The sequence below is a fragment of the Undibacterium sp. TJN19 genome, from assembly GCF_049339485.1.
Classification (GTDB): domain Bacteria; phylum Pseudomonadota; class Gammaproteobacteria; order Burkholderiales; family Burkholderiaceae_D; genus Undibacterium.
Genome location: NZ_JBMPPL010000010.1, coordinates 173,014 through 216,412 on the forward strand (window position 1 = coordinate 173,014; position 43,399 = coordinate 216,412).

The 43,399-nt window shown below is 47.0% G+C and carries 33 protein-coding genes (1 of these 33 cut by a window edge); 24 read left to right on the top strand and 9 right to left on the bottom strand.

Features of this window, described 5'->3' with window-relative positions:
- Positions 1 to 346 carry the start of a patatin-like phospholipase family protein gene (locus tag ACO0LH_RS22835; protein ID WP_422943442.1) on the bottom strand. 746 nt of this gene lie to the left of the window's left edge, so only the first 346 of its 1,092 coding nucleotides appear in the window; it begins with the start codon at positions 344 to 346; its stop codon lies beyond the left edge, outside the window.
- 119 nt (positions 347 to 465) lie between these two features.
- On the opposite strand from ACO0LH_RS22835, the gene ACO0LH_RS22840 reads away from it, so the two are divergent.
- Together ACO0LH_RS22840 and ACO0LH_RS22845 are read left to right on the top strand one after the other, a co-directional pair.
- Positions 466 to 1,578, top strand: a complete 1,113-nt coding sequence (locus ACO0LH_RS22840) for a phosphatase PAP2 family protein (protein ID WP_422943443.1) — start codon at positions 466 to 468, stop codon at positions 1,576 to 1,578.
- Between the two features lie 10 nt (positions 1,579 to 1,588).
- Entirely contained in the window at positions 1,589 to 2,209 is a 621-nt protein-coding gene (locus ACO0LH_RS22845; protein WP_422943444.1) for a CDP-alcohol phosphatidyltransferase family protein, read from the top strand.
- Here ACO0LH_RS22845 and ACO0LH_RS22850 read toward each other — a convergent pair.
- The 3 genes from ACO0LH_RS22850 to ACO0LH_RS22860 form a co-directional block, all read right to left on the bottom strand.
- Positions 2,157 to 3,959, bottom strand: coding sequence for a bifunctional alpha/beta hydrolase/class I SAM-dependent methyltransferase (locus ACO0LH_RS22850; protein WP_422943445.1), 1,803 nt, complete (start codon positions 3,957 to 3,959; stop codon positions 2,157 to 2,159). The genes ACO0LH_RS22845 and ACO0LH_RS22850 overlap by 53 nt on opposite strands.
- A 49-nt stretch (positions 3,960 to 4,008) precedes the next feature.
- The gene (locus ACO0LH_RS22855) at positions 4,009 to 4,893 is read right to left on the bottom strand and encodes a phosphatidate cytidylyltransferase (RefSeq protein WP_422943446.1); all 885 of its coding nucleotides are present in this window, start codon (positions 4,891 to 4,893) and stop codon (positions 4,009 to 4,011) included.
- 181 nt (positions 4,894 to 5,074) lie between these two features.
- Complete coding sequence (locus ACO0LH_RS22860) at positions 5,075 to 5,983, bottom strand: proline dehydrogenase family protein (protein WP_422943447.1); 909 nt, start codon at positions 5,981 to 5,983, stop codon at positions 5,075 to 5,077.
- Between the two features lie 589 nt (positions 5,984 to 6,572).
- On the opposite strand from ACO0LH_RS22860, the gene ACO0LH_RS22865 reads away from it, so the two are divergent.
- The 21 genes from ACO0LH_RS22865 to ACO0LH_RS22965 all read left to right on the top strand — a co-directional run bounded on the left by ACO0LH_RS22865 (position 6,573) and on the right by ACO0LH_RS22965 (position 38,080).
- Positions 6,573 to 7,148, top strand: a complete 576-nt coding sequence (locus ACO0LH_RS22865) for a DUF4255 domain-containing protein (RefSeq protein WP_422943448.1) — start codon at positions 6,573 to 6,575, stop codon at positions 7,146 to 7,148.
- A 9-nt stretch (positions 7,149 to 7,157) separates the two neighbouring features.
- Positions 7,158 to 8,039 (top strand): hypothetical protein, encoded by an 882-nt coding sequence (locus ACO0LH_RS22870; protein WP_422943449.1) that lies wholly within the window; start codon positions 7,158 to 7,160, stop codon positions 8,037 to 8,039.
- Positions 8,040 to 8,056: 17 nt separating this feature from the next.
- Entirely contained in the window at positions 8,057 to 9,595 is a 1,539-nt protein-coding gene (locus tag ACO0LH_RS22875; RefSeq protein ID WP_422943450.1) for a phage tail sheath family protein, read from the top strand.
- A 92-nt stretch (positions 9,596 to 9,687) separates the two neighbouring features.
- Complete coding sequence (locus tag ACO0LH_RS22880) at positions 9,688 to 10,146, top strand: phage tail protein (protein WP_422943451.1); 459 nt, start codon at positions 9,688 to 9,690, stop codon at positions 10,144 to 10,146.
- 9 nt (positions 10,147 to 10,155) lie between these two features.
- Positions 10,156 to 10,647 (top strand): phage tail protein, encoded by a 492-nt coding sequence (locus tag ACO0LH_RS22885; protein WP_422943452.1) that lies wholly within the window; start codon positions 10,156 to 10,158, stop codon positions 10,645 to 10,647.
- A gap of 14 nt (positions 10,648 to 10,661) precedes the next feature.
- Positions 10,662 to 10,826 (top strand): DUF5908 family protein, encoded by a 165-nt coding sequence (locus ACO0LH_RS22890; protein ID WP_422943453.1) that lies wholly within the window; start codon positions 10,662 to 10,664, stop codon positions 10,824 to 10,826.
- Positions 10,826 to 11,503: a CIS tube protein gene (locus ACO0LH_RS22895; RefSeq protein ID WP_422943454.1), complete on the top strand. Its 678-nt coding sequence runs from the start codon at positions 10,826 to 10,828 to the stop codon at positions 11,501 to 11,503. The genes ACO0LH_RS22890 and ACO0LH_RS22895 overlap by 1 nt, the downstream gene beginning before the upstream one ends.
- A gap of 55 nt (positions 11,504 to 11,558) precedes the next feature.
- The gene (vgrG, locus tag ACO0LH_RS22900) at positions 11,559 to 13,349 is read left to right on the top strand and encodes a type VI secretion system tip protein VgrG (protein WP_422943455.1); all 1,791 of its coding nucleotides are present in this window, start codon (positions 11,559 to 11,561) and stop codon (positions 13,347 to 13,349) included.
- A 12-nt stretch (positions 13,350 to 13,361) separates the two neighbouring features.
- A complete protein-coding gene (locus ACO0LH_RS22905) occupies positions 13,362 to 13,661 on the top strand; it encodes a PAAR domain-containing protein (RefSeq protein WP_422943456.1) in 300 nt (99 codons plus the stop codon).
- Between the two features lie 20 nt (positions 13,662 to 13,681).
- On the top strand, positions 13,682 to 14,101 hold the full coding sequence (locus ACO0LH_RS22910; RefSeq protein WP_422943457.1) for a GPW/gp25 family protein: 420 nt from the start codon (positions 13,682 to 13,684) through the stop codon (positions 14,099 to 14,101).
- A 12-nt stretch (positions 14,102 to 14,113) separates the two neighbouring features.
- Positions 14,114 to 17,866 carry a hypothetical protein gene (locus ACO0LH_RS22915; RefSeq protein ID WP_422943458.1) on the top strand — a complete coding sequence of 1,251 codons (3,753 nt, stop codon included), beginning with the start codon at positions 14,114 to 14,116 and terminating at the stop codon, positions 17,864 to 17,866.
- Positions 17,863 to 18,678 (top strand): hypothetical protein, encoded by an 816-nt coding sequence (locus ACO0LH_RS22920; protein ID WP_422943459.1) that lies wholly within the window; start codon positions 17,863 to 17,865, stop codon positions 18,676 to 18,678. Before ACO0LH_RS22915 ends, ACO0LH_RS22920 begins: the two co-directional genes overlap by 4 nt.
- A 14-nt stretch (positions 18,679 to 18,692) precedes the next feature.
- Positions 18,693 to 18,983: a hypothetical protein gene (locus tag ACO0LH_RS22925; RefSeq protein WP_422943460.1), complete on the top strand. Its 291-nt coding sequence runs from the start codon at positions 18,693 to 18,695 to the stop codon at positions 18,981 to 18,983.
- Positions 18,973 to 21,474, top strand: a complete 2,502-nt coding sequence (locus ACO0LH_RS22930) for a hypothetical protein (protein WP_422943461.1) — start codon at positions 18,973 to 18,975, stop codon at positions 21,472 to 21,474. The genes ACO0LH_RS22925 and ACO0LH_RS22930 overlap by 11 nt, the downstream gene beginning before the upstream one ends.
- Positions 21,475 to 21,478: 4 nt before the next feature.
- Positions 21,479 to 27,703 (top strand): contractile injection system tape measure protein, encoded by a 6,225-nt coding sequence (locus tag ACO0LH_RS22935; RefSeq protein ID WP_422943462.1) that lies wholly within the window; start codon positions 21,479 to 21,481, stop codon positions 27,701 to 27,703.
- Between the two features lie 26 nt (positions 27,704 to 27,729).
- Complete coding sequence (locus ACO0LH_RS22940; RefSeq protein WP_422943463.1) at positions 27,730 to 29,070, top strand: ATP-binding protein; 1,341 nt, start codon at positions 27,730 to 27,732, stop codon at positions 29,068 to 29,070.
- On the top strand, positions 29,067 to 32,231 hold the full coding sequence (locus tag ACO0LH_RS22945; protein WP_422943464.1) for a hypothetical protein: 3,165 nt from the start codon (positions 29,067 to 29,069) through the stop codon (positions 32,229 to 32,231). Before ACO0LH_RS22940 ends, ACO0LH_RS22945 begins: the two co-directional genes overlap by 4 nt.
- Positions 32,232 to 32,523: 292 nt before the next feature.
- Positions 32,524 to 34,089, top strand: a complete 1,566-nt coding sequence (locus ACO0LH_RS22950; protein WP_422943465.1) for a sensor domain-containing diguanylate cyclase — start codon at positions 32,524 to 32,526, stop codon at positions 34,087 to 34,089.
- A gap of 396 nt (positions 34,090 to 34,485) precedes the next feature.
- The gene (locus ACO0LH_RS22955) at positions 34,486 to 35,730 is read left to right on the top strand and encodes an AI-2E family transporter (RefSeq protein ID WP_422943466.1); all 1,245 of its coding nucleotides are present in this window, start codon (positions 34,486 to 34,488) and stop codon (positions 35,728 to 35,730) included.
- A gap of 416 nt (positions 35,731 to 36,146) precedes the next feature.
- The gene (locus tag ACO0LH_RS22960; protein WP_422943467.1) at positions 36,147 to 36,527 is read left to right on the top strand and encodes a hypothetical protein; all 381 of its coding nucleotides are present in this window, start codon (positions 36,147 to 36,149) and stop codon (positions 36,525 to 36,527) included.
- Positions 36,528 to 36,862: 335 nt separating this feature from the next.
- Complete coding sequence (locus tag ACO0LH_RS22965) at positions 36,863 to 38,080, top strand: tyrosine-type recombinase/integrase (protein WP_422943468.1); 1,218 nt, start codon at positions 36,863 to 36,865, stop codon at positions 38,078 to 38,080.
- Between the two features lie 181 nt (positions 38,081 to 38,261).
- On the opposite strand, the gene ACO0LH_RS22970 is transcribed toward ACO0LH_RS22965, so the two are convergent.
- Complete coding sequence (locus ACO0LH_RS22970) at positions 38,262 to 38,876, bottom strand: TetR/AcrR family transcriptional regulator (protein ID WP_422943469.1); 615 nt, start codon at positions 38,874 to 38,876, stop codon at positions 38,262 to 38,264.
- 92 nt (positions 38,877 to 38,968) lie between these two features.
- Here ACO0LH_RS22970 and ACO0LH_RS22975 point away from each other — a divergent pair, with 92 nt between their 5' ends.
- The gene (locus tag ACO0LH_RS22975) at positions 38,969 to 40,075 is read left to right on the top strand and encodes an aldo/keto reductase (protein WP_422943470.1); all 1,107 of its coding nucleotides are present in this window, start codon (positions 38,969 to 38,971) and stop codon (positions 40,073 to 40,075) included.
- On the opposite strand, the gene ACO0LH_RS22980 is transcribed toward ACO0LH_RS22975, so the two are convergent.
- From ACO0LH_RS22980 to ACO0LH_RS22995, 4 genes are all read right to left on the bottom strand, one after another.
- A complete protein-coding gene (locus ACO0LH_RS22980; RefSeq protein WP_422943471.1) occupies positions 40,072 to 40,566 on the bottom strand; it encodes an RHS repeat domain-containing protein in 495 nt (164 codons plus the stop codon). The genes ACO0LH_RS22975 and ACO0LH_RS22980 overlap by 4 nt on opposite strands.
- 105 nt (positions 40,567 to 40,671) lie before the next feature.
- Entirely contained in the window at positions 40,672 to 41,349 is a 678-nt protein-coding gene (locus ACO0LH_RS22985; protein WP_422943472.1) for a hypothetical protein, read from the bottom strand.
- Between the two features lie 576 nt (positions 41,350 to 41,925).
- A complete protein-coding gene (locus tag ACO0LH_RS22990) occupies positions 41,926 to 42,204 on the bottom strand; it encodes a hypothetical protein (protein ID WP_422943473.1) in 279 nt (92 codons plus the stop codon).
- A gap of 11 nt (positions 42,205 to 42,215) precedes the next feature.
- A partial coding sequence (locus ACO0LH_RS22995; RefSeq protein WP_422943474.1) for an RHS repeat-associated core domain-containing protein occupies positions 42,216 to 43,399 on the bottom strand: 1,184 nt, incomplete at its 5' end.

The window sequence follows — 43,399 nt, forward strand, 5'->3', positions numbered from 1 at the left end:
CAAACAGGTAGTCATTAAACAAATCGGGAATGGTGGCAACATTTTTTTTCGAAAATTTGCGTTTTGCAGCTTGCGCCAAAGTACGCGTGATCGTCGCCTGCGATGAAGATTTTAATTTACCCCAAAAATCATACATCTCGCGTGAATTCAACCAAGCCTTGCGTTGCCTGTCATCGGGCAAAGACGCGATAATGCTGGCAGCGATGGCGCTACCGCAACTGGCCAGTAACAGGTCAGGGGGACGTCCCGCTTCACATGCTGCTGCATACATACCCAGATAAATACCAAAACGAAATCCGCCGCCAGCCATCACCATGCAGCGTTTATATTTTTTTGCTTGTGTCATGGCTGTTAAAATAACATACTATTTGGCCAATTTTCATCTTAATGTCGTCAGAACCAGCTACAAAACAGCATCGTTTGCGTCATTTATTGCTGAATTTATTTGTATTTTCTTTATGCTATATGAGCGCCAACATGCTGGCTCAGCAAGCAGGCGTAACACGCCACCTGGTTTTTCCTTTTGAGGCTGACATCCCTTTCTTGCAGTGGATGATCGTACCTTACCTGAGTTCTGGTATTTTTTTCTGTCTGGTTTTCTTCAGCGTCAACAGTGTCGACGAGTTACGCATGCTAAGTCAGCGTCTGTTATTGGCGACGGTACTGGCGTCTATGGTATTTGTACTTTATCCCTTGCAGTTCAGTTGGCCACGACCTGAGATCAATTCGTCTTTTTGTTCCTCGCTGTTCACGTTATTGTCCTTGGTCGACCAGCCATATAATCAACTTCCCTCCCTGCATGTGTGTTTTTGCCTGATTTTCTGGCATGCACTGCGCGCTTCCATCGCCTCAGGATTGATAAGATTTGTGCTGGCCGTATGGCTGACATTGACAGGCGCCGCAACGGTGTTTGTGTATCAACATCACTTGATGGATGTATTGTCTGGTATCGTCCTTGGGCTGGTTTGCGTGCGCCTTATCCAACCAGGACGCACAGAACCGAACGTCGCTTTTTATTATCTGCTGGCGGCCTGCATGCTGTTAGTATTCGGTGTTTTCGGTTTGCACAGCCTGCTATGCTTGTACCTGGCAGGTAGCCTGGCGCTGGTAAGTCTGGCGTACTATCGGCAAAACCGGCATTTCCTGTACAAAAAAAATGGCCGCTACCCAATCTGGATATGGTTATTGTATGCACCCTATTTATTCGGGTATAAGCTTACCTGGCACGCCGTGGTATGGAAGGAAAAACGTCAGCCTGTAATCAAGCGACTCACCAATAGTTTATGGCTTGGCAGACGTCTCAGCAATAACGAGGTCATAGAACTGCCCGTCAATTGCAGTGTCATTGATCTGGCAAACGAATTGACTGAAACCCCGGCCTTGCGCCAGGCAGCCTACTATTATTTTCCTCTGCTCGATCTGGTCACACCGCCGTCAGATTGCATTCATGAGATCAGCGCCATCATCGCTGATGAAATAGCCTCTGGCAAGGTGGTCTACCTGCATTGTGCAATGGGCTATAGCCGATGCATATGGCTGGCCAATTCTTATATGGCAGCAAGCAAAAAACGAACATAATGAGCAAACAATGAGTTTATCCATCTATCAGCTTAAACCCAAATTTCAGCAACTATTGCAACCTCTTTTGTCAGGGCTGGCGCGCTGGAAAATCAGTCCGAATCAGGTGACCATACTGGCCGTGCTGTTGTCGCTCGCCTATGGTACAAGCCTCGCTTGCTTTCCAAGAGACTACCGGCTTTGGGCATGCCTGCCCTTGTTCATGTTCTTGCGTATGGCCCTGAATGCAATTGATGGCATGCTCGCCAATTTCACAGGGCAAAAAACCGCATTGGGTGCCATGCTCAATGAGATTTGCGATCAAATTTCCGATGCTGCACTGGTTTTGCCGTTCGCCCTCGTCAACGGTGTACAGCCCCCCTTGCTCATCATTGTGGCGCTGCTCGCAATGCTGGTTGAATTTGCCGGGGTCGCGGCTTTACTTGCGGGATCAGCACGCCGCTTTGATGGCCCCATGGGAAAAAGCGACCGTGCCTTTGCATTTGGTTTGCTAGGCTTGCTGGTCGCTTTTGATGTTGCTGCTATCTGGATGAACACCTTACTACTTGTGGTTTTTCTGCTGCTGATATGGACCCTGATTAATCGGGTGCGGAAGTCCCTGCAACATCCCGTTGCGCGACCGATACCGTAAAGATGCCAGCGATGCCGATCTGACTGCTGATTTTTTTGCAGCCTATGCTGGCAACCAAGGCATCCATTTCTGCTTGTGGCCTTGGCCGCATCTGCCACGCGGCACCCTTGTGATTGCTTAGTGTTTTTGCAATCATCGCTAATTGCGGATGCCAGGGTTGGCCGGTATAAATCAAATGACCACCTATTTTCAATTGTGCTTGTATCCCCTGCAAAGAAGTCAGTACCGGGGCATTTTCACTGAATAATTCATACAGGCCTGAAACAATCACGATATCGTATTGTGCCTCCTCTGCGGGATAACTACTGCTGGCAAAAGCGTCACGACATTGGTAGTCGATACGGTTTTTCAATTGGAGATTTTGCGCAAGTAATTGCGCCTGGTCCAGGTTGGCTTGATCAACATCGCGCAAACTGATTTCCATATCCCTGTCCTGGAAGCGCTTCACAGTTTCTAACACGTAGCGCCCGCCGCCTGCAGCGATATCCAGTATACGCACAGGCGTATTATCTGGACAGGCGCTGATCAACTCTGACAAGGCTTGCTGCAATTGCAGCTTGCGCTGACGAATGCCACGCCAGCCTATGGCATCGAGGTAACCGCGGTCTATTGTGGCGCCTATCAGCCATCGGCCACCGGCCTGGTTGCGATAGACATAATCGAGTGAAGCGCCGGAATCAAAACCATGTTCCAGGCCAATGGTCATCCCATTACTTAATCTGCCCAGGCGCCCCAGCATCAGTTTTTGCAGTCCGTAAAAAGTATTCGCTAGCCAGCTACCGACCTTGCCTTGCTGCAAAGCCTTATATTGCCGCGCACTTTGACTTTGCGTATCCGCCGTAAAATAATGCGCCACAGGCAGCACTTCGCGTGCAAAGCATTCAACTATAAATTCCTTGGCATGCCGTATGGCTAGATTGGCCTGCTCCTCACTTTCATAAAAAATCGCATGGTGGCAGTTCGGTACCACTATATAACGCTTTAAAGATGAGGAGAGGGATTCAAAAAACTGCTTTTGCGGCGACTGTTTAACCACATAATCTTTATCAGCAACCAGCATGAGGACAGGCGTGTCAATTGCCTGTGCATCACTGACCACACGTTGAGCGGTATCAGCCAGATCAAGCAAAACCCGGGCAGAAATATTTTTTGTAATCAAAGGGTCTGCATCATAAGCCTTCGCCTGTGCGGCCGAATGTGTCAGCATGGATGAACGTATATAACTGGTAACGAATAAGCCCGGCTTGAAACAGGTCGCCAGGCGCAATGCTGGTTTGGCTAACGGCACATACAGATTGATATCAAAAGCTGCCGCAGCCATCACGACACCACGCACACGTGGTGCATAATCATGTAACCAGGTGGCGGCAATGACCGCACCTACACTATTGGCGACGATCAGCATGTTTTCAGGAGCTATGGCATATTGAGTCTGGATATGCCTGATAAAACTTTCAAAATCGTGCACCAGCGTTTGAAAATCTGGCGCATCACCCCGCTCACCTGGTGAATTACCATGGCCGCGTGCGTCCCATGCAAAAGCCCAGTCACTAATAAAACCAAATTGTTCCAGCAAAGGGCTGATGCGGCCTGAATGTTCGTGGCCACGATGCAGAAAAATCAGGGCTTTTTTGACTCCATCAACGGGGTTAACCAGCGGCTGCCAGGCACGGTAAAAAAGACGCGTACGGTCATGGCTATCAAAACCCGATTCACTGCATATCCATTTTGTTTGCTGTTGAGTTGTCATTCTTTATCCATGTTGAAATTTTTGCTGCCAATGTTTAGCTACCTATGCTTTACTTCAATAGCAATCCCAAATACAACAAGGGTGCTGTCAACACCAGGCTATCGACCCTGTCCAGTATGCCGCCGTGGCCTGGTATCAATTGTGAAAAATCCTTGATTTTCAAATAGCGTTTGGCTGCAGAAAAAATCAGATCGCCTGCAAAACCACCCAATGACAGTAATATACCCAGAAGCAATAATTGCGGAATCCCGGTCAATTGCAGGTAGCTTCCCAAGGTAAGCGATACTAACGTGCAGACTAAAACGCCGCCTAGCAAACCTTGCCAGGTTTTGTTGGGGCTGATACGGGGTGCAATAGTTTGTTTCCCAAAACATTTTCCACTGACGAACTGGGCAATGTCATTGAGTGCGGTCACCACAAACAGGTAAAAAAACCAGGCAAGTTTTACGTCGGTGGCATAAGGTAACTTCAGTAAATCCAGCATAAAACTGAGGCTGTAACAAAGTAGCAGAAACAGCAGTAAAAGCAATTGATTAGTCTGTCGCCCGAGAAAGAAGTGCAACGACTGAAATAACAGCAGCAAGGGTAATAACATTGCCGTGGCATAGTCATCAAACAGGCTCAAACTGGCCTGCAGCGCCAATAAAAGCAGGCATGGCAACAGAAAGCGCCATAACGGGCCTACGTAATGCAGTGACAGCTCACGCACAGCCAGTGCACCTATCAAGAGCGCCATTAAAAGTGGGCCTACCGGATAGAGTAACAAGCTAAGGCTCACGACAGGAAATATAAACCACCAGGCATTGACCTGCTTGCGCAATTGGCTATCAGGGGAACTGCGCTGGCTGACCGCGAAACTTGCCACAGCCAGCACTGCATACAACACCAGCATCGCATCTAAGATGGGTTTGTCGATAAAAAATGACGAGTACACTTAACTCCCTGAATACGACGAAATAAATGCAAGTGTACACCGCATGTTTAATAATTATGACAATTGTCGTTTTGAACCGATTTCTCTATTTTTCAAGGCTGACCCGTTTTTGTATTAAGCTGCGCCAATTTCAGCACCTTACAAAGACACAAAAATTGGCGCAATGGCTTATGAAAAATGATTAGCGACTCATTAGCGCTTGCAGTATGTAACCAGCAATTTGGGGATTTTCCTTCATCCTGCGCATGCTATATGCATACCAGTCCTTGCCATAGGGAACATAGATGCGCACACTAAAACCCATGCCCAGTAATTTACACTGCAAGGGCTCACAAACTCCTAACAGCATCTGGAATTCAAACATCGTTTTATCAATGTCACGACTACGCGCCAGTTCAATGACCTGATCAATCAAGGCGATGTCGTGCGTGGCAACACCGACAAAAGTTCCCATCTCAAAGCAGCGTGCAATGTGATTCATGAAGTGTGGATTGATCTCGCTTCTGTCATTCCACGCCTTATCCACAAGATGCGATCGATCTTCTAGATAAATACCCTTGCAAATGCGCAGACTGCTACGCGTCAGCAAAAGTGAGTCAAGATCCTGATAAGTACGTTGCAAATATGCCTGCAAAGCCAAGCTGATGTTAGTGTGGCCGGATGCCAGGTTTGCGAACAGATCAATTTCTTTCTGCGTACAACTGACATCCTCCATATCCATACAAACCAAGGTTTGATGGCGTTCAGCGATGGTCACAATTTTTCCCAGAAGTTGCTCACAATGCTGCGTGTCAAGTAATAATCCCAGCGCAGTTGGCTTGACCGAAATACTCGCTTTTAAACCATGATCTTGAATTGCATTTAAAACACGCCTATATTCATCTGCCGTATTTTCTGTTTGTTGAATGCTTGAAACTGTCTCACCAAGCACATCAATTGTTACCTTAAAACCTAGACTATTAAGTTGACGAATACGGCCAACGGCATCGTCGAGACTTTCGCCAGCGATGTAGCGCCGCGAGATTTTTTGTACAAGTGCGCGAGGAACCCATGTAATGGCGTGCGCCATCACAGTATTAAATAATTGCATGTTGATTTCCAGTACGAATAAAGAAATACCTCGATCGCTCCGAATCTGTTCGGATAAATGCGGACGAGGGAATTGACTGGTCGGAAGCTTATCGAACCAGTGCGATGCAGCATGCTGAAAGCGCTAATGCGCTACAGCAATGTGCTTTCAGTTAAACGTCAAAGGAGGCCAGGCGGCGCGGTGCATGCGTTTTCTCAGTTTATTCGTGAATTTATGCAATAGCCAATTGCAATTGAAAAGTAAGCGGCTATTCGCCTGGTAGATTACATTGCTGACCGTCATTGTGCAAATCTAATCTGAGGTGGCTAAGCGTATTTCTTATTCAATTAATTGGGATCGATTCCAGTGATACCGAATAATTGTTAATATGGAATGATTTTTAAATAAACATCAGATAGCTGGTCTTGAGGCAAAATTGCAACATTACCCAAAAGGAATTGTCAAATTTCTTATTGTGCATCAATTAATTAACATGCTATTCTTGTATGTATATTTCACAATAGATTTAAAGCAAAGAAATCCCCGCTTTTTGCGTGGCGACATTTCCGGTCGCAAGGCTGAACAATAGTTATTGACGCAGGGCAATGTAATGATTAATGCAGCAATCAGTCATTTGGCAAGTCAGTTAAATCAGCATTTCAGAAACAATAATCATTCTGTTGAGGATTTGGTGGTTGTCTCGAATTTGGTTGAGCTCGATGGCAGCGTCGCTCCCAATGCGAGCAATAAGCTGGTATTGATGTTGGTAAATATCGAGAAAGACACTCTTCCCTATCGCACCGGCAATACACAACGGGGCAATGATGAGCGTCTACTGGTTCATAGCACACCTTTGTATTTAAATCTGTATTTGATGATGGCAGCCAACTTTGGTGGCGGCAATTATGCCGAAGCATTAAAAACCATCTCGAACGCAGTCAATTTCTTCCAGAAGCAAGCCGTATTCGATCAGCACAACAGTCCGGGACTTGATACACGGATAGAAAAACTGATACTGGATATTGAAAACCTCAAAATTCCTGATTTGAACAATTTATGGAGCCTGTTAGGCGGACGCTATTTACCTTCGGTTTTTTACAAAGTGCGCATGGTGACTACAGATACCTCTGCCGTGATCGGCCAGGTCCCTGTCATTACACAGAGCCAGAATCAGGTCGCAGGCTAAGAGATTCCCATGGCACGTTATTTTCCCCTCTTTTCCATTGTCATTGACCACGACTACTTTGCTGGCAGCAATGCTGCAATCTGGAAATTTGTACCGACTGCTGAATGTAAAAAACTGGAAATGCAATATCGCACGGTTCTGCGCACGATTGACGGCGGCGTCGAAGTCTGGTGTGAAGCTGATGATGTACCTACACCCTTCGCTGACAATGAAACAGGTGATAGTCGCGATACGGTATTAAAAAATGAGGCAAGTAACGATATGCTGAATTTTATGTATGAAGTGTTTTGCGATGATCCGCAATTTACTTTCTACACTGATTTACCGTCAACTACGCCCCCCTGCTTCCAAAATACCAACTCCCAGTCATCAGAGAAAATTGAAATACTCAGCCCAATTTCGGACTCGCCAATCCTACGACCGGAAACGGTGTCACGCATCGGTAAACTTCAACTGGGACAGTCACGCTTTTTTGTTGATATCCGTTTTTCAGAAGTAGCTTTTTGGAATGCAGCAAGTGAAAAAAATCAGATTTCTAAGCAGTATAGGGTTCACCTGAAATCTAAAAAAATCCACTGGAAATATTTTTTTACCGGCACTTTAGCCAGCAAAAACATACAAATCGTGGATTTGGATGCAAATGAAAATGACACTGGCGTGGTTTTTGAAACATCAACGCACCCCGCGACTGACTCGGGAACTGCCTTGGTTTCTCAAACTGCTATCACCATGCAGTACAGACCAGTACAGCATTTTCAATTACGTGAAGTTGATATGGCGGGAAAGATTCTGATTAAGCGACTGCCAAACGCAAGTGTCAATAAAATTGGCAAAGAGTGGGGTCCCGATGGGCAAAGTTTGCTTGTTGCGGAAATTTATATTCATCAATAATTTTCAAAGGAACACATATGGCTGGCGCGTATAAAACACCTGGTGTCTATATCGTTGAAAAAAACGCCTTTCCCAATTCAGTAGTCGAAGTTGCTACGGCGGTGCCGGCCTTTATCGGTTATACCGAAAGAGCCGACAACAAGGGCACGACGCTATCGAATAAACCGTGGCGTATTACATCGATGTCTGAATTTCACGAATACTTTGGCTTCAGGCCCAAAGATCAGTTTGACATTCAGGAACGCCCCGCTCCGGATGCGGATGGCAAGGAAGCACCTGAAAGTAATTTCAAAATCAATAAAGCTGAATATTTACTCAACCATAAACAGGCACGTTACTTCCTGTATTACAGCATGATGCTGTTTTTCAAGAATGGTGGCGGAGCATGCTACATCGTATCAGTTGGCAACTACACGCAAAGCATAGAAAAACCAAAACTGGCAAAAGGCATAGACTTGTTGCTGAAGGAACAGGAACCAACCATGGTGGTCATTCCTGATGCAATGTCTCTGGAAGAAAGCGATTGTATCGCCCTGCAACAGGCAAGCCTGATGCATTGTGGCAGCCAGATGAAAAACCGTTTTTCCATTCTGGATATTTATAACGGTTACGGCGACCGCAAAGATGCAACAAATGGCGATTGCGTTGCCAAATTCCGTGACGCCCTGGGCATCAACTTCCTGAATTATGGTGCGGCCTATTATCCGTGGGTCGATACCTCGATAGTACAGACCACAGATCTTGATTTCCACAATTTAACCGATCTGGCTAAATTGAAAGAAGTGTTAACTGCTGAAATCACGCAAAGCACCATGGTGCAGAGCAAGAAAGACAGCATACTTGCCGTCATTAATAAAGTTGGTGCCGACGCAGACCCAAGCAAGCCTGATTACCTGTCCGATGAAGAACTGCATAAAACGCTATTTGTTGTCAGCCCCGCCTATGGCAATATTTTGCTGGCACTCAAAAAGAAACTCAATCTGTTGCCACCATCTGGTGCCATGGCGGGTATCTATACACTGGTTGATAATTCCCGTGGCGTGTGGAAAGCACCGGCCAATGTCAGCCTGAACGAAGTCGTTGCGCCTTCCGTCAACATCACCCACGATGAGCAAGAAGATCTGAACGTCACGACCTCGGGTAAATCCATCAATGCAATTCGCCCATTCATTGGTGAAGGCACACTGGTATGGGGTGCCCGCACACTTGATGGCAACAGCCTCGACTGGCGCTACATCAACGTCCGCCGCACCATGATCATGCTGGAAGAATCAGTGCGCCTGGCCAGCAAGGCTTTTGTATTTGAACCCAATGTGTCTGGAACCTGGGTCACCATGAAGAGCATGATCAGTAACTTCCTCAACGGTATCTGGAAACGCGGCGGTCTGGCCGGGTCCAGTCCTGAAGATGCATTCAGCGTCCATGTCGGCCTTGGTGAGACCATGACGCCAGAAGATATCCTGGAAGGCATCATGCGTATCACGGTGTTGGTGGCCATCAGTCGCCCTGCCGAGTTCATCGAGATTACGTTCCAGCAGCAAATGCAAAAATCCTGATGCAAGGCTTTTAAGTCAATTCAGCACGAAGCTTGCAGCAATGCACTTTGACCAGTTTTTTAAAAAAATTCTTTTAAAGATAGAGGCAAATTATGGCAGATGATGGAAAGAAACAATCAGCGACAGTATGGCCCATGCCGAAATTCTATTTCAAGGTAATGTGGGGTAAAAATGAAATGGCGTTTCAGGAAGTATCTGGCCTGGATGTACAGTCTGAAGAAATCAAATACCGCTCCGGTAACAGCCCTGTATTTTCAGTCGTCAAGATGCCAGGCATGAAAAAATACAGCAATGTCACCATGAAAAAAGGCGTGTTCAAAGGCGATAACAAGTTTTGGGATTGGCTGGACCAGATCAAGCTCAATACCATTGAGCGCATTGGTGTGACCATCAGTTTGCTTGATGAAACCAATAAAGAAACCATGATCTGGGAATTGAAAAATGCCTGGCCAACCAAGATCACAAGTACTGACCTGAAATCTGAAGGCAATGAAGTGGCGATAGAAACCATAGAAATTGTCCATGAAGGATTGACGATCAAGAACTCGTAATCCTGATCCATGAGTGTAGATTTCTTTGACAATGGCTATCCCCCGGCCGCCTTTTATTTTTCGGTGACCATCGGGGACGGCATGCAAATTTCCGATACTTCATTTAGTGAAGTGTCGGGAATTGGCGTAGAGATTGAAACTGAACAGATCGTTGAGGGAGGGGAAAACCGTTTTGTGCATCAGTTGCCGCTCAAGATGAAACACCCCAACCTTGAATTAAAGCGTGGCATTGCCACTTTGCAATCCCCGCTGGTTACCTGGTGCAAGACCGTGCTGGAAGGCGAGTTTTTACAGGCGATCCAGCCAAAGACGATCATCATCAGTTTAAAAAGCAATACCATCGCGCCTGGTTCGACAACGGCAACAGAAGTGCTCAGAACCTGGGAAATTTTTGGTGCCTATCCCATCAAATGGGATGTTGAAGGATTTAACTCAACCAAAAACGATGTGGCAATAGAAAAGATCAGCTTCAGTTATACCTATTCGCAACGTACTAAATAATTCAGGTGCATGGTATGTCCATAGAAATTAAGCAATTGCTAATTAAAGCAACGATTGTGCAAAGCGAAGCACAGGAAAACCGTATGGACATACAAGACAAGCAAGTACAGAAAGAAGAAATCCTGCTTGAATGCAAGCAGTTGATTTTATCTTTGTTGCGTGAGCGTGGAGAGCGTTAATGCCCGGGCAAAAAACGCTATTGAAAATTTCGCCCTGTACCGTATCCACTGATGGAAAGATCAGTGTAGACAGTGGTCGCACGGCATTTCAGACATTGATCAATCCCTCTGGGTATGGTCATGATTTTTCTATCCGTTATTCAAAAAACCAGGCACTTGGCCAGCCGGGCAATGAAACCAAGTTTTCTGCCAGCCAGCCTGAAAAATTAAGCTTGAAAGAACTCGTCCTGGATGGAACTGGTGCCATTGAAGGTACCAAGCAAAGCGTCAATCAACAGATTGATACTTTGCGAAACACCGTCTATACCTACGTTGGCTCAAAACATGAAGCCCCTATCGTCCAGGTTGTTTGGGGAACATTGATTTTTTACGGCCGTGTCGAGGGCTTGAAATTTGATTACACCCTGTTCAAACCCAGCGGCGAACCGCTGCGTGCCAAGGTAACGCTGCATTTCGTCGAATATATCAGTGCCGCTGAGATCGTCAAGGAAGCCAAACTTAACTCACCTGACCTGACACATATGGTCGTCGTCAAGGCCGGAGATACCTTGCCACTCTTGTGCTATCAGATTTACCGGGACTGTTCGTATTACATGGAGGTAGCGCGCGTCAATGGCCTCACCTGTTTCAGGACACTGCAACCGGGGCAAAAATTACGCTTCCCTCCCCTTTCATGACGTGAACCGGGCGGGGCAGATGCATGACGAAGATATTGAATAAAAAAGAAAGCTGATGGCAAATTCTCCATTTACAAACAGTACCGGCGTATTGAAAGTGACGATTACCTGTGATGGCAAGCCAGCCCCTGACTCAGCACAGATCGTCTCCATCGAAACGAATCATAGTACTAACCGCATACCTACCGCCATCATTACGGTGCTGGACGGTGATATGCCGAATGGCGTCTTTCCGCTTAGCGACGCAGGCAATTTCAAACCCGGTACGGTCATTGTCATCAGCGCAGGCTATGATAGTAATGCAACACCAATCTTTACCGGTGTCGTCATCAAACACTCAGTAAAAATCACAGGTGACAACTATGCCCGCCTGATTATCGAATGCCGTGACAAAGCACTGGCCATGACTGTTGGCAGGAAAAATGCCAATTACGTCGAACAAACAGACAACCAGATTATCAGCGCACTCATCAGCAAATACAATGGACTGACGCCTGTCGTCGATGCTAGTACAGTCACTTATAAAGAATTGGTGCAATACTATGTCACCGATTGGGATTACATGATGGCACGTGCCGAAGCCAATGGCTTTCTGGTCATTGTCGACGCCGGCACCGTGAACGTCAAAGCGCCATTAGGAACGGCATCGCCGGTATTGACCTTAACGTACGGCATTGACCTCATGGATTTTCATGCAGAACTCGACGCCCGTTCACAATGGAGTTCTGTTACCAGTACCAGCTGGGATATGACAACCCAGGCTATTGTGCAACAGACTGCACAACCGGCAGCATTGACAACACAAGGTGATATCGCGGCAGCCGCATTGGCCAGTGTTTTAGGCGCGACCGATTTTGGCCTGCAAACGGCAGCAAATCTGGAAAGTTCTGCATTGACAGTATGGGCCAAAGCCCAGCAAGTCAAATCGAGTCTGTCCAGGATACGTGGAAGGATGCGCTTTCAAGGCAGTGCGCTGGCAAAACCAGGCGTGGTCCTGGAATTGAAAAGCGTAGGCATGCACTTCAATGGCAATGTTCTCGCTACCAATGTGATACATCAGCTGATCGATGGTAACTGGGTCACCGAAGTGGAATTTGGTATGCCTGCCTATTGGTTTACCGAAGATTACCAAGTACATGCGCCAGAAGCCGCAGGATGGACCGCAGGCATCTGCGGACTGCACATCGGTGTAGTCTTGAAGCTGGAGGCTGACCCTGAAAATCAATACAAAATCCAGGTATCGGTTCCTTTGATGAATGCCGAAACCGTGGGGGTATGGGCACGCTTTTCCAGTTTTTATGGTTCGGCCGGATTTGGTGCTTTCATCATCCCCGAGATCGGGGATGAAGTGATATTGGGTTTTTTCAACAATGACCCTTCCTGTCCCGTTATCCTCGGCAGTCTATATAGCAGCAAGCATGTGCCCGCCTATACCCTGGCCGATGTGAATAATTTCAAGGCGTTGGTAACGCGCAGCAAACTAAAGCTGGAATTTGATGAGGAGAAAAAAGTAATCACACTCATCACCCCGGCCAGTAACAAGATCGTGATTAGCGATGATACGCAATCCATTTTGTTGCAAGATCAAAATATGAACAAGGTAGAGCTTAGCCCAACTGGTGTCTTAATCGACAGTCCTAAAGATATCACGATCAATGCCAAGGGAAAAATCACTATCTCAGCCCTTCAAAATGTTGATATTTCCTCAAAAATGGATGTGACCGTTAGCGCACTGAACATCAGCAATACAGCCAACATCAGCTTTACCGCCAAGGGAACTGCCAGCGCAGAATTATCTGCCAGTGGCCAGACCACGGTCAAAGGTGCCATCGTCATGATTAATTAAAAGCGAGAAAAAATGCCCCCAGCTTCGCGCATTACTGATATGCATGTCTGCCCGATGGTGACGCCGGGTCTGCCACCGATACCGCATGTTGGCGGGCCTGTCAGCGGCCCCTGTGTGCCGACAGTATTGATAGGCGGCTTGCCCGCCGCCGTCGTGGGCGATATGTGTGTCTGTGTCGGCCCGCCAGATTCCATCATCAAGGGATCCATGACAGTGTTGATAGCGAACAAACCAGCTGCACGTATCGGCGACAACACTGCGCACGGTGGCTCGCTGGTATTCGGGTTTCCTACCGTGATCATAGGCGGATAGTTTTATTTACGGATATGACCATGGATAACGATGTCTCATTTTTAGGTACCGGCTGGAGCTTTCCGCCTGAATTCATTAAGCGTGGCGATGTGCAGATGGTCAGCGCAGAGCAGGACATCAGGCAAAGTTTATTGATATTGATGTCGACCAATCCTGGCGAAAGAGTCATGCAGCCAAGTTTTGGCTGCGGTCTGAAACACCAGGTTTATGAAAATGTAAATGAAAGTACCATTACCATATTGAAAGACCTGATTAAACGGGCAGTGATTTTTTATGAACCACGTGTGGTTCTGGAATCGATAGAAGTGGACAAAAGTCAAATTTATGAAGGCCGTCTGGATCTGGAATTAATTTACCGCATCATCACAACCAATACCCGTCATAACCTGGTATATCCGTTTTATTTCCGGGAAGGTACTGATGTGCAAGAGCAAGTGTAAGGTGCTGAAGTGATGCCGCCCAGACTGATCATTAGCGATGGCCGCAGCCAGGCACAACGACGCCTGCCAGCGCTCAATGGCGATTACTTCAAGCTCAATGAAATGCGTTTTGAGGAGCTAATGACGCTGGCAGTGGATTACGCCAGCATGGTCAAGTTTTACCAGCTAGATTTAAAAGTAGATGGCAACTGGCAGCATTATTTTCATGCAGACGAAGTGGTATTGCTGGCCAGTATATTGGCACTTGACCTCAACCAGGTCAGTGCCCGGTTTGAACAAAGACTGCTAAGCCAGCCGCTGAATGAAGAATGGCTACAACAAGACCTGCACCCGGAAACAAAGTTGATCTGTTCACGATCGCTGGACTCTCCTGTCTTGCTGGCGCGCCTGATGGATTATTGGTTGTCTTGCGCAAAAGATACGCATGCACACGCGGGATATGAAACCAGGAAACTGCTGGAAAGCGTGCTGCGCGGTCTGAACAAGGAAATACTGGCGATGCTGCAGCTTGAAACCGACTTCAATGAGGTTTCTTCAGTGGCGGGCAGCATGGGATCAGTTTTCCCTTTTTTAGGCAATCTCGTCATAAAACCGGCCAATATTCCGGAAAAAAGGAAAGCTGAAGATCGCAATTTAACAATAGAAACACGCAACCACTTCCACGCATTTTCACAGGCAATCCAGCTTGTGCAAAATGGTGTCCGTTACTTGTTGCCACAGTCACTGGCAAGTCAGGGGCACGATCCTGGAACCAGCTTATTGATCGCCTTTATCCAGTTATTCCAGAAGTTACAAATTCGCTTGAATCAATTTGGTGAAGCGCATCTCGATTTTTATTATCATCAGATGCTGCAAATGGAGCAGCGACCACGTCGCCCAGATTACACATTCATCGTCGTTCAGCCCAAGCCTGCTGTACGTCAGATTGTCATAGACCAGGGTGCTGAATTTCTTGCAGGTTTGGACAGCAATCAGCAAGAGATCATCTACACCTCTGGTGAGGCAGTCACCCTTAATGACGCGCGCGTGCTTGCATTGCATACGCTATTTTTTGATCAGCGCCCTATCGCTGAGCGTTTGCAATCAATCACCTGTCAAACGCAACAGATAAATGCCCTGCCAGAGAATAGTGAAGAACGGGAACACGAGAAGCTGCCCCCCCTGCCTTTGATGGGCGCCCCAAAACCCGGTGTGCGTACCTCAGGCGCCTCTGCGGCCCGTTTTGGCTTTGCTATTGCGAGCAAGGTATTGTTATTGCGCGAAGGCCAACGCCATATTCGTGTATTGCTGCAATATCAAAGCACGCAGGATGAAACCCTGGAAGCCTGCTTGCAGCGACTGGCGCGGGAACTCGCTCATGAATACGATGCATCCCAGGCTGAATCTGTCCGCATGAATGATATTTTCGTGAAACTCTTGCGTGGCATGTTTCGCATCTCATTGACAACCGCAAGCGGCTGGTATCGCGTGCCTGAATACCGGCCAGAATACAAAGGACTAAACCTTGACCTTGATGCGGATTGCCTGGCCATAGAATTTACTCTCCCCGCAGATGTTGCTCCGGTCGTCAATTATCAGGCGGCATTGCACGGCGAAAGTTACGACACTTCTTTACCGGTCATGCGTTTTGAAATGACACAAAATGAATACCGTTATCCGTATGATTTGTTAAAGCGCTGGGTATTGCACGATATCCGCATTGAAGTGGATGTCAAGGGCTGTCGCCAGCTTTTACTTCACAACCAGATTGGCCAGCTCAGTGCCTTATCGCCATTCATGCCGTTTGGCCCGCTTCCGAATGTGGGCTCTTATCTTATCGTCGGCTGCGAAGAAACCCTCAGCAAAGAGCTTGATGATGTAGAAATAGAAGTTGAATGGAATAGCCTGCCCACTGATCTTGGCGGCATTTCTGCTTATTACCGCGGGTATTCTCAACCAATGAAAAGTGGCGATGTGCTGGCTAGCGTTGCAGTTCTCTCTGGCGGAAAATGGATCAAAGGCCAGGACGAGATTGCGCTTTTTGATGAAGTTCAGCGCACTGATGGCAGCCAAAGCAATGAACTTGCATCAAGCAGTACTCTGTCCTACCAATCAGCGTTGCAATTTCACAAACCCATGCCATATAACACCAGTGAATCGGCATTGATGGATTTCACCTATCTGCCATCAACCATGGCAGGTTTATTCAAGTTGACGCTTGAAGCACCGGATGGTGCATTTGGACACCAGGAATATCCGCTATTGCTATCGCAAGTTTTGACAGAAAATGCGCGGCAAAAAAAAACATTCCAGATGCAGGCATTACCAAACCCGCCATATACGCCGCAAATCAGCAGTATCGTCTTGAATTACCAGGCACATGCGGTGCTTCGATTTGAACAAAGCCGCCAGCCTGAACAAAGAGCGACGCAAGACAAAATGATACATCTGCACCCGTTCGGTACAGAAACTGTGGTTGCTATCAATTCCCGCGCCATTTATCAATTGCCGCAATATGATAATCCAGCCAATCTTTTCATCGGTCTGCAGAGCAGCAAATTAGGTGGTTCTTTGACGCTCTATTTTTATCTGCGTGAAGATTCATTGCCAATGACACGCATTAAGGATAGTGGTCTGTCATGGTGGTATTTGTCTGGCAATCGCTGGTTTTCATTACCGATGACCAATATCATCGAAGATGCTACTGATGGCTTCATGACCAGTGGCATCGTCACGCTGGAAATTCCAGAAGAAATAGATACCAATAATACGATTATGCCTTCAGGCATCTATTGGTTACGGGTTTCTGCCAATGTGGGGATGGAAAGGTTTTGCAGTGTGTATTCCATCTACGCGCAAGCGCTCAAATTGACCTGGTCTGCCAATCAAAATGGTAAAACCAGTGCTGTACTGCCGGCCATGAGTATCTCGCGTAGCAAGAAAAATATACCTGGCATTGATCGCCTTCTTCAGATACGTCATTCCGTCGGTGGGAAAAGCAGTGAAAGTAAAAACCAGTTCCGCACCAGGGTCAGTGAAAGGCTCAGACATAAAAATCGCGCCCTGACCGCTGCGGATTATGAATTGCTGATACTGGAAAATTTTCCAGAAATTCATAAAGTCAAATGCTTTGCCAATCTTTGTAGCGAAGTCGATCCTACGCAACGCCTGCGCGGCGGCCATATATTGATTATTGCACTCCCGTATCTGAACAAAGGGGGGCACTTCAATCAAAAACCTCTGTTGAGCGGGCATTTGATCCATGAAGTGCAGCAATTTATTCAAAGCTGCGCCCCACCCTCCACACACATCAGCGTTGAAAATCCAGTTTATGAAGAAGTGCAGGTACGGTGCCAGATAAAACTAAAGGCTGGTTTGCGCGGCGGCTGGTATAGCAGCCAGATAAATCAATATTTATGTGATTTTCTATCGCCCTGGCATCCCACTGGTTATCAACAGCATTTTGGATGGTGCATCCGCGAACACGATCTGATTTCATTTTTACTCGATCTCGATTATGTCGAAGCAGTGACCAGTTTTTCTTTATTGCATATCACTCCAGCCGGACAAGGCATCGATTTGCGATTTATGATGCTGGACAACGCCAGGACGCAGTATGAGAGCAACAGCATTTACCCGGTGTACCCCTGGAGTATTGCGGTACCCATGAACCAGCACTGGATAGTATTGATCGATGAGTTTATATCGGCGCCTCCCAAACCGATAGGCATCAATGAATTAAAAATTGGCTCAACATTTATTATTCCGACCAGGAAAGCATCATGACAAGACGAACCCGCGCCATGCTGAAGCAGCAGTTTGAGCACGGCAAAATGCCCACAGAAGATGACTTCGAAGATCTGATCGAATCCATGCTCAATATGCTTGATGAAGGATTCGAAAAATCTGCACGTGAAGGTTTTAAAGTTGCTCAGCTAGGCGACGGGAAATTATTGAGCTTTTATCAAAATATTGTTGAAGGCACTCCTTTATGGTCCATAGGTCTGGATACAGGAAGCAATAACCTTAGCTTCCAGGCAGAAAAAAACCGCCCACTGATGACACTTGCCAGTCATGTTGATGATGATGGCGTAACCCGCAGCCGAGTGGGCATACGGCAATCATCTCCCCGGCATGAGCTTGATGTTGGCGGCTTCATTGCTGCACGCGGACGTGTTGGCAGGGAGGGGAAGATGGCAGTTCCTGCCGATGGCAACTGGTACGACGTCAGCGTTGCCATGACAGGGTGTCAGGCATGGGAAGTCGTCGCTGGCGTTGGCGGTAAAGACGCTGAGGGCCGATACGCTTTGATGCACGCCTATGCACTCAATGCATTCAATTCGAACTCCAGCATCACCTATCATCAAAGCCATTTTGGCAATAAATGCAGCCGTATAGAGTTGCGCTGGATAGGCACAGATGCAAGCGCCCCATTTGAATTCAAATTGCAAATGCGCGTAGGTTGCACGTATGGCAGTGAAGTCTGGATCAAATACCACATGACACAACTGTGGCTGGACACACAAATGCTGGAAAGTGATCAGAAGCCCAAATTAGCACCACGCCCTTTGCCATCGCAAACCAAAAACAAAAAATAAAAAATAAAACAAGCATGAGCAATATCCTTATCAACATGACCCTTGCCCAAGGCAATCTGATACTTGAAGGTCTGTCAGAACGTCCATTCAAGCAAGTATTTGAGCTGATAGGCTACCTGAACCAGCGTGCCAGCCTCGTGCTGCCTGCGGGTAGCCCAGCAGATACAGTTGGCACATTTGAATTTTCAAAAAGCCAGATGCGCTTGATAACGGAAGTTTTGGGTGAGATGCCATTTAACCGTGTACACCGTTTAATCCAGCAATTGCACCATCAATTAAGCGAGGCGCAAGCAGATGCTGGCTGACGACCACATAAAGCGCCTGCAGGCAGATCCTGACGGACTTGATTTTGATGGCTTTCGCCGTCAGGGTGTAGAACTGCTGCAAGCTTTATCTGGTCATCAATGGACAGATTATAATTTGCATGACCCAGGCGTGACCTTACTGGAACTGCTTTGCTATGGTCTGACCGATCTCGCTTACAGATCCGGGTTTTCGGTGGCAGATTACCTGACGCTGGAATCAGGCAACATCGATTTTGAGCGTCAGGCACTTTACCGTCCGCAAGACATCCTGCCTGTCCGCCCCGTCACGGCGGTTGATTATTGCAAATTAATTTACGATAGCATCCCCGAGATTGACGATATCTGGTTACAGGCATCGGCTAATTCAGGGCAAGTTGAAGGTCTTTTTTCCATCTATGTCAAATTGCATCAGCCACTGTCTGAAATTGAGTTACGCAGTGAAGCAGAAGTAAGGCAAGACATCATAGCCATCTATGCACAAAACCGCAATATCTGCCAGGACCTGGATTGCGTCTACATCGTAAAAACTGAGCCGCATTATCTTAGCGGTGAAATCGAGATCGATGAATCAAGACCAGCGCCAGAAATCTATGCAGATATTTATTTCCAGTGCGCGATGCTGATTTCGTCGGGAGCACACATTACCCGGTTTGAAGAAGCCCTCGAAAAGGGTATGAGCTGGGAGGAGTTACTGAACGGGCCCCTGACCAGCCATGGCCAGATAGATGATCAATATTTCACTCGTACAACAAGCAATATTGACGTCGTCAGCCTGATTGCGCTGATACGCCGCATTCCCGGTGTCAAACAGGTACATCGCTTTCAGCTGCTTGATCAAAATTTGAATAAATGCGATCACCTGAATTTTGATTTAAGGACGAAGTCCTGCCCTGTATTATGCTTTCCCAGTGAAGTAGCGCAAATGAATTTGCTGCGTCTCGTGTATGACCACGCCACTGACCGGCAGACTTCAGGCTATAAGCCTGCTGAAAAAAGACTTATTCTTCCTCAGGAAGCCGCCTTACTGGAACAGGTGAGGCTTATTTTAAAAAAATATGAGTTTAGCCATCACGCGTTTCGCCGGCACGACGCCAATCTGGATGAATTGATCAAACTGCCAAAGGGTGAATATCGCCCATTCCAGGAATACTCGACCGTCAGCGAGCATGCACCTGCAATTTACGGGATCAATCATTACGGCATTCCCGGTTCTGAACCACCTGACGTCCACGCCAGAGCCAGACAGTTAAAAGGATTTCTTTTTTCTTTCGAACAATTAATGGCAAATTACCTGCAATCCCTGCAGGCCATTCCAGATTTGTATTCACTTGACGCGCCACTTAGAAAGACCTATTTCTCACAGTTCTTAGGTACAAAGGAAATACCCGGTCTGGATAACTTATATACCGACACAGCCAGTGCCGACATTAGTGCCAGAATTTTGCTTAATTTTGATCAATTTGGTGACCGGCGTAACCGGGTACTCGATACCTTATTGGCAATGTATGGAGAATCGTTTCCCGCCGATGCACTGCGTCGCTTTAATACCTATTTTCCGGAAGAAGATGAGCAGCTCATCATTGACAGCAAAATCAATTACCTAAAAAATTTACGCGAACTAAGCGCCAATCGCGGTGCAGCAATAAATCTATTCAAACCCTACTGGGCCGGGGAAAATTTCGCTAGCCTGCAGCACAAAATATTGCTGCTAACAGGTTGTAACACCTCTGGCCCGGGGCGTTCACTGACTGGTCACTTCTCAACACAATCACCCGCCTTCGTCAGCAAAAAAACATATTTGAACAAATTAGGCAAAGTGCCCGATGAGGTAGAAAACAAACGTAATGTCATTCCCTTGTCTTTGCAAAAAGAGACAATTGCCACACCGCTAAAAAGGCTGCCGCATGACATGGTCTGTGCAGAGCTATTGTCAGCAGGTATCGATATGGGACGTTATCGTTTAGTACCGCGTCCGGATAAAAAGCTGTGGTTGTGTCTGGAAGATGAAACCGGCGATGCGCTCTGGCACCTGATTCCACTTCCTGAAGAGCAGGCTGTCAATTATGCGCATGGTATGCGTCAACGTCTGATTGAACTGAGTCAGCAAGCTGAAGGCATGCATGTACTGGAGCATCTTTTGCTACGTCCATATAGCAACAAGACAGACAGAGAACTCGACCCAATTTTCTATGCACATCGCGTCAGCATTATTTTACCCGGCTTTACAGCCCGTTTCGCAGACCCTGCCTGTCGCGCATGGATAGAAGAATTAATTGCGCAAAACCTGCCTGCACATATTTTGCCTGAAATACATTGGCTTGATTACGTCTACCTCAACCAGTTTGAGAAACGCTATAAAAAATGGCTGGAATTACTCAGTCGCTACGATCGTAGCCGGGAAAACGCCACCAGCGTTGATGAAGCGGCAGATGCGTTAATCACCTTGTTGCAGATAGTCAGGCAGCATTCTTCACCCCGACATTGGCTATAAGACCATGAAACCGTCCCACGTCATCGGCGATCTGGAATTTGATTTCTCATTTGCATTCGGACAAATGGAAGAATCAGATTTATCTGAATGGGTAAGTCACGATCTGCTGGTGTTAATCGATCAGGTACTCGATCAAGCTGACGACAAAAATGGCATAAGACGCATAGAAAAACTGGAAATTGACCTCGGCGAAATAGCACCCGACTATTTTAAGGCTGAATTTGCACGGCGCCTGCATGCGCAACTAAGTTCGGCCCTGAGCATGCCCCGTGAACAAACGACGGAACCTGTTTTGTTGGCAGAAATGGCAATTGAAGACAGTCAATATCTTGAAGATTTTTTGCGCACTGGCCAACTCGCCTGGGCTGCTGCGGCTGATCCACGTAATGCACATAGTCAATTATTGGAAAGGGTCACCAGCACCCAGGCAGGTCTTGTCGCAGTACGTGCCTTTATCGACGATAGTCTGATGCGCAGGCGCATGGTTCTTCAATACGACACGTCACAATTGATGCGGACACTGGAAAAGCTGATCGTCCATTGGTCCAAAGAGCAGTCGCAAACCATGCTTCTTTGGGCGCAACTGGAATTGCAGACTTATAGTAAAAACGAAGCGGATGCACAAACATATTGGTACTGGCTATTGCCACAGACGTATCATCAGCCAGCGGCAATATCTGCCCTGTTGCATACATGGAGTAAAGAACAAAAGCGTAAGGTAAATCACGTAGTAGCACGGTACCGGCAACAGCAAATAGCTGAAAAAATCAGTGTTCCTCAATTCTTCTGGAAAGAGCTAGGGGGCAATGAAAATAATGCATCCCCTGCTCTCAAACAAATCCTGCCTGGTAGCAGAAAAAAGACAAGCTCTGAAAAGATAAGCAAAAATATAGCAGCCGAAAAATCGGAAACAGGCGTACCAGGCTTTGACCCGGAGCAGTTGTACAAAGACTTGAGTACAGGCAAATTAAGCATCACTGAAACTGATTGGCAGCAGTTGATACACCGTCACGCAGATACCATCAGGCGTGCGCGCGCGCAAGGATGGTCACATTGGCTGAAAAAATTCCCAACAGACAGACAGCAAGACCTTGCTGCGATTTTGCATTCACGAGCAACCTGGCTATTAGAACAGCTGGCAAACCGTTTTTCTCCAACACAGGCCGCTATTGTGATCGATGCAGGTCTGGCGATTTTATTGAAAACTACGCCTGGAACGATACAAAGCGACGCGTTTTTACAGCAAGTCTTGCAAGCAACAAACATCAAGATAAGCAATGCCGGATCACAAACCAATTTTCCAGAGATTTTGACTGCAAACATTACTGAAGAAAAAAATCCCCAGAAACTGGCGAGACTTATAGACGAACAACAAACCAGCGAACCTATAGCATCAGCAAACGTACCTCTAAAGCAAGGGAAACAGCGTAAAACAAAAACCTTGCTTGAGGACGAAAAAGCTATCGCCACTTCACGTCTGCCGGCTCAAAAAATCACACTAACGCAGTTATACAAGGCTCTGGAAAATGCCGAATCCGATACGCTGGAAACATATTGGGACAAACTATTTGATCAACATGCTGACCTTATCCGGCAGGCGCAGCCTGGGGCATGGCGACTTTGGCTGGAAAAACTGACGCTGGAACAAATTCACGCGTTAAGCATCGTGCTGCAGCCGCTAGGGATGCGTGCCTTTGAAAAACTGCTTGTAAACATCGATATCCAGGAGCGGCAAAAGCTGCTTGCCTTAGTATTGCCCTACTTGCTGGCCAGACAGCCTGAATCTGTACAGATTGAAGAGCTGCTGGACGACATTCCGCGCTTACGCAAACTTGCCGACAGAGGGTCATCTTTCGCAGCCAAGCTTGCGGATGCAGATGATGTATGGACGGACAGCATGGTTTTACATCATGCAGCAAGGGAAATACCCACAGCCATTGACCAACTATCGCCAGTTTATACAGATGTCAGCACGTCCGTCGCCGCGTTTGTAAATATGCTGCATACGGCCCTGATTGATGAAGATGTCCATGTCCTGACCGATATTTGGGCATCTGGAGACAATGAGAAATATTTATTATTGCGAGAAGTATGGCCACTGATTAAGCAATCATCACGTCAAAGAATCATTCTGCAACTACCAAGATCCATGCTGGCGGATTGGGTGCGCATCTTGCAACCACAAGCAGAGTCATTGCTTATGCATTTACAACAGCAAGCTCCGCGCATGCTGGAAGCGATGTTGAGCATGGAATCTGATCGGCCAGCCGCATACCAAAATATCGCTATTCATGCCAATCAAGATCTGAGTAAATCAGGCCCACAGCAGTTGTTGGTCAAAGCATATCTCCATCTGATTCAAGCTGAAACAGACACCGTCAATCAGCAGCAAATCATTCAGTCATTATTGATGGATATCAGCAATCCAAAAGAACTTGCCCGTGCCTGGCTTAGCCTGCCTGATCTAAAGCAACAAGCCAATCAACTCGACTTGGCATTGCAAGAATGGGTAAGTTTGGCAAGTACCGACCGCATTCCAGGTCAGGCCGAAACCTTAATAGATCCTGATCTAGTAAATTTCCATCAATGGAAGCAAGGACAGCTTTCCGTATGGGAAATTGATCTCTCCGTGAGGCAGGCAAAACAATGGCTAAATTGGTGGTTCAGTCATAACGCGGATGAGAATAATCATGACTACAGCACCTTGTCGCAAACAATAGAAGCTTATTGTGAAGAAACTGAACATGCCGTTACTTTCCTGAAATTGTTACTCGAAAGCCTACAGCACCAGGAAGCAGTGGATCTGGATTTTCTACTAGGAGAAACTGATCGTATTGCCGCAAAAAACACCTCCGATACCCTTACTGCGCGCATAGCCGAAGCAAACACAGTCGACGCCACGATAAACGGAAATGTAGTCAACAGTTCGACTGGAGAAGATTCTGTTATCTCGGTTGCTGCCCAAAATTTGCAACTCTGGCTTGAACAAGGCAAGGCACAAAGAATAAACTTCCATCAATTAATTCAAGAATTAAAACTTGACAGCAAGCCTCTTGATACTTGCGACAGCGCACAACTCTATCGCTTATTGTTTACTTACCTCAACACCGAGTACACAGAAGAAACAAGAAAAAATTTCCTTCAGGCCATAGAAAATTTCGCACTGGATTCCGCTGATCTTGGCATTTATCTGCGCTTGATATTAAAAAATATTCTGCAACAAGAGGTTGTCGATTTAGAGCAGATACGAGTAGTTAGCCAACAACACCCTGTGCAGGAAAAGATTGATGCAATCAACAAAGCATTTCCCGAACTAAGAGAAGATTTCGAGACGCAACATGAAATAAATGAAGCGTACAGCGAAGCAAACAATTTCACTTCGCCCCAGGCCCAAGTTCTCAACCAGACAACAGACATATCAGTTGCCTGGGACAACCTGGCGTTTCGCCTTTGGCTATTCCAGTTACTGGAAAACACCATCGGCTTTACAAGAATTCGTCATTGGCTTGCCGCACTGGAAGAGCAAGCCATGCAAAATAAAACCACCTCCATTTTCTTATTGGTATTGTTTCAACGGCTAATAGAACTGCAAACGCCTGAAAATAAATTACGCTACCAATCCGCCTTGTCTCAACACTTTGCTATTGACGATGCGCATCTAGCTTGGATGGCGCATCCAGATAACGCAAAAAAAATGGCACTTCTGCAAGAAAAAATTGATTATTGTTTTATGCAGGAAGCTGTATTCAAACAAAAATATTCTATTGAAGAACAAGCCTTCATTTCAAATCAGGAAAGTGAAAAAACCGGAAATGAAACCGCATCAGGCGACCGCACACCAGCATCAGACCTGGCATCATTGGCAGCAGATACTGGAACAAGTCTTTCCAAACTGGATCAGGATACAAGCAACGTAGCTGGTAAAGCGCAAGTATTGTATGAAGCGTTCATACCCGGCGTAACGCCAAGGCCAGATGCGACTGAACAAAAAATTTCAGCAACGCCGCCACAGCCATCTCCTTCACATATCAATGCAAATTTACCTCATCGTATTGCCCAGGCACTGCTACAAGCCAATGTAGAGAATCTGCTACCTGTCTGGTCTAAATTGATTGCAGAAGAAAAGGATTTGTTGGCACAGGGCTTACGCCGCTACATGGTGCGACCTGAAGAACAGCGTCGCTTGCTAGCGCGCACAAACCCAAACCTGATCATTGATCTGATAGGTGTACTCTCGCCAGAGGCTGGGAAAATATTAGCTTCCATCTGGAAGCATTGGGATGTGTGCTATGCCCTTAGCGCAAAACCGCTTGCGTCAGAAAAACTCAAAGAAAAAATGCTGGCAAATAGCTTATCGTTCGCATTGGTGGCAAGCACAGGGGCATTTTCCAGAGAAGACTTTTTAAGAAAATCTATCAGCTTGTTTGTAAGCCGCTCCAATCATGAAGCCGATATGATTGAGTTGGCGCAAGCTTGGCACGACCAGTTAAGCGACAGCAAACCTCCCGTTTTGTTTCACACTTTGGAAACCATATTGTATGGTCGCCAATACCTTCAATTATTGCAGCAGCGCATCTCAAACGAGAAAATTGAAGAGTTTGAAGCCATCAATAACGCTGATAAAGTCGAACTTAATAGAGTGGTTGATACCCAAAAGAATAACTGCGTGCCAGTTATCCATTCGCTCGCAAATAAGTTTCCTGAGTTGTTGAGCGAATTCATTCAGACAATCAGTGAAGGCGATTTGAACAGTATTCAATTTAGTGAGACAGAATGGCAGGAAATTATTTTTTCGCTATTAAATCAACGCCCGCCTTCGCAACAGGCGGAATTTTGGCAATTATTTACCAAGACCATACCTGGCTTGCCTAAAACCGGGCTGGCACTATTCAACCAGGCAGAATCAGGATTTTCCTCCGCGGCCTTTGCTGGACTTGATTATCGCGCAGGCATACAGCATTTGCTGAATCAGACGATGCGACAAGAGCGATCAGGCGACCCAGCAATGCCAGAAATTGCCGCATCTTCTGCCTTGCAAGCGCTTAATAAAGCAATCCCGATAAATCAACATGCAATAGACCTAGGAAAAAAACCACTGCCATCAGCAAATAAAATATCAAACGAGGCCAACTCCACACAAATTGCCAGTGAAGCTATGCTTGCCTTCAGTTTGCAACGTATGGCTGAGCCTGACAATGAACAAAAAATATTATTTACGCTGAAACTACAAGACCTGTTCGGCGACAACCAGTATGTATTATCCGGCATTTTGGCACACGCTTTGGCAGATCCACAAAGTGTCAGGCGGTTGGTAAAACTTATACCTGGTTCATCGCTGCAACGCCTGCTTGGCAAACTGAGGCCAGAATTTAAAGACGCACTACCTATTTTATTTCAACAGTTGGAAGACAATCTCGACGTCGCCGTTCCGGTCACAGCTGCTTTCGTCTGGCAGATCGTGTATGAAGCCTTGTTTGTCGAGCAGATGACTAAACCAGATAAAAATTTTACCCAAGCTTTGATAAAAGGCCTGGCCGTGCACTATCAAACCCCAGACGCAACCGCATGGCTGGATAAAATGATGAACCCCGCGCTGAACAAACAAGCTCATGTAAACACCAACTCGCAAGAAGTTAAAAAAGTCGTGAAGGCAGTGTCACCAAACCTTCAGCCGGATACATCAGGACAGCCACCAGATGAGCCCGTTCATTACGACATCGATGTCAATAATATTTATATCAACAACGGTGGCCTTATTCTGGTCACCCCCTATTTACAGCGTTTGTTTGGTCTTCTTGACTTGACGAAAGATGGCCGCTTTCAAGATGAAGCTTGTGCCCAAAGAGCTGTGCATTTGCTGCAATTTATTGTGACTGGTGAGCTGGAAACACCAGAATATCAGTTAGTACTCAATAAATTATTATGCGGCATCAAGGGTGGGACACCCATTTGCCGTGGCATTGAAATCAGCGATACCGAACGGGACACGATAGAACAATTATTGGCAGGCATTGTTACCAACTGGGGAGCACTTGGCAATACCTCAAACCAGGGCTTGCGCGAAACATTTTTGCAACGACAGGCACATTTGTATTGGCAAGATGATGCCTGGCAAATGAAAGTATTGCCGGGTACTTTCGACATGCTGCTGGATCGCCTGCCCTGGAGCTTTGCACTGACCAGATTTCCGTGGATGCAAGAGCCGATTCACACAAGCTGGCGCGGATAAGAAAACAAATTAAATAGAAACCAACCATGACTGAAAATGCTGCTTGCCTGGAACGGGAAATAAGCTGGTTTACCCAGGTCTGTGATGCCCGTTTTAATGCCTATTTCAATCAGGCGGATGAAACACGTCAATTGCGGGAAATATGTCCGGCACCTGATCTGAGCAAAGATAACTCCACCTATGCCGGACTGGTTCGCCAATATCAAATGGGGTTTGAAGAACGTATCGTTTTTCTTTTGGCATTTTTACCGCATTTGCGGCCTCAGGTACTGGATATTTTCATGTTACAAAATACCCAGATTGGTCGTGGCTACAGTGAAATTGGCGGCTGGCGTGGCAAGATTCATGGCGGTTTTTTACCTACTTGTGAAACCGCTGCCTTTATTCTGGCAGGCACAGATCTGGAGTTGCGTTTCGCTGTGGCACGTTTGTTTCAGGAGGAACATTTCTTCCTCCGCGAAGGTATTTTGCGTCTGGAGCATCAGGCGAGTGGCGAGCCATTTTTTGGCGCATCACTGATGCTAAGCAATGAATTTTTGCAGCGACTGAGCAGTGGTGAAATCCATAAACCTGATTTCAGCGCCAACTTCCCGGCCAAGCTTATGCATACCAAACTAAGCTGGGAAGATCTGGTATTAAATCAAGAAGTGATGGAAGAAGTTGAAAACATTGTCACATGGCTAAGGCAGCCAGAACAAATTTTGCAGCGATGGGGACTGGAAAAAACCGTCAAGCCGGGTTACCGCAGCCTCTTTTATGGCCCACCGGGTACGGGAAAAACCTTGACAGCATGCCTGATAGGTGCAGCCGTGGGCGCTGACGTGTATCGCATCGATCTATCCATGATTGTATCGAAATACATAGGTGAAACGGAAAAAAACCTGGCCAGCGTTTTTGACCAGGCGCAAAACAAAAAATGGATATTATTTTTTGATGAAGCAGATGCACTGTTTGGCAAGCGTACTCAAACCAGTAGTTCAAATGACAGACATGCGAACCAGGAAATATCCTACCTGTTGCAAAGAGTAGAAGATTTCCCTGGCGTGGTACTACTGGCGACCAACTTAAAAGCCAATATTGACGCGGCGTTTGCACGTCGCTTTCAGAGTGAAGTGTATTTCGCCATGCCAGATGCGGTACAACGCAGACGGCTGTGGAGTGCCCTGTTTTCGCAGCCAGATAGCCTGGGGCCAGATGTCGACTTCAACAAACTGGCAGAAAAATATGAATTATCTGGCGGTGCCTTGCTTAACGTCGCGCGTTATGCAGCCATACGCGCTGTTCGCATGCAACGCCAGACCATCACACAAAACGATTTAATCGCCGGCATCGGCAAAGAATTAATGAAGGACGGAAAAACATTATGAACACCATAATGCATAAAATCTTTACCCCCCGTTTCGCCTGCAATGTTGCAGCAGCCTTGGCGATTGGCTGTCTGCATTACAACAACCTGGCAATAGCAGATGAAAAATTCGCCTCCGCGGCGAGTTCGGCCAGTGCTATACCGGTGAGTTCAGCGACTACAGCGAGCCCGGGCAATGCCGCCAGTTCCACAAGCGCATCTTCCACATCTACTGCCAGCAAACCTAAAACTGCGGATACGGTCAGCGCTGCCAGTGTGGCAAATGTCTCCAGCGCTACAGGTTTGCCAGCCAAACCCGCCACAGTCAGCTCCAGCAAACCTGCGGTGACAAGTGTGCAGGTTGGCATACCGTCTGCGCTGGCCAATACACCCAATTATATAAGCTACGAAAAAGCCTGGCGCCGTTCAGCGCTTTCCAGTCTCAGTCACGCGGTCATATTGCAGTTACAACAGCAAATGGGATTGATCTATCACGATCTATCAGACTGGAAGCATGATTTCGCTCTGCCTGAGCACCCGCTATCGGATGGTATTTTGGGTCCCATTACCCAATCGTGGCTACAAAGATTGTGTTTCAACTTCAAAACCGCCATTGATGGCGACCTGGCAGGACGATTACCATCTACCGTGGCAAGAGTGGCAGCATTCACCAAGCTGTATCCAGCTGAGTCAGCCATACTTATCAGTCCCGATTTTGAAAGTTGGGACAATGCAGAACCAGAACCACAACGCAGTCAGGATTTCCAGGTAAGAAGACAAGGCAGTGATGCCGAACTGTTAGCCCTGGTAAGACGTTATCTGGCCAGAAAAAAAACACGGCCAAACAATAACCTGGGTGATGATTACCGCGAACCCAATACGATCTATACCTATACCCTGACCGCTGACGATTTAACCATGCTGGGAGGTAAAGACCATGTCATCCTCGCGCTGACGACGTTGAAAGACAAAGAGTTTGATTCTGTCGATGCACTGAAAGCAGCCGTCAATCAGGCACTGGGCAATCGTGCGCAACTGTATAAGCAGCTATGGCCAACCATAGAGCGACAGGTCATGGATGTGGTCGGCTATAAGATTAATCAGACAAAATTGGCTGAGTTAAAAAAACAGAATGTCGATGATGCTATATTAAAAGCGCTGGCAAAATTGAATGATAATTACTTTCAGGACAGAACTGAACTGGAAGCCAATATCAGCGATGCCTTGAAAGATTTTAGCCCTGAAGAAATTGCCGCCACCACAGCCAAACTGGTCAAAATCGCAGAAGTAGTAGACGGTGTGCAATTAAACGCACAATCACTGCTCAATCTGAAAAATGATTTGAAAGGGGATATCCGCAACGCCAGCGTACCAGCGGTTATCATTAAAATGTTAAAGGAGATTCAGGATGTTCAATACCCTGATCAAGCCTTGTTCAATAGCGCCGCCAAGGCAAAAATCCTCTATTCAATCGCTACCTGCAAGAAAGACCTGCCACGCGGAAATCAATATGTAGCAGGCCTGCGTGTCAGCGATGACGAACTTGCATTGCTGAAAACTGAACTCACGAATCTGGAGAGCGGTGTCAATAAAGGGAAACCCAAACCAGATTTAAATGCCATTTTTGATCAATTTTCCAAATCGCGCGGTCGCCTTGAAGAATGCAGCAAGGAAGAACTGAAAACTTCGGACGATGGCGTAGACCAGATTTTTGATTCTTACCTGGCGACGGTAGTCGACAACGCAGCAAGAAAAAATTATCCCGACCCAGCAACGCCAATCCAGTGGGACGGTGGTGCCTGCGGTTGCGTACTTGATACCATGGCAGCAGGCGTCGTCTACGGCTTTTACCCATTTTGGGCAAATCAGGGCAAAGTACAATTAATGAATTTCAGTATGTTAAACCGCGTTGCCTATTATGGTTTGAGCGTTGATAACCTGGGCGAACTGCGGCAAAGCAATGATTTTGTCGGCGGTGGACAATTCAAAATCGATGACGGATCTGCGCAGCCGAATGGGTTCATCAGTACAGCCCGTGATTACAATACCAAAGTTGACTGGGTAGTGCAAAAAGCTGACTGGAGCGAATGGAATAAATATCCACGTGAGAGCAAACAGGCTGTCATGCAGAGACTTGCAAACAACATCGTCACCTTGCTGCACACGCCACTGACCGATAAATTTTCTAAAGCCCTGCCCTATCTCACCCTGGGCTTTAATCGTACGCCAAGACGCGGAGACGGTGTCACGCTGTATTTTTCCGATTATCCAAAAGATGCGGACTCTGCACTTATTTTCAATGAATTCTATGCAAGCTTAAAACAAGGGCTGACTCGCGATAAAATCTCAATCAATATTTTGCTCTCACGGCCATCGCTGGAAGACAAAGACAGTGCCTTCGGCATGAGCAACTTGATCAAGCTGCGCAAAGTCACCAGACAGATCGAAGCCGGTCACGATAAACCCAGTGCCGCACATAAAGATTACTATCTTATTTTGCTGGACGAACCTAGCACCGACAGCAAGAAAAAACTGCGTCATGACATTGACATTAACAGCAACCTGAGCGGTGCTGATCGCGTCGACTTCCTGCTTGGCATCGTCCCCGTCCTGCAATTTGATAACCGAAACTGGCAACAGCTTGAATCAGATATCGCCTATATGAACTACAACTTTGGCGGCATAGGTTTTTGGCCACTGCCGATCGCCAATCTGGCCAAACCAGTTCCTGCAAAGCCACAGTCATGCATAGAGTCAGAACAGGTATTGATGTGTCTGGTAGAAAATTTAAACGCGCCGGGGATGAAAAACGAATTACCGTCGATCCTGGCCCGTCAGGTTTGCGAGCATAGATGGACTCTGATCATTTTGATGAACTGCTTTATCATCGCCATTGCCTTGATGGCGTATCTGTATTTCAGATATTGCCCTATACAAAACATTGTAAGGCAATACTTTTTGTGGGTGCTTCTGCTGGTATTGTTCCCACCAATAATCATCTTCATGTTATTGCTATTTTACGACCCCTCATGGAGCGCCCTATCGTCAGGCAATCTGCCATTTATCATCGCTGTCGCCATCATCATTTTAGGCACCTTGGGTGGCTATTTGTATTTGCGCTCGCAACGAGAAAAACCGCAACGCCAAAGAGCGGTGACATCAAAAAAGAAACCGCGTGAATAATCAATATCATCAGGCTTATTGAAGGAATGCCTTCCCCCACATGGTGGAAGGCATGTTGAATATACATGCGACAAGAATGGAGCAAGACCTGCTCACGCAGACATTATTTCTTTCTGACATAATAATTCCACCCAGAATGATTGCCTTTTTTTAAATTTAAAGACTATCTTTTCGTCATCTCTTATTATACTGTTCACAGTAGGAAGTCCGGCAAGCCGGGTGCTAACACCCTGTTTGATTGATCGCATTGTGTACAAAGCTTAGATCTGTCACCTACGTCACACAGAAATTTATGGTAACTGAGAGAAAATCAGTTCAATCGCCCACAATTATTTCGAAACGAACATCCATTACCTGGTTTGCAGTGGGCTTTGTCGTGCTGGTTTGTTTGTCATTGATTTTTATCGATGGCTGGCGCAGTTGGGCTGCCAGAAAAAATCAGCTACGGGAAATGGAAATTTCCACTTCCAATATGGCGCGTGCCATCGCCCAGCATGCTGACGATACCATTAAAAGTGCCGACACTGCGTTAATTGGCCTGACAGAAAGAATACAGGCAGACGGTATTGCCCCGGCCGCTTTGGTACGACTGCACAACTTGTTGGTGCGCAGGGTCGCAGAATTACCGCAACTAAACGGTCTATTCATTTATGACGAAAATGGCCGTTGGCTAGTCAATTCACAAGCAAACACGCCGATCAATGCAAATAATTCTGATCGCGATTATTTCATTTACCATCGCGATCATCCAGACGACAAACCCTATATTGGCATTCCCCTCCGCAGCCGCTCTACCGGTGCCTGGATACTCACTGTATCACGCAGAATTAATCATAGGGACGGCAGTTTCTCTGGCGTCGCCCTGGCAACCATCAATATCGACTATTTCAATAAATTCTACGACAGTTTCAATATTGGCGACGCAGGTTCTATCGTCGTAGTGCTGAATAACGGCACCATGCTGACACGTCGCCCTCTGCTGGCCGACTCCATCGGCAAAAGCATGCTCAACACGACAGTTTTTCGTGACAACGCGTCGAAACATGCTTATGGCACTTTTACCGCCAAGTCAGCGCAAGACGGTGTGATGCGGCAAAATAGCTTCCGACACATGGAAAAGTATCCACTCTTTACCTCCGTGGCTTTATCAGAAGACGAAATGCTGGCTGACTGGCGGGCTGACACTTATCTGCATTCAGCAGGAGTGGCAGCACTGATTATCGTGCTTGGTTCGATAGGCTTTTATCTTGTTGGTCAAATCAAGAAACGTGCTGACGCCGAAGCCGAAGTTGTCAGAACCAGGGACGCCTTGCAGGCCTTGAATCAAACACTGGAAAGACTATCATTGCAAGACGGCCTTACCGAACTGGCAAACCGCCGTCATTTTGACATGGCGCTTGACGAAGAATTTAACCGAGCTTTGCGCACCGCAACTTCTTTGGCATTGATCATGATCGATGTTGATAGCTTCAAACAATACAACGATCTCTATGGCCACGCGGCCGGCGACGATTGCTTGCGAAAAATCAGCCAGATTTTAAAATCAAGCCAAAATCGCTCTGGTGACCTGGCCGCCAGATATGGCGGTGAAGAATTATGCGTTTTACTCCCAGGCACAGACGTCAATGGAGCAACAGCCATAGCAGAAAAAATTCGTATTGCCATTCAAAACATGGCGATAGATCATGCTGGCAATACCACAGGTGTCGTTACCGTCAGTGCCGGTGTCGAAGCACTCATCCCCTTACCATACCAGGACAAACCACTGACACTTATCCAGGCCGCAGACAAGGCACTTTACGCCGCCAAGGCTGGTGGACGCAATCGGGTTTATAACAAATTCAGTTTATCAGAATGAGGCAGTCCACGTTTTCAGCAACCTGGAAATAGGTTCACCCATTAAAATCATTGGGATCGACTACTTCATTGTCGACCCGTTCGTGATGTACGCTGTCTTTCACGTGCAAATAGTTTGCCATAAGAAGAAGCTCGCAACTAGCCAACATCCCAGCAAGCACCGTATTTTCAGAACAGGTCTCTCCTTCCAAGGGCAATAACTGATACAACTAGTAAAAATAGAAATATGAAAATAAGCACAGTGTTGCGTAAAAAGATCAAGAACCTGATTTGTCGCAATGTAAGGATTTGCATGCGAGCTAGCGCACAGATGCTGCCAGGAAAACCTGCGATACTGAGGCAAGTAAGCGAGTTCCTTCCGAACTTGCACTGAATGCCCAAGGACAGCAGCGCTAACATGCCCCATTCAACAGACAAATTTACGCAAAAAACCGCTCAACCGGCACCAAAGAGGACTTTTCGCATAGAGCTGGCGTGGTCGACCATCGTGGCTATCGTTGCTGTTGTGCTGGGTTTTGCGCTACTCTCTCAGCTCGCACCGGTAATCCTGGTATTGATTACCGCGTTGATGCTGGTAGGCACGCTCAACCCTGCAGTCGAGTGGCTAGGACGTCGTAACATTCCCCGTTTTACCAGCATAGCCATCGTGTTTATCGCCTTGATGATTGTGTTGATCGCACTGGCAGTTTTCACCGTACCGCCGTTTATCGCTCAGGTCGTCAGCCTGGTGAAGCAAGAACCGGAATTACGTGGCCGCTTGATTCACTTTCTTTCCATGTACCCCATTACCGAATCTCTGGCGGGTGGCTTGCGGCACATAGAGTACACAGCAATCTTCAAATCCTATAGCAACGAAGCAATGGCTTTTTCAAAAAGCCTGTTTTCAATTATTGCCTATGGCGCAGGTTCTTTCTTTTTGGCCTTGTACATCATGATAGACCGTGACAGATTGCGTGGTGCACTGTTCGCCGTGATACCGCGTGCGCATCATATCAAGCTGGCGCGCATCATGCTAAACCTGGAAACCATAGTCGGTGGCTATGTGCGCGGCCAAGTCCTGACCTGCGTGCTGATGGCAGTCTTTCTGTTCATACTGCTCTCCGCCTGCGGCGTACCCAATGCGCTGGCGATAGCAGCCTTTGGCGGCATTGTTGACGTATTGCCATTTGTTGGCATCTTCCTGACCATGGTCCCCGCAGTGCTCGCGGCCCTGGCCGTTGGTGGCGTTGCAGCAACAGTAGTCTGCATACTGTTGCTGTGCTATGAGGAGTTTGAAAGTCGCATACTTATTCCCATCGTCTATGGCCGTTCGCTACGCCTGCCATCATCCATCGTACTGTTCGCCCTGATCGCAGGCGGCACGCTCTATGGCATAGGCGGCGCACTGCTCGCCTTGCCCGTCGCCGCCACACTGCTGATGCTGGTTGATGAACTAAAGGTTGAATTGCCTGGTGAAAGCGCACAAGCCAAAGACCTGGCCGTACAAATGGACGACATCGTTGGCGAAGCAGAATACCTGCGCCGCACAGACGGCATGACGGCTGAAGCGGCAGCAGGAATCGCGCTGGAGATTTCTGAAGACAGGAAGCTTAGTGAGGAAGAGCAGGCCTTAAAAGATGCGATACCTGTTGAAAACGCGTAAAGCATACTAAAGAGCCACATCTGCACGAACCCAATTACGCAGCACAATAGAAGCCGGCAGGCTGAATGCGGCTGCGTAGAACATGGCAACTACGCTGCAATTAAATTTCACCTCGGGCAGGCAAAACATCATGCCCTTGAAAAGACGTGCAGATAAGACGTCCATCTCCCAATCTAAAACTGCTTTTCGAATACTGAGCAGATCAGGCTAAAACTACTTACAGCACGAAGGCACTGCAATGTGCTTTGCAGACTGTGTAAGTTTTCACATCGTCAATGACTGCGTGTTTTCTTACAAATCGCTTTCACATTTTCCGACTGTACTTAGGTCACGTTAAATTTATGATGACGTCACTGGTTAATCGCATTCACCGATACCAATCCGCGACAATCAGTCAGGCCCTATTGGAGAAATTAATGTCTGCACGCTCTACTAGAAACCGTCCATGTCAATCTAAAATTATGGCTTCCATCATGCACACTACTATTAATTCCTTGATACACGAGGCTGCTGCCAATAAAAAAACACAGACCGCCTTTAACAAAGACGCCCAACGCAAGGGTATATTTGCGAGGTCAGAATATGATTTGTATGAAGCTGATGATTATTTCACTGAGTCACCCACGCGAAATAAAAATGATATGCGCCGCCCAATGGACGTCGATGATGAAGATTTTCAAGATGAAGATCTTTATATTTTTTTAGATGAAGACTATCAAGACGATCTTCATCTATCAGATGCCGTCATCTCCGATGACAATGGCGAAGCGATCGATGTCGATTTTTTACAGCTTTGATGGTAAGTAATTAAAAAGAGAAACATCTTTTGTTCAAGAAATACCGGAGCGTTTGATGGTGAATAGTTTTTGATTTTTTTAATCAACTATCTCAATCACAACGCCACAAATGCGAAAAGCCCTTGATTATCAAGGGCTTTTCTGTATTTTGGCGGAAGCTGTGTCCGCCAATATATATTCCAATAAAATCCAAATAATTAAATTTACCACTTACAAATCAATAACTTAAAAAATTTTAAGTCCAACACATTCCAAATTAATCTATTCAAATCCAACACTAGATGGCATACTGAATGGCATACCAGCTTTAATTACATTACGAATAGATAAAGATTATGGCAGCTCTCACTGATTTAAAAGCCCGCAATATTAAACCCGACTCAGTAGCCCTCCCCCATGGCGGAGTGAAAGGTCTTGCATTGCATCCGTCCAATACAAAAGGTAGCGGTAAATGGGTACTACGTTTTGTGAGTCCAGATACAGGCAAGCGTCGTAACGCCGGTTTAGGCAGTTATCCTGAAATTGGCATTGCTGAGGCGGCGAAAACCGCCATGCAAATGCGAGAGAAAATCGAGAAAGGGATTGACCCACTTGAGGAAAAAATTAAATCCAAAGCCAAATTAGCCGTGCCAACTTTTCAAGCGGCCTCTGAAGCTTTGCACGATGAATTGTTGCCTGGTTGGAAAAATGAAAAACACGGGCAACAATGGATCAATACTCTCACTGAGTACGCCTTTCCTCTTATCGGTAGTTTGCCGCTCGATAAAATTTTACCAAGGCACATCGCAGACACCCTGCGTCCCATTTGGTTAGATAAAGCTGAAACGGCCAGTAGACTAAAACAACGGTTACATGCGGTGATGGCTTGGGGTTGGGCACATGAATACTGTCAATCAAACCCTGTGACTGTGGTCAATCATTTACTGCCACAACAGCCTGGCAAATCGGTTAGAACTAAGCATCACCCGGCCATGCCCTGGAAGGATATTCCTGCCTTTGTAGCAAAACACCTGCATGGTACTGAACGCTATGATGTCACAAGACCGATGCTGGAATTCTTGATTCTGACGGCAGCACGCTCTGGCGAAGTGAGAGGAATGAGCTGGTCTGAAGTGGATTGGGAAAATGCGATCTGGACAGTACCGGCAGAACGAATGAAAGCCAAGTTGCTGCACAGGGTTCCCTTGTCGGCACGTGCCATTGAAGTTTTAAGGAAACAGCAAAGTTTACATGACAAGCTGGTATTCCCGTCACCACGCGATCAGGTTGAATTGTCAGACATGACACTGACCAGCTTTTTACGTCGTGTTAAAGCACACAGTGACACACCTGGTCGTGTTGCCACGGCCCACGGTTTCAGATCGAGTTTTCGGGATTGGTGCAGCGAGAACGGTCATTCACGCGATTTGGCAGAACGCTCACTTGCTCACCAAGTGGAAAATAAGGTGGAGGCAGCCTACCATAGAACTGATCTGTTAGAACAACGCCGCCCACTAATGCAAGCTTGGGCAGATTTTCTTCGAAGATGTAGCAACTTGTCTCTACCGACTTAAAGTGTAGTAGTTGGCATTTGAAAGCACAGACACGACAAAAAAGAGGCGTGCCTAGAAAAGACTACTGTTTCAAGATTTCATCAGGCTCGTTAAGCCTTCACCCATGGCGCGCCGTTATCCGAACACTGAAGTCTCTCTGCATTTAAAGCCAACGCTTAACAATACAGAACGGAGTCTATATTTAAGCGGTACTCGATTCCGGCCAAATTCGCATTGCTATCTCACCAATATGCAGTAATTTCTCACGCGTCGCTCCATCTCGGGCAAGTGTTGACATTCCCTGAATGACAGCCATAGTCATTGCAGCCAAACCCGCTGCATCCGTATTATCCGGCAATTGTTTTTGAGCAATGGACTGCAATATTTTTGCGTTAAGACGCGCTTCTATGTCGCGTCGAATCACGGCTAACTCCAGCTTGACATCGTTGGCAGCATCGGAACAACTAATTGCTGAACTCGCTAACAGACAACCTGGTGGCGTATTTGCCCCTGTAAAGCCGACTGCAGACACTCGAAGTAATTCTCGCGCAGCTTCAGACGCCGAGAGAGCCTGCTCAATAATCATTTCAGACGTTACTGGCCCAGATAAATAGAGATGCACTGCGTCGAGGAACAGCTTTTTTTTATCTCCAAACACTGAATAGATACTTGACGGCTTTACATCTAAGGCTGTGGTTATATCGTTCAGCGACGTGGCTTCGTAGCCATGTTGCCAAAACAAAAGCATTACTTTTTTTAGTGCTTCGTCGCGGTCAAAGGACAGAGGGCGCCCCTTCTTCTTAGGTGTTGGGCTCATATTATTTAGTGATCACTATGAAATTGATTGTACTTATTTAAAATCTCGCTTATGATTTTCCTATCAATCACTATGAAAGTAAAGATATGCCTATGAATGACTATCGCACGCTTGGAAACTCCGGCCTGGTAATCAGTCCTTTTTGCCTTGGAACCATGACTTTCGGAACTGCTCGCTGGGGTTCCGGAGAACCAGAATCGCAAGCAGTCTTCAATGCTTTCCTTGAAGCTGGTGGTAATTTCGTTGATACCGCTAACGTCTACTCCAGTGGTCGCAGCGAGGAGATGTTGGGGAAATTCATTGCAGATGGTTCTTTGCGAGACAGCATTGTCATAGCAACCAAATCGGGTTTTGCAAACGGTCATGGACCTCACGTTGGTGGTAATGGGGCCAAGCACATACGTACCGCTCTGGAAGCATCTCTTCGGAGACTGCGAACAGATTATATTGATTTGTATTGGATGCACGTATGGGACTCTCTCACGCCTGCAGAGGAACTATTGGAAACCATGGCAACTCTGGTTCGCTCTGGAAAAATACGTTACTGGGGTGTTTCGAACACACCTGCCTGGTACATTTCAAAGCTGGCGACCTTGGCTGCGACGCGCGGATTGCCTGGGCCAATCGCTTTACAATATTTCTATTCTCTTGCCAATCGCGATATCGAAGACGAATTTGTACCGCTTGCAGCAGAATTCGGTATGGGCATCGTGCCATGGAGTCCGCTTGCTTTCGGCCTGCTCACAGGGAAGTATGAAAGAAAGAGTGTTGAAAGCGCGGCACCGCGAGCGGCTGGGCTTCCGCGTGAAGCAGCTCAGGACGGAGAGAGGAGACCGGAAGACGACAAGCGTCTAGATGGAGCAAATCCATTTGGCGACTCCCTATTTACTGAACGAAATTGGAAAATCCTGGACACGCTCAAGTTGGTGGCAGATGAAAGCGGGCGCAGTCAAACTCAGATTGCTCTATCGTGGGTCATTGCTCAAAGAGGTGTGGCATCAACCTTAATGGGCGTTAGTCGGGTCGAGCAGATCGTTGATAACGTCACTGCTTTGGAAATTTTGCTATCAGCAGACCATCGCGCAGCATTGGATTCGGTTAGCGCCCCTGATCCCAAAATGCTCTATAGCTTGTTCACTCCTTTATTGCGTCAACACGCCGTATTTGGAGGAAGTTCAGTAAGAAGCTTACAGCCTTAACTGTTGGGTGTCGTCCGTTTGCACAACTTTGTTCCTATACCTTCAGGAGTTTTGCACTTAACAGCATCTTTTGGAATGTCACGGATGATTCTGGTAATACTGGGAACGACTGGCGGCATGGGATTAAAATCGGGCCACGGCGTACCTCTTGGGAAAGCCTGCAAACCTTTTGCGTCAACACCACTAATCGGATTCGCCCCCACATACCCATAGGTAGTCATGCCCCCTGCCAAACCTATCGGGTCAGATTCTACATAGCGCCCCGTTCTCGGATCATAGTCCCTAAAGTAATTGTAATGCAGCCCCGTTTCCTGGTCGAAGTATTGACCTGCAAAGCGGATATTAAACGTGAATTTGCTGGTCGCATTCGTTGGCTGCTCATTAGGCAGTGTTTCCCCAAACGGGGCACTATCCCAGCGCCATACTTCTGTCCCTGAACTATCGGTGATGACCCTGGGTGTATCCAGGTGGTCAGTGTGGATGTCATACATTTTTACCGCATGACCCGCTACGGTGACGGTGACAGGTGTCGAATGCGGCTTGCCCCCAGATTGTCTGTGGCTTTTGCCGTCAGGCTATAAGTGCCACCGGCGACATCATTCATGTGTCAAAACCTCGGCAACGTGTTGAAAAGCATACGAGATCCTGAAACTATCCACCACTGGCAAAATAGCACCCTCCACACTGATAGAATCGAAAACTATCCCTAGCTCATCAAACAGTTTTTCGACGGAAGGGTTCGACGAAGATTTCCCTGAATAAGTACAGGACAAATCTTTTAAGTCATCTGCCACAAAATAACAGATATGCTTGCCGATAAAGCGACCATCACTAGCGGGCTGCGAGAAAATTTGATATTCATCTTTTGACGAGCTATCCACGCGCTCAACGATTTCACGCAATTCGAATGGCAAGGCATTGAAATCGAAAAACATTGTCTGAGCAGAGAACCCTTTCAAAACATCTTCGATGAAGCCAAAACCTCGACTCCATGAGCAACGCCTGATGCAATAGTTAGGCCCGTCAGCAATGCCACTCGATACGTACAATCCATAGAATGCAGCTGATTTCTCATCCATTGCCGAAATCCCTGCAACCCTTGAAAAGACAATCACATCATTTTCGGAGAAACTAGCACTGATGTTTATGACTTCATGCATTAGTCCCTTTACGAGCGAGGCTGATGCCGTTGGCGAGATAAACTTTCGATCCTTTGATTGTTTTGCAATCGCAGAGCAGCCGTTCGCGTCCTTCTCCCAACTAATCGTATTCATACTTCACCCTTACCGATAATTCTGAATATTGTCTTCGTACTGTGGATTGCCTGATCCGCGACGATCAACGCTCCAAATATTACCGTTCTTATCGATACCAAGATTACGCCGCGAATCGCCCTGTCCATCCTTGATTTCATGTGGGTCAATCCCTTGATCTTTCCACCACTTGTCCGAAAGTACGGTTACTTTACCGTCAGGTTTGTCTGGAACCGAATTCTGATTCTCATCCGTTTTCTGGCCGTCAGGATTGCTGGTCTTGTCGCCATCCTTAGCGCCTTCGTTGTTTGCACCCTCAGATGAACTATTCTCTTGTGAATACCAGTTTTTAAATTTCTTGTAGCCTTACTGCACATATCGCTTACAGCTTTAGTCGTTGCTGCGGATGCAGCCATGGCAGCATTACGGCAAGCGGGACTACTTGCACATGCCGCTGCTGGGCCAGCGCTCGGCCAAACACTGAAAGTATAAGTCCGTTGGGGTCTATACCACTAACCGGATTCGCCCCACATCCCCATAGGTAGTCAGCCCCCCAAACCTATCGGGCCAGACTCTAAATAGCGTCCCGTTCTCGGATCAAAATTTAGGCAATACAAAATGAGCAGCGGCAATCTCTATAACATCGCCTGACTGCATTTCAATTTTTAAAATTTCGGTTCCATCTGATTGACGGTTAGGTCCAATAACTTCATTTACACTTGCGCTTCTTCCCCATTCGTTTCGCTTTGGAACAAAGAGCGTAACAACTTTGTTTGCTATCAAGTGAACAGTATCCGCGGTCGTATTATTGAACTTAAGGCTCACACAATCCTCACTCCAATCAAAAAGTATCGATATAAGCGTCCAATCATGCATGATTATTCCTTTCAACGTTTTCCTAACGGAAGATGGGCTTCTGGAGATTCTGGGGCCACTACGTTTCCATTGATATCCAAGCGCTCTCCTTGTGGATTATTCACATGGCAGTGAGGCCCGCAATCAGCCCCAGGATGAATCAATATACGCTGCTCACCAGTTACAGGATCTACATAGGATCCACGGCCACCTTTTGGATCAGGTCCTTTAGGCTGCAACCCCTTATCGCCAGCCACTCCCTCAATTTCATCTGGTGTCTTCCCTCCAACCTCCTGTGGGTCAATATGTGGAGAACTTGCACCGTTAGGAGCGCTATTATCTTGTGCATACCAGTTTTTAAATTTCTTGTAGGCGGTATTGCATATATCGCTCACAGCTTTAGCTGTTGCTGCAGATGCTGCCATGGCAGCAGTACGGCAAGCCGGATTACGTGCACATGCCGCTGCTGCGGCCAGCGCTCGGCCAAACACTGGAAGTATAAGTCCGTTGGGATCTATACCACTAACCGGATTCGCCCCCACATACCCATAGGTAGTCATGCCCCCTGCCAAGCCTATCGGGTCAGACTCTACATAGCGTCCCGTTCTTGGATCATAGTCCCTGAAGTAATTGTAATGCAACCCCGTTTCCTGATCGAAGTATTGACCTGCAAAGCGGATATTGAACGTGAATTTGCTGGTTGCATTCGTTGGCTGCTCATTGGGCAGTGTTTCGCCAAACGGAGCACTATCCCAGCGCCATACTTCTGTCCCTGAACTATCGGTGATGACCCTTGGTGTATCCAGGTGGTCAGTGTGGATGTCATACATTCTTACCGCATGACCCGCCACCGTGACAGTTACCGGGGTCGAGATACGACTTGCCCCCAGATTGTCTGTGGCTTTGGCTGTCAGGCTATAGGTGCCGCCTGCGACATCATTCCAGTTGAAACGGTATGGCGCAGTGGTGACGGTGCTTAATAAGCTGCCGCCATTATAAAATTCCACTTTGGCGATACTGCCATCGCTGTCGGCAACTGTCGCATTCAGAATGATGGTGGCCGGGGCGGTGGCATTCACCGGGTTAGCGGTCAAACTGACCGTTGGTGCATTATTGTTGACCACATTGACGGTGACAGGTGCGCTGCTTGTCGTGGCGTTCTTGCTGTCAGTCGCCTTGGCCGTGATGCTGTAGCTGTTGGCGACCACATTGGACC

What these genes read in the sequence shown, in the direction of transcription:
- ACO0LH_RS22840 (WP_422943443.1), top strand. Translation starts at nt 466, where the DNA reads ATGAGCGCCAACATGCTGGCTCAGCAAGCAGGCGTAACACGCCACCTG.
- ACO0LH_RS22845 (WP_422943444.1), top strand. Translation starts at nt 1,589, where the DNA reads ATGAGTTTATCCATCTATCAGCTTAAACCCAAATTTCAGCAACTATTG.
- ACO0LH_RS22850 (WP_422943445.1), bottom strand. Translation starts at nt 3,959, where the DNA reads ATGACAACTCAACAGCAAACAAAATGGATATGCAGTGAATCGGGTTTT.
- ACO0LH_RS22860 (WP_422943447.1), bottom strand. Translation starts at nt 5,983, where the DNA reads ATGCAATTATTTAATACTGTGATGGCGCACGCCATTACATGGGTTCCT.
- ACO0LH_RS22865 (WP_422943448.1), top strand. Translation starts at nt 6,573, where the DNA reads ATGATTAATGCAGCAATCAGTCATTTGGCAAGTCAGTTAAATCAGCAT.
- ACO0LH_RS22870 (WP_422943449.1), top strand. Translation starts at nt 7,158, where the DNA reads ATGGCACGTTATTTTCCCCTCTTTTCCATTGTCATTGACCACGACTAC.
- ACO0LH_RS22875 (WP_422943450.1), top strand. Translation starts at nt 8,057, where the DNA reads ATGGCTGGCGCGTATAAAACACCTGGTGTCTATATCGTTGAAAAAAAC.
- ACO0LH_RS22880 (WP_422943451.1), top strand. Translation starts at nt 9,688, where the DNA reads ATGGCAGATGATGGAAAGAAACAATCAGCGACAGTATGGCCCATGCCG.
- ACO0LH_RS22885 (WP_422943452.1), top strand. Translation starts at nt 10,156, where the DNA reads ATGAGTGTAGATTTCTTTGACAATGGCTATCCCCCGGCCGCCTTTTAT.
- ACO0LH_RS22890 (WP_422943453.1), top strand. Translation starts at nt 10,662, where the DNA reads ATGTCCATAGAAATTAAGCAATTGCTAATTAAAGCAACGATTGTGCAA.
- ACO0LH_RS22895 (WP_422943454.1), top strand. Translation starts at nt 10,826, where the DNA reads ATGCCCGGGCAAAAAACGCTATTGAAAATTTCGCCCTGTACCGTATCC.
- vgrG (WP_422943455.1), top strand. Translation starts at nt 11,559, where the DNA reads ATGGCAAATTCTCCATTTACAAACAGTACCGGCGTATTGAAAGTGACG.
- ACO0LH_RS22905 (WP_422943456.1), top strand. Translation starts at nt 13,362, where the DNA reads ATGCCCCCAGCTTCGCGCATTACTGATATGCATGTCTGCCCGATGGTG.
- ACO0LH_RS22910 (WP_422943457.1), top strand. Translation starts at nt 13,682, where the DNA reads ATGGATAACGATGTCTCATTTTTAGGTACCGGCTGGAGCTTTCCGCCT.
- ACO0LH_RS22915 (WP_422943458.1), top strand. Translation starts at nt 14,114, where the DNA reads ATGCCGCCCAGACTGATCATTAGCGATGGCCGCAGCCAGGCACAACGA.
- ACO0LH_RS22920 (WP_422943459.1), top strand. Translation starts at nt 17,863, where the DNA reads ATGACAAGACGAACCCGCGCCATGCTGAAGCAGCAGTTTGAGCACGGC.
- ACO0LH_RS22925 (WP_422943460.1), top strand. Translation starts at nt 18,693, where the DNA reads ATGAGCAATATCCTTATCAACATGACCCTTGCCCAAGGCAATCTGATA.
- ACO0LH_RS22930 (WP_422943461.1), top strand. Translation starts at nt 18,973, where the DNA reads ATGCTGGCTGACGACCACATAAAGCGCCTGCAGGCAGATCCTGACGGA.
- ACO0LH_RS22935 (WP_422943462.1), top strand. Translation starts at nt 21,479, where the DNA reads ATGAAACCGTCCCACGTCATCGGCGATCTGGAATTTGATTTCTCATTT.
- ACO0LH_RS22940 (WP_422943463.1), top strand. Translation starts at nt 27,730, where the DNA reads ATGACTGAAAATGCTGCTTGCCTGGAACGGGAAATAAGCTGGTTTACC.
- ACO0LH_RS22945 (WP_422943464.1), top strand. Translation starts at nt 29,067, where the DNA reads ATGAACACCATAATGCATAAAATCTTTACCCCCCGTTTCGCCTGCAAT.
- ACO0LH_RS22950 (WP_422943465.1), top strand. Translation starts at nt 32,524, where the DNA reads ATGGTAACTGAGAGAAAATCAGTTCAATCGCCCACAATTATTTCGAAA.
- ACO0LH_RS22955 (WP_422943466.1), top strand. Translation starts at nt 34,486, where the DNA reads ATGCCCCATTCAACAGACAAATTTACGCAAAAAACCGCTCAACCGGCA.
- ACO0LH_RS22960 (WP_422943467.1), top strand. Translation starts at nt 36,147, where the DNA reads ATGTCTGCACGCTCTACTAGAAACCGTCCATGTCAATCTAAAATTATG.
- ACO0LH_RS22965 (WP_422943468.1), top strand. Translation starts at nt 36,863, where the DNA reads ATGGCAGCTCTCACTGATTTAAAAGCCCGCAATATTAAACCCGACTCA.
- ACO0LH_RS22970 (WP_422943469.1), bottom strand. Translation starts at nt 38,876, where the DNA reads ATGAGCCCAACACCTAAGAAGAAGGGGCGCCCTCTGTCCTTTGACCGC.
- ACO0LH_RS22975 (WP_422943470.1), top strand. Translation starts at nt 38,969, where the DNA reads ATGAATGACTATCGCACGCTTGGAAACTCCGGCCTGGTAATCAGTCCT.
- ACO0LH_RS22980 (WP_422943471.1), bottom strand. Translation starts at nt 40,566, where the DNA reads ATGTATGACATCCACACTGACCACCTGGATACACCCAGGGTCATCACC.
- ACO0LH_RS22985 (WP_422943472.1), bottom strand. Translation starts at nt 41,349, where the DNA reads ATGAATACGATTAGTTGGGAGAAGGACGCGAACGGCTGCTCTGCGATT.
- ACO0LH_RS22990 (WP_422943473.1), bottom strand. Translation starts at nt 42,204, where the DNA reads ATGCATGATTGGACGCTTATATCGATACTTTTTGATTGGAGTGAGGAT.